60 protein-coding genes, 3 tRNA genes, 1 rRNA gene and 1 pseudogene are annotated in these 52,747 nt (G+C 66.8%); 31 read left to right on the top strand and 34 right to left on the bottom strand.

The window, feature by feature from the left end:
• Nucleotides 1-113: ribosomal RNA gene (gene rrf, locus KUL97_RS13370) — 5S ribosomal RNA — on the top strand; the annotation flags it as partial.
• Between the two features lie 110 nt (nt 114-223).
• On the opposite strand, the gene KUL97_RS13365 is transcribed toward rrf, so the two are convergent.
• The 5 genes from KUL97_RS13365 to KUL97_RS13345 form a co-directional block, all read right to left on the bottom strand.
• Nucleotides 224-616, bottom strand: a complete 393-nt coding sequence (locus KUL97_RS13365; RefSeq protein ID WP_217797488.1) for a DUF4440 domain-containing protein — start codon at nt 614-616, stop codon at nt 224-226.
• Nucleotides 603-1,343, bottom strand: a complete 741-nt coding sequence (mtnC, locus tag KUL97_RS13360) for an acireductone synthase (RefSeq protein ID WP_217797487.1) — start codon at nt 1,341-1,343, stop codon at nt 603-605. The genes KUL97_RS13365 and mtnC overlap by 14 nt, the downstream gene beginning before the upstream one ends.
• Before the next feature lie 8 nt (nt 1,344-1,351).
• Entirely contained in the window at nt 1,352-2,032 is a 681-nt protein-coding gene (gene mtnB / locus KUL97_RS13355) for a methylthioribulose 1-phosphate dehydratase (RefSeq protein ID WP_217797486.1), read from the bottom strand.
• A gap of 21 nt (nt 2,033-2,053) precedes the next feature.
• The gene (locus tag KUL97_RS13350) at nt 2,054-2,902 is read right to left on the bottom strand and encodes a DNA-formamidopyrimidine glycosylase (RefSeq protein ID WP_217797485.1); all 849 of its coding nucleotides are present in this window, start codon (nt 2,900-2,902) and stop codon (nt 2,054-2,056) included.
• Between the two features lie 137 nt (nt 2,903-3,039).
• A complete protein-coding gene (locus KUL97_RS13345; protein WP_010311442.1) occupies nt 3,040-3,249 on the bottom strand; it encodes a photosystem I reaction center subunit IV in 210 nt (69 codons plus the stop codon).
• Between the two features lie 110 nt (nt 3,250-3,359).
• Between KUL97_RS13345 and KUL97_RS13340 the strand changes: the two genes are divergently transcribed.
• Complete coding sequence (locus KUL97_RS13340) at nt 3,360-4,403, top strand: hypothetical protein (RefSeq protein WP_217797484.1); 1,044 nt, start codon at nt 3,360-3,362, stop codon at nt 4,401-4,403.
• A 10-nt stretch (nt 4,404-4,413) separates the two neighbouring features.
• Complete coding sequence (locus tag KUL97_RS13335; RefSeq protein ID WP_217797483.1) at nt 4,414-5,898, top strand: ATP-dependent DNA helicase RecQ; 1,485 nt, start codon at nt 4,414-4,416, stop codon at nt 5,896-5,898.
• On the opposite strand, the gene KUL97_RS13330 is transcribed toward KUL97_RS13335, so the two are convergent.
• From KUL97_RS13330 to KUL97_RS13300, 7 genes are all read right to left on the bottom strand, one after another.
• Nucleotides 5,899-7,224, bottom strand: a complete 1,326-nt coding sequence (locus KUL97_RS13330) for a LysM peptidoglycan-binding domain-containing protein (RefSeq protein ID WP_217797482.1) — start codon at nt 7,222-7,224, stop codon at nt 5,899-5,901.
• Nucleotides 7,225-7,342: 118 nt separating this feature from the next.
• On the bottom strand, nt 7,343-8,719 hold the full coding sequence (locus KUL97_RS13325; protein ID WP_254896547.1) for an aldehyde dehydrogenase family protein: 1,377 nt from the start codon (nt 8,717-8,719) through the stop codon (nt 7,343-7,345).
• Between the two features lie 11 nt (nt 8,720-8,730).
• Complete coding sequence (locus KUL97_RS13320) at nt 8,731-9,318, bottom strand: hypothetical protein (protein ID WP_217797481.1); 588 nt, start codon at nt 9,316-9,318, stop codon at nt 8,731-8,733.
• Between the two features lie 49 nt (nt 9,319-9,367).
• A complete protein-coding gene (locus KUL97_RS13830) occupies nt 9,368-11,440 on the bottom strand; it encodes an ATP-binding protein (RefSeq protein WP_217797480.1) in 2,073 nt (690 codons plus the stop codon).
• Nucleotides 11,441-11,443: 3 nt separating this feature from the next.
• Nucleotides 11,444-12,049: a response regulator transcription factor gene (locus KUL97_RS13310; RefSeq protein ID WP_217797479.1), complete on the bottom strand. Its 606-nt coding sequence runs from the start codon at nt 12,047-12,049 to the stop codon at nt 11,444-11,446.
• A 76-nt stretch (nt 12,050-12,125) separates the two neighbouring features.
• A tRNA-Thr gene (locus KUL97_RS13305) sits at nt 12,126-12,197 on the bottom strand.
• A 10-nt stretch (nt 12,198-12,207) separates the two neighbouring features.
• Nucleotides 12,208-12,289 (bottom strand) — tRNA-Tyr (locus KUL97_RS13300).
• Nucleotides 12,290-12,383: 94 nt separating this feature from the next.
• Here KUL97_RS13300 and aroQ point away from each other — a divergent pair.
• Nucleotides 12,384-12,830 carry a type II 3-dehydroquinate dehydratase gene (gene aroQ, locus KUL97_RS13295; RefSeq protein ID WP_217797492.1) on the top strand — a complete coding sequence of 149 codons (447 nt, stop codon included), beginning with the start codon at nt 12,384-12,386 and terminating at the stop codon, nt 12,828-12,830.
• Complete coding sequence (locus KUL97_RS13290; protein WP_217797478.1) at nt 12,827-13,465, top strand: tRNA-(ms[2]io[6]A)-hydroxylase; 639 nt, start codon at nt 12,827-12,829, stop codon at nt 13,463-13,465. The genes aroQ and KUL97_RS13290 overlap by 4 nt, the downstream gene beginning before the upstream one ends.
• Here KUL97_RS13290 and KUL97_RS13285 read toward each other — a convergent pair.
• On the bottom strand, nt 13,462-14,007 hold the full coding sequence (locus KUL97_RS13285; protein WP_217797477.1) for an acireductone dioxygenase: 546 nt from the start codon (nt 14,005-14,007) through the stop codon (nt 13,462-13,464). The genes KUL97_RS13290 and KUL97_RS13285 overlap by 4 nt on opposite strands.
• A gap of 106 nt (nt 14,008-14,113) precedes the next feature.
• On the opposite strand from KUL97_RS13285, the gene cobI reads away from it, so the two are divergent.
• Nucleotides 14,114-14,839, top strand: coding sequence for a precorrin-2 C(20)-methyltransferase (gene cobI, locus KUL97_RS13280; RefSeq protein WP_217797491.1), 726 nt, complete (start codon nt 14,114-14,116; stop codon nt 14,837-14,839).
• Between the two features lie 13 nt (nt 14,840-14,852).
• Nucleotides 14,853-15,608, top strand: a complete 756-nt coding sequence (locus KUL97_RS13275; protein ID WP_217797476.1) for a DUF4079 domain-containing protein — start codon at nt 14,853-14,855, stop codon at nt 15,606-15,608.
• Here KUL97_RS13275 and KUL97_RS13270 read toward each other — a convergent pair.
• Together KUL97_RS13270 and dusB are read right to left on the bottom strand one after the other, a co-directional pair.
• Nucleotides 15,523-17,565: a glycosyltransferase family 2 protein gene (locus KUL97_RS13270; protein WP_217797475.1), complete on the bottom strand. Its 2,043-nt coding sequence runs from the start codon at nt 17,563-17,565 to the stop codon at nt 15,523-15,525. The genes KUL97_RS13275 and KUL97_RS13270 overlap by 86 nt on opposite strands.
• Nucleotides 17,498-18,556, bottom strand: a complete 1,059-nt coding sequence (dusB, locus tag KUL97_RS13265) for a tRNA dihydrouridine synthase DusB (RefSeq protein ID WP_254896545.1) — start codon at nt 18,554-18,556, stop codon at nt 17,498-17,500. Before dusB ends, KUL97_RS13270 begins: the two co-directional genes overlap by 68 nt.
• Before the next feature lie 28 nt (nt 18,557-18,584).
• On the opposite strand from dusB, the gene KUL97_RS13260 reads away from it, so the two are divergent.
• Nucleotides 18,585-19,064, top strand: a complete 480-nt coding sequence (locus tag KUL97_RS13260) for a DUF1823 family protein (RefSeq protein ID WP_217797474.1) — start codon at nt 18,585-18,587, stop codon at nt 19,062-19,064.
• A gap of 6 nt (nt 19,065-19,070) precedes the next feature.
• On the opposite strand, the gene KUL97_RS13255 is transcribed toward KUL97_RS13260, so the two are convergent.
• Nucleotides 19,071-19,454, bottom strand: a complete 384-nt coding sequence (locus KUL97_RS13255) for a L,D-transpeptidase (RefSeq protein ID WP_217797473.1) — start codon at nt 19,452-19,454, stop codon at nt 19,071-19,073.
• A gap of 139 nt (nt 19,455-19,593) precedes the next feature.
• On the opposite strand from KUL97_RS13255, the gene der reads away from it, so the two are divergent.
• The 6 genes from der to proC are packed head-to-tail and all read left to right on the top strand — an operon-like array spanning nt 19,594 to nt 24,291.
• Entirely contained in the window at nt 19,594-20,958 is a 1,365-nt protein-coding gene (gene der / locus KUL97_RS13250) for a ribosome biogenesis GTPase Der (RefSeq protein ID WP_217797472.1), read from the top strand.
• A gap of 24 nt (nt 20,959-20,982) precedes the next feature.
• Nucleotides 20,983-21,891 carry a CbiQ family ECF transporter T component gene (locus tag KUL97_RS13245; RefSeq protein WP_217797471.1) on the top strand — a complete coding sequence of 303 codons (909 nt, stop codon included), beginning with the start codon at nt 20,983-20,985 and terminating at the stop codon, nt 21,889-21,891.
• A 36-nt stretch (nt 21,892-21,927) separates the two neighbouring features.
• Nucleotides 21,928-22,194: a PipX family protein gene (locus KUL97_RS13240; protein WP_217797470.1), complete on the top strand. Its 267-nt coding sequence runs from the start codon at nt 21,928-21,930 to the stop codon at nt 22,192-22,194.
• Nucleotides 22,195-22,200: 6 nt separating this feature from the next.
• A complete protein-coding gene (locus KUL97_RS13235) occupies nt 22,201-22,875 on the top strand; it encodes a YggS family pyridoxal phosphate-dependent enzyme (RefSeq protein ID WP_217797469.1) in 675 nt (224 codons plus the stop codon).
• A gap of 28 nt (nt 22,876-22,903) precedes the next feature.
• The gene (locus tag KUL97_RS13230; protein ID WP_217797468.1) at nt 22,904-23,458 is read left to right on the top strand and encodes a cell division protein SepF; all 555 of its coding nucleotides are present in this window, start codon (nt 22,904-22,906) and stop codon (nt 23,456-23,458) included.
• A gap of 17 nt (nt 23,459-23,475) precedes the next feature.
• Nucleotides 23,476-24,291 (top strand): pyrroline-5-carboxylate reductase, encoded by an 816-nt coding sequence (proC, locus tag KUL97_RS13225; RefSeq protein ID WP_217797467.1) that lies wholly within the window; start codon nt 23,476-23,478, stop codon nt 24,289-24,291.
• An 11-nt stretch (nt 24,292-24,302) separates the two neighbouring features.
• Here the strand turns inward: proC and plsY are convergent, their stop codons facing one another.
• From plsY to KUL97_RS13200, 5 genes are read right to left on the bottom strand one after another with little or no spacing between them, the layout of a single operon-like run.
• Complete coding sequence (plsY, locus tag KUL97_RS13220; RefSeq protein WP_217797466.1) at nt 24,303-24,947, bottom strand: glycerol-3-phosphate 1-O-acyltransferase PlsY; 645 nt, start codon at nt 24,945-24,947, stop codon at nt 24,303-24,305.
• Entirely contained in the window at nt 24,944-25,867 is a 924-nt protein-coding gene (locus KUL97_RS13215) for a DUF3086 domain-containing protein (RefSeq protein ID WP_217797465.1), read from the bottom strand. The genes plsY and KUL97_RS13215 overlap by 4 nt, the downstream gene beginning before the upstream one ends.
• Nucleotides 25,864-26,259, bottom strand: coding sequence for a DUF3119 family protein (locus KUL97_RS13210; protein ID WP_217797464.1), 396 nt, complete (start codon nt 26,257-26,259; stop codon nt 25,864-25,866). The genes KUL97_RS13215 and KUL97_RS13210 overlap by 4 nt, the downstream gene beginning before the upstream one ends.
• Nucleotides 26,256-27,038: an ABC transporter permease gene (locus KUL97_RS13205; protein ID WP_217797463.1), complete on the bottom strand. Its 783-nt coding sequence runs from the start codon at nt 27,036-27,038 to the stop codon at nt 26,256-26,258. Before KUL97_RS13205 ends, KUL97_RS13210 begins: the two co-directional genes overlap by 4 nt.
• Before the next feature lie 9 nt (nt 27,039-27,047).
• The gene (locus KUL97_RS13200) at nt 27,048-28,460 is read right to left on the bottom strand and encodes an MFS transporter (protein ID WP_217797462.1); all 1,413 of its coding nucleotides are present in this window, start codon (nt 28,458-28,460) and stop codon (nt 27,048-27,050) included.
• Nucleotides 28,461-28,556: 96 nt separating this feature from the next.
• On the opposite strand from KUL97_RS13200, the gene KUL97_RS13195 reads away from it, so the two are divergent.
• Nucleotides 28,557-28,627, top strand: a tRNA-Gly gene (locus KUL97_RS13195).
• On the opposite strand, the gene KUL97_RS13190 is transcribed toward KUL97_RS13195, so the two are convergent.
• Nucleotides 28,627-30,705 carry an isoamylase gene (locus tag KUL97_RS13190; RefSeq protein ID WP_217797461.1) on the bottom strand — a complete coding sequence of 693 codons (2,079 nt, stop codon included), beginning with the start codon at nt 30,703-30,705 and terminating at the stop codon, nt 28,627-28,629. The two genes, KUL97_RS13195 and KUL97_RS13190, sit on opposite strands and share 1 nt — an antisense overlap.
• A 56-nt stretch (nt 30,706-30,761) precedes the next feature.
• Here KUL97_RS13190 and KUL97_RS13185 point away from each other — a divergent pair, with 56 nt between their 5' ends.
• The 4 genes from KUL97_RS13185 to KUL97_RS13170 all read left to right on the top strand — a co-directional run bounded on the left by KUL97_RS13185 (nt 30,762) and on the right by KUL97_RS13170 (nt 33,232).
• Entirely contained in the window at nt 30,762-31,451 is a 690-nt protein-coding gene (locus tag KUL97_RS13185; protein WP_217797460.1) for an MBL fold metallo-hydrolase, read from the top strand.
• Between the two features lie 184 nt (nt 31,452-31,635).
• Nucleotides 31,636-31,911 carry an HU family DNA-binding protein gene (locus KUL97_RS13180; protein WP_010311229.1) on the top strand — a complete coding sequence of 92 codons (276 nt, stop codon included), beginning with the start codon at nt 31,636-31,638 and terminating at the stop codon, nt 31,909-31,911.
• A gap of 59 nt (nt 31,912-31,970) precedes the next feature.
• Nucleotides 31,971-32,984, top strand: coding sequence for a tRNA glutamyl-Q(34) synthetase GluQRS (gluQRS, locus tag KUL97_RS13175; protein ID WP_217797459.1), 1,014 nt, complete (start codon nt 31,971-31,973; stop codon nt 32,982-32,984).
• On the top strand, nt 32,981-33,232 hold the full coding sequence (locus KUL97_RS13170; RefSeq protein WP_217797458.1) for a hypothetical protein: 252 nt from the start codon (nt 32,981-32,983) through the stop codon (nt 33,230-33,232). The genes gluQRS and KUL97_RS13170 overlap by 4 nt, the downstream gene beginning before the upstream one ends.
• Here KUL97_RS13170 and KUL97_RS13165 read toward each other — a convergent pair.
• A complete protein-coding gene (locus KUL97_RS13165) occupies nt 33,204-33,341 on the bottom strand; it encodes a hypothetical protein (RefSeq protein ID WP_217797494.1) in 138 nt (45 codons plus the stop codon). The two genes, KUL97_RS13170 and KUL97_RS13165, sit on opposite strands and share 29 nt — an antisense overlap.
• A gap of 27 nt (nt 33,342-33,368) precedes the next feature.
• On the opposite strand from KUL97_RS13165, the gene KUL97_RS13160 reads away from it, so the two are divergent.
• Entirely contained in the window at nt 33,369-33,614 is a 246-nt protein-coding gene (locus tag KUL97_RS13160; protein ID WP_217797457.1) for a hypothetical protein, read from the top strand.
• 22 nt (nt 33,615-33,636) lie between these two features.
• On the opposite strand, the gene feoB is transcribed toward KUL97_RS13160, so the two are convergent.
• Nucleotides 33,637-35,436 carry a ferrous iron transport protein B gene (feoB, locus tag KUL97_RS13155; protein ID WP_217797456.1) on the bottom strand — a complete coding sequence of 600 codons (1,800 nt, stop codon included), beginning with the start codon at nt 35,434-35,436 and terminating at the stop codon, nt 33,637-33,639.
• Nucleotides 35,433-35,666, bottom strand: coding sequence for a FeoA family protein (locus tag KUL97_RS13150; protein ID WP_217797455.1), 234 nt, complete (start codon nt 35,664-35,666; stop codon nt 35,433-35,435). Before KUL97_RS13150 ends, feoB begins: the two co-directional genes overlap by 4 nt.
• A gap of 84 nt (nt 35,667-35,750) precedes the next feature.
• Here KUL97_RS13150 and KUL97_RS13145 point away from each other — a divergent pair, with 84 nt between their 5' ends.
• Genes KUL97_RS13145 through KUL97_RS13125 form a run of 5 tightly spaced genes read left to right on the top strand, consistent with a single transcriptional unit; the run spans nt 35,751 to nt 39,367 of the window.
• Complete coding sequence (locus KUL97_RS13145; RefSeq protein ID WP_217797454.1) at nt 35,751-36,032, top strand: hypothetical protein; 282 nt, start codon at nt 35,751-35,753, stop codon at nt 36,030-36,032.
• Nucleotides 36,033-36,084: 52 nt separating this feature from the next.
• On the top strand, nt 36,085-37,086 hold the full coding sequence (gene hemB, locus KUL97_RS13140; protein ID WP_217797453.1) for a porphobilinogen synthase: 1,002 nt from the start codon (nt 36,085-36,087) through the stop codon (nt 37,084-37,086).
• Between the two features lie 54 nt (nt 37,087-37,140).
• Nucleotides 37,141-37,386 (top strand): hypothetical protein, encoded by a 246-nt coding sequence (locus tag KUL97_RS13135; RefSeq protein WP_217797452.1) that lies wholly within the window; start codon nt 37,141-37,143, stop codon nt 37,384-37,386.
• A gap of 11 nt (nt 37,387-37,397) precedes the next feature.
• Nucleotides 37,398-37,634: a hypothetical protein gene (locus KUL97_RS13130; RefSeq protein ID WP_217797451.1), complete on the top strand. Its 237-nt coding sequence runs from the start codon at nt 37,398-37,400 to the stop codon at nt 37,632-37,634.
• Nucleotides 37,635-37,636: 2 nt separating this feature from the next.
• Nucleotides 37,637-39,367 carry a TolC family protein gene (locus KUL97_RS13125; protein ID WP_368656172.1) on the top strand — a complete coding sequence of 577 codons (1,731 nt, stop codon included), beginning with the start codon at nt 37,637-37,639 and terminating at the stop codon, nt 39,365-39,367.
• Here KUL97_RS13125 and KUL97_RS13120 read toward each other — a convergent pair.
• On the bottom strand, nt 39,333-39,554 hold the full coding sequence (locus tag KUL97_RS13120; protein ID WP_217797449.1) for a hypothetical protein: 222 nt from the start codon (nt 39,552-39,554) through the stop codon (nt 39,333-39,335). The genes KUL97_RS13125 and KUL97_RS13120 overlap by 35 nt on opposite strands.
• On the bottom strand, nt 39,551-40,867 hold the full coding sequence (locus KUL97_RS13115) for an NHLP bacteriocin system secretion protein (protein ID WP_368656171.1): 1,317 nt from the start codon (nt 40,865-40,867) through the stop codon (nt 39,551-39,553). The genes KUL97_RS13120 and KUL97_RS13115 overlap by 4 nt, the downstream gene beginning before the upstream one ends.
• Before the next feature lie 87 nt (nt 40,868-40,954).
• Between KUL97_RS13115 and KUL97_RS13110 the strand changes: the two genes are divergently transcribed.
• Nucleotides 40,955-41,362, top strand: coding sequence for a VOC family protein (locus KUL97_RS13110; RefSeq protein WP_217797447.1), 408 nt, complete (start codon nt 40,955-40,957; stop codon nt 41,360-41,362).
• Between the two features lie 146 nt (nt 41,363-41,508).
• Nucleotides 41,509-43,920, top strand: coding sequence for an endonuclease MutS2 (locus KUL97_RS13105; protein ID WP_368656173.1), 2,412 nt, complete (start codon nt 41,509-41,511; stop codon nt 43,918-43,920).
• A gap of 21 nt (nt 43,921-43,941) precedes the next feature.
• Here the strand turns inward: KUL97_RS13105 and KUL97_RS13100 are convergent, their stop codons facing one another.
• Nucleotides 43,942-45,186, bottom strand: coding sequence for an ABC transporter ATP-binding protein (locus tag KUL97_RS13100; RefSeq protein WP_217797446.1), 1,245 nt, complete (start codon nt 45,184-45,186; stop codon nt 43,942-43,944).
• Between the two features lie 39 nt (nt 45,187-45,225).
• On the opposite strand from KUL97_RS13100, the gene cgtA reads away from it, so the two are divergent.
• Nucleotides 45,226-46,215 carry an Obg family GTPase CgtA gene (gene cgtA, locus KUL97_RS13095; protein WP_217797445.1) on the top strand — a complete coding sequence of 330 codons (990 nt, stop codon included), beginning with the start codon at nt 45,226-45,228 and terminating at the stop codon, nt 46,213-46,215.
• A gap of 35 nt (nt 46,216-46,250) precedes the next feature.
• On the opposite strand, the gene KUL97_RS13090 is transcribed toward cgtA, so the two are convergent.
• Nucleotides 46,251-46,469 carry a Calvin cycle protein CP12 gene (locus KUL97_RS13090; protein ID WP_217797444.1) on the bottom strand — a complete coding sequence of 73 codons (219 nt, stop codon included), beginning with the start codon at nt 46,467-46,469 and terminating at the stop codon, nt 46,251-46,253.
• A gap of 165 nt (nt 46,470-46,634) precedes the next feature.
• Here KUL97_RS13090 and KUL97_RS13085 point away from each other — a divergent pair, with 165 nt between their 5' ends.
• Nucleotides 46,635-47,129, top strand: coding sequence for a hypothetical protein (locus KUL97_RS13085; RefSeq protein WP_217797443.1), 495 nt, complete (start codon nt 46,635-46,637; stop codon nt 47,127-47,129).
• Here KUL97_RS13085 and KUL97_RS13080 read toward each other — a convergent pair.
• Genes KUL97_RS13080 through KUL97_RS13070 form a run of 3 tightly spaced genes read right to left on the bottom strand, consistent with a single transcriptional unit; the run spans nt 47,110 to nt 50,665 of the window.
• Complete coding sequence (locus tag KUL97_RS13080; RefSeq protein ID WP_217797442.1) at nt 47,110-49,080, bottom strand: ABC-F family ATP-binding cassette domain-containing protein; 1,971 nt, start codon at nt 49,078-49,080, stop codon at nt 47,110-47,112. The genes KUL97_RS13085 and KUL97_RS13080 overlap by 20 nt on opposite strands.
• On the bottom strand, nt 49,077-49,703 hold the full coding sequence (locus tag KUL97_RS13075) for a DUF2301 domain-containing membrane protein (protein WP_217797441.1): 627 nt from the start codon (nt 49,701-49,703) through the stop codon (nt 49,077-49,079). Before KUL97_RS13075 ends, KUL97_RS13080 begins: the two co-directional genes overlap by 4 nt.
• Complete coding sequence (locus KUL97_RS13070) at nt 49,700-50,665, bottom strand: glutathione S-transferase C-terminal domain-containing protein (RefSeq protein ID WP_217797440.1); 966 nt, start codon at nt 50,663-50,665, stop codon at nt 49,700-49,702. Before KUL97_RS13070 ends, KUL97_RS13075 begins: the two co-directional genes overlap by 4 nt.
• A 56-nt stretch (nt 50,666-50,721) precedes the next feature.
• On the opposite strand from KUL97_RS13070, the gene KUL97_RS13065 reads away from it, so the two are divergent.
• Complete coding sequence (locus tag KUL97_RS13065) at nt 50,722-51,663, top strand: aspartoacylase (RefSeq protein ID WP_217797439.1); 942 nt, start codon at nt 50,722-50,724, stop codon at nt 51,661-51,663.
• Here KUL97_RS13065 and KUL97_RS13060 read toward each other — a convergent pair.
• A complete protein-coding gene (locus KUL97_RS13060) occupies nt 51,642-52,049 on the bottom strand; it encodes a hypothetical protein (protein WP_217797438.1) in 408 nt (135 codons plus the stop codon). The two genes, KUL97_RS13065 and KUL97_RS13060, sit on opposite strands and share 22 nt — an antisense overlap.
• A gap of 26 nt (nt 52,050-52,075) precedes the next feature.
• Nucleotides 52,076-52,399 carry a hypothetical protein gene (locus KUL97_RS13055; protein WP_217797437.1) on the bottom strand — a complete coding sequence of 108 codons (324 nt, stop codon included), beginning with the start codon at nt 52,397-52,399 and terminating at the stop codon, nt 52,076-52,078.
• Between the two features lie 221 nt (nt 52,400-52,620).
• Between KUL97_RS13055 and KUL97_RS13050 the strand changes: the two are divergent.
• Nucleotides 52,621-52,747, top strand: a pseudogene (locus KUL97_RS13050) (photosystem II q(b) protein); the annotation flags it as partial.

The raw sequence follows: 52,747 nt of genomic DNA, 5'->3' as shown, positions 1-52,747 counted from the left end.
GTGTCCATGGCGCATTGGAACCACTCCGATCCATCTCGAACTCGGCTGTGAAACGATGCAGCGCCGACGATATTTGGGGGGTAGCCCCCTGAGAAAATAGGTCGATGCCAGGTAAAACATTCTTTGCTCCAACCAGCTCACACCTCAAAGCTTGCTGTTGATCAGCAGCTGAGGCGATGAGACAGAGAAGCCACCCGAAAGGGTGGCTTTTTTGTTGGCTGGATCAGCTGCGGTGCACATGCACCTGTTGCCAGCTGCCGTTGAGGCGCTGCCAGATGCGCGTTTCGCAGCAGCTCGCGGTGATGGGTTCGCCGCCAGCGAGCTTTTGGGTGAGGCGGGTGTAACTCAGCACCACGGCATCGTCACTGAGCCAGCGCAGGTGCGGGCGGGCCATGGTCACCGTTGCGGCCGTCGCGGGCGCATCGCTTGCAGGAAGGTTGAAGTAGTACTGGTGGAATGGCAGGCCTTCCACCAGGTGTCCATTGGTTTCGCCCTCGAAGCAACTCAGGTCGGCGGCGCAGAACTGCGCGTAACGACTCCAGTCGCCACTGGCCACGCTGTTGAGCATGGCTTGGTTGATGGAGAGAATCTCCTGGTCGCGATCACTGAGTGACATGCGCGGGATTGAGCCTGCGGTAATCATCGATTCTCTCAAACCTGCCGTTGTTGCGGCCTGGATTGCCCTCGCGATCGCTGAACAGCACGGCCATGCCCGCACTGGAGGCGGCTTCCAGTTCGCTGAGAGCATCGCTAATGAACAACACTTCCGTCGTTTCAACCTTCATCTGCTTGGCAATCGTGATGTAGCTTGCCTGCTCCTGTTTGATCCCGATGCGTGTGTCAAACCAGTGGCTGAAGAGCGGCCGTAAGTCCCCTGCTGTGCTGTGGCCGTAGAGCAGTTGCTGTGCGGGAACCGACCCTGAGGAGTACACCGCTAGGGTGAATCCTTCCTGGTGCCAGCGTTGCAGCGATTCGGCCACATCGCTGAACAGCGGGGCCACCAATGCCCCATTGGCATAACCAGCTCGCCAGATCCGTCCTTGTAGATCTTTGAGTGCTGTGAGCTTCACATCGCAGTCGATCAAGAGCTGTAAATAGGGTGCTAGGCGTGCCAGGCCCTGGAGCTGGCTGCCGTCTTGGCGCAAGGCTACGGCTTCATCCGCGGTGTCTTTCAGCCAGGCCGATTCCACCTCTTGAGCCAGTTCTTGTATCTCGGGGTCTTGAGCCTGGCTGATGAGGAAGTCTGGGATCGCGGCTCGGGCGTAGGGGAAGAGCACGTCCGCCACAAAACTCACTGGGCAGGTGGTGCCTTCGATATCCAGCAGCAGGTGTGTGATGGTCATCGCTGTGCTCAAGCGGGTTGGGGATGCTGCATCAAGGCTTCCAGCAAGAGCTGGCGCCAACGCTGCTCCAGTAGGAATTCCAGGATCTCCAGATGGCGTACAGCGGTGCCCAGATTGCGGCCCCATGCATAAAGCCCATGGCCTGCAATCAGCACGCCATGGGGTGCGTTGGCGAGCTGTGGTCTCACCCGCGCTGACAGCGCCGGTAGATCTTGATCATTCGCGATCACAGGGATCTGTACATGGCAAGCGTGGGTTGTCACGCCTTCAAGCCCCTTCAGCATTTCCAGGTCGCGTAACTCCAGATAGCCCTGCTCCATGGATTCCTCGCCACCTGCAGGTGCGTGCCGTCGTAAGGCCCATTGGGAGAGCAGGGTGCCGGCTTGTGAATGGGTGTGCAGCACCGCCCCGGCGCCGCAGCTGTTCACGATTTCCAGATGCAAGGCCGTTTCGGCGCTGGCTTTCCCTTTGCCTGCCACCACGGCGCCGGTTGCATCCACCTGAATCAGATCGCGAGGGGCGACGGTTCCCTTGTCGACTCCGCTGGGTGCCATCAACAAGAGCAGCGGTTCGTGCTCCAGCACACAGCTGAAGTTGCCGCCGGTTCCATCACACCAGCCCCGCTGATGGATGTTGGCCATCGCTTTGCTCAGCGCCGAAGCCAAGGCGGTGGTGTTGGCATTGGCCATGGGTCCACAACGCAGGCACCATCAAGCAGCTTGGCAGTTGGGGCACCAGTGGCTGCTCCGTCCACCCAACTTGTCGCGTTGGATGGGGGTTCCACAGACCCTGCACGGTGCTCCGCCCCGCCGGTACACCCAGGCGGCATTGCCATAGTTGCCGTTGGTGCCGGTGAGATCGCGGAAATCACTGAAGGTGGTGCCGCCGGCACCGATGCTTGCCTCCAGTACCTCCACCAGGGCGCGATGCAATCGCGTGAGCTGCTCTGGTTTCAGCTGACCGCTGCGGGTGTGGGGCGCGATCCGGCTGATGAACAGCGATTCATCGGCGTAGATGTTGCCCACGCCCGCCACCAGCGCCTGATCGAGCAGGGCCGTTTTGATCGGGCGACTGGAACCCGCCAGCCGGGCGGCCAGGTAGGCGGGGCTGAACTCCGGGCTGAACGGTTCGGGTCCGAGCCGGCGCAGCCCAGTCATCACTGACTCCAGCGGTTCACCCGGGGGCACCCACCACATCTCGCCGAAACTTCGCAGGTCGACAAAACGCAGTTCCTGGTTGTGTTGGTTCCAGATGCGCACCCGCGTGTGGCGGCATGGCTCGGTGGGGGCGTTCATCCACAGGAATTGTCCGGTCATGCGCAGGTGCACGCCCCAATGACCTGCATCGCCCCCATCCCGTTGCAGGGTGGCCATCAGGTATTTGCCGCGGCGCAGCCACTGCTGCACCGTGCACCCCACGAGGGCGCTGCAGAACAGCTCTGGCAAGGGGGGCGCTGCGATAGCTCTGGCCCGCAGGACCTCAACGCGTGCAATCTCAAAGCCGCTCACGCGTTGCTCTAGCCCACGCCGTACCGTTTCCACCTCAGGCAGTTCAGGCACGCGCAGCTCGGCGGGGCTTCAGGGCCACAGGCTGCCACGGAGGGCGTCCTCCTGCCGGGCGATTCCCACAGAAAAGCCCCGGCCAGCAAGGGGCCAGGGCTCAGTCTTGAGGCTGAAGGCTCAGCTTGCTCAAGGCCTCAGGCCTTCTCGAGCTCACTCTCGGCGAAGTTATTGGTGTTGATGCCGCCTTCGGAGCCGCTCACGCCGTTGTAGTTCACCTTCTCGAAGCGCACCACCACGGGGTAGCGGATGCCGGAGGTGTCGATCGAGGCAACGGTGCCGACTTCGTTGAACCAGTAGGACTCAGGACGCTTGATGCGCACTTTGTCGCCGCGGGAGATGGCCATCGCTGCGCAAAGAAAGGGTGGCTGTCAGAGGGAATGTACCCGCGCTGGGTGGGTGTTCTCACCGGCCGTCACGAAACGTGGCACCATCGACCTTCCCTGAGCGCATCCCAATGGCCGAGGCCCCCTCCTTCAGCCTCGATCTGCCGGATCCCGAGAGCGACAGCATCAGCTCGATGGAGTTCCTGGCCCGTATCGAGGAGGCCTGGGCCATCTGTGACCGCTTTGATCTCCAGACCGAGATCTGGCGCGGGCGCATCCTGAAGGCGGTGCGCGATCGCGAGCGCCGTGGGGGCGAGGGTCGTGGGGCTGGATTTCTGCAGTGGCTCCGGGAGCAGGAGATCAGCAAAACCCGGGCCTACGCCTTGATCCAACTGGCGGAATCGGCTGACCAGATGCTGGGCGACGGGGTGCTGGAGCAAACCAGCGTGAACAACTTCTCGAAGCGTGCCTTCATGGAAACGGCCCAAGCCGATCCCGAGGTGCAGCTCATGATTGGGGAGGCCGCCAACGACGGGCAGCAGATCACCCGCAAGCAGGTGCGACAGCTCACCGATGAATTCACCGCGGCCACCAGTCCGCTCTTGCCGGAGGAGATCCGCCAGCGCACAGCTGAAAATTTGCTGCCCCCCAAGGCGGTGGCACCGCTGGTGAAGGAACTGGCCAAACTGCCGGATGAGCAACAGGAAGACCTGCGCAAGGTGCTTCGCGATGAGCCCGAGTTGGAGCGGGTGAAAGACGTGACCAGCACCGCGCGTTGGTTGAGCAAGGCCACCGAAGCGGGCCTTTCGGTGCGGGCGTTCCAGCAGGGTGAGCTCGATTTCGATAAGGCCATGCAAGAAGCGCTGCGGTTGGATGCGTTGGGACTTTTGGCCGACGCAGTGGGGCAGGCCCAGGCGCTGGAATCGGCCGTGCTCAAGCTGCACACCAGTTGGCGGCGGCTGAACGGCCTGCAGGAGCGCCTCTGGGTGGAGAGCGGTAGCAGCACGCCCCATCTGCGGGAGCTCCTCACTGCCCTGCAGACCCTCAGCGGCAACACGCTGCGGGTGTCGTTGGGAGAGCTGGCTGGCGGGAAACGGGTGCGTCTGCAGCTGGTGGAGGAAGCTCCGGAACAACTCGAGGCCCCGGCGATCCCCGTGATGGCCCAGGCCGGCTGAGGCCGGGTTGATGGCGGATCCGCTGGAGCAGGCACTCCAAGAGCATTTCGGTTGGTCGAGCTTCCGTCCGGGGCAGCGGCCGGTGGTGGAGGCGATGCTCTCCGGCCGCGACTGTCTGGCGGTGCTGCCCACCGGCGCTGGCAAATCGCTCTGCTATCAGCTCCCCGCCCTGGTGCGCGGGGGGCTGGTGCTGGTGATCTCTCCGCTGGTGGCCCTGATGGAAGACCAGGTGCAGCACCTGCAGCGGCGGGGCATCCCGGCGGCTTGCCTGCATCGGGGGCTCGATCCGGCGCGCCGCCGCGATCTGATCGAACGGGTGCGCAGCAACCGCTTGCGGCTGATTTATCTGGCGCCTGAGCGCCTCCAGGTGGAGGCCACGCGTCAACTGCTGGAAGACATCCATGAGCAGGGGCAACTGGTGGGGGTGGCCATCGATGAGGCCCACTGCATCAGCGCCTGGGGCCATGATTTCCGCCCTGATTACCGCCGGCTCGGCCAGCTGCGGCGGCTGTGCCCGGGTGTGCCGCTGGTGGCCCTCAGTGCCACGGCGGCGCCACGGGTGCGGGCCGATCTGATTCGCATGCTGGAGCTGCGGCGGCCGCTCATCCAGGTGCGCTCCGCCCGCCGCGACAACCTGGCCTATGGGATGCGGCGGCGGCCGGCCGATCCGATGCCCCAGGTGCTGGAGGCTCTGGCGGACGCCCGTGGCGCCAAATTGATCTATGCGCGCACGCGCCGCTCGGTGGAAAGCTGGGCGCGGCGCCTTTGCGATGCGGGTGTGGAGGCGATCGCTTATCACGCCGGGATGGATCCCGAGAGCAGGGCTCTGGCCCTCACCCACTTCCAGGAGCATGCGGCGCCGGTGTTGGTGGCCACGGTGGCCTTCGGCATGGGGGTGGACCGGCCGGATGTGGGCCTCGTGCTGCATCTCGATCTGCCGGCAACCCCTGAGGGGTATCTCCAGGAATCCGGCCGCGCCGGTCGCGATGGCCTGCCGGCACGTTGTTTGGTGCTCTTTGATCCCGACGACCGCACCAGCCTGGGCTGGGCCATTCGCGCGTCGGCGGAATCGGTGAGCGATCCCCAGGAGCGTCAGCGGGTGGAGCTGGCCCAGCAGCAGTTGCGCCGCATGGAAGCGGTGGCGGAAGGTCCCACCTGCCGGGAGCAGGCGTTGTTGCTGGCGGTGGGTGAGCTGGTGCCCCCCTGCGGGCGCTGTGATCGCTGCATGGAACGCCCTGCCCTCAGCGACTGGTCGGAGCAGGCCTCTGAGGTGCTGGGCCTGCTGGAGCAGCGGGGCGGCGTGGATCTGCGCAGCCTCGGCGACGACCTGGCTCAGGCCGAAGGTGAGGAGGTGGATCGTTGGCGTTGGTTGGCGCGGCGCCTCGTGCAGGAGGACTTGATCGCCGAAAGCGATGACGGCAGCCAGCGCCTCTGGCTGCGTCCGGCGGGCCGCCGCTTCCTGCGGCAGCCTTGGCCCCTCAGGCTGGCGGCCTGATCAGCCGCCTTTGGCGGTGCAGAGGTCGTTGATCAACTTGTGCTCGAAATCGCTCTGGGGGGCATCCCAGGTTTTCCAGCTCCCCGATTGCCCCGTGGCATTGAGCCGCTTGGCATTGCAGTTGATCGCCAGGTAAAGGGGCTGGCCGTCGCTGTTCAGGCTGGGGGCCACATAGCTGCCGCCCATGGGCTGCCAGTTGGCCCAGTCCACCTGCAGAGGGCCGTAGTTGCGCCAATCCGGTGCTGAGGGCTTACCGGGCTTGGTCGCCGTGGCGGCAGGCTTAGCTGCTGGTTTGGTCGCTGGCTTGGCGGCCACGGGGGTGGCGGCGGGTTTTGCCGCGGGCTTTGGTTCGGGCTTGGGCTCCGGCTTGTCTTCAGGCTTGGTCGCCACGGTGGTGCTGGTCGCCGGCGCTGCGGTAGCCACGACGGGCTTCGGCTCCGGTTGGCTGGAAGCCGGAGTGGCGGCGGGCTTGACGGCTACCGCTGGTTTCGGGGTGGGTTTGGCAGCTGGCTTGGGTGCCGGCTTGGCCGCTACGGGTTTCGCGGCCGGTTTGGGAGCGGGTTTCGGGGTGCCGCGCAGCTTGATGGTCTGGCCCACCACCACCTGGTTGGGGTCGCTGATGCCGTTGATGGCGATCAGATTCTGCAGCGACACGCCATAGCGATTGGCGATCACCGAGAGGCTTTCGCCGCTCTGAACCTTGTGCTGGGTGGCGTTTTTGTTCACGGCCGGCTTCGGTGCCGCTGCGGCGGTGGTGCGGGTCACGGGCACCTGGATGCGGCTGCCGGCCCACAGATCCTGCGGGCTACGCAGGTTGTTGAGCTCCATCAGCCGTTGCACGCTCGTGCCGTAGCGCTCCGCCAGCTCCGAGAGGGTTTCGCCTGGCTTCACGGTGTAATTGGCCTTCACCGTGGTGGTGCGTGTTCCCCCGCTGCTGGCGCCGCCGGCGCCGGGCACCTGGATGCGGCTGCCGGCCCAGAGATCCTGAGGGCTGCGCAGGTTGTTGAGCTGCATTAGTCGCTGCACGCTGGTGCCGTAGCGCTCGGCGATCTCCGAGAGGGTTTCGCCCGGTTTCACGGTGTAGTTGCCGCTTCCGCCTCCGCTAGTGCTGGCGCCGCCGGCGCCGGGTACCTGGATGCGGCTGCCGGCCCAGAGATCCTGCGGGCTGCGGAGGTTGTTGAGCTGCATCAGGCGCTGGACGCTGGTGCCGTAGCGCTCGGCAATCTCCGAGAGGGTTTCGCCGGGCTTCACCACGACCTCTCCGGCCAGGCCCGGCAGGGGCAGCAACAGGGCCAGGGCGAGTGCAGCAGCGGAGCGGCGGCGCATGGGGCGTGGGCGGTCGGCTGGGGGCACCATACGGGCCTTGGCCGGTGACGCCAGCCCCTGTTTGATAAGGCCTGTTGATCAGGCTGAGCGCACGATTGCGCTGCATTTGCAGGAGCGTTCAGCCCAGGACGCGGCGCACCAGCGGCAGCTTGCCGGCATAGGGCGGGTAGCGGAACGGAACGTCCAGCCGGAAGGGCCGGCGCAGCACGCTGCGTTCGTGCGAGAACGTGCGGAATCCGGCTTCACCGTGATACGTGCCCATGCCGCTGTTGCCCACCCCACCGAAGGGCAGGTCCGGCACGCCCACTTGCATCACCACATCGTTGAAGCACACGCCGCCGGAGCTGGTGCGCTGCAGGATTTGATCCTGGGCCTCGCGTTGCTTGCTGAAGAGATACAGCGCCAGAGGTTTGGGGCGTTGGTTGATCCGTTCGATCGCCTCGTTCAGGCCGTTCACGCGCAGCACCGGTAGAAGCGGGCCGAAGAGTTCGTCCTGCATCAGGGGATCGTCCAGGTTGTCCACCTGGATCAAGGTGGGGGCGATCCGCCGCCGGCTGGGGTCGCTCTGGCCGCCGAAGAGCACCTGGCCGCGGCTGCGGGCACCCTCCAGCAGGCCATGCAGCCGATCGAACTGAGCCTGATTCACAAGGCAGCCCAGATCCGCTGAGGCCAGGGGATCCGCGCCAAAGCACTGGCTGATGCGCGCGCTGAGTTGTTGGATCAGTGGTGCTTCCACCGCCTCGTCCACCAGCAGGTAGTCCGGGGCGATGCAGGTTTGACCTGCATTGAGGCATTTGCCCCACACCAGCCGCCGGGCGCTCACCTCCAGATCGGCATCCCGCAGCACCACAGCAGGGCTCTTGCCACCCAGCTCGAGCGTCACCGGGGTGAGGTGGCGCGCTGCCGCTTCCATCACCAGCCGGCCGACCCGTTCGCCGCCAGTGAAAAAGATGTGATCGAAGCGCTCCTGCAGCAGCGCTTGGGCCACGGGGCCATCGCCTTGCACCACCTGCACCGTGGTGCTGGGAAAGGCCGCCTGGATCAGATCGGCGATCAGGGCGCTGGTGGCCGGAGCGTGCTCAGACGGTTTGAGCACCACGGTGTTGCCTGCTGCCAGGGCACTCACCAGCGGTTGCAGGCTGAGCAGGAAGGGGTAGTTCCAGGGGCCGATCACCAGCACGCAGCCCAGGGGCTCCCGGATCACCTCGGCGCGGCCGGGCTGCAGGAAGACCGGCAGACCCACGGGCCGCGGTGCCATCCAGCGGCGCAGGCGGCTGCGCACTAGCTGGATTTCCTGCTGCACCGCCACCAGCTCGAAGTAGGCCTCCACTGGTGGTTTGCCGAGATCGCTCGCCAAGGCCGAGAGCACGGCATCCCGCCGCTCGGCGATGGCGCGCTCGAGGCGCTCGAGTTGCTCGAGGCGCCAGCGGCGCGGCCCGGTGACACCGTCGCTCACGGGCTGCCGCATGGCGGCAATGGAGGTGGAAAGCAGCATTGCGGGCGGGCTCAGCCCAACCAGTCCTGCTCGGGATGCTGCCGCAGATGCTCCTGGGCCTGCCGTTCCAGTGCAGCGATCAGGGCCTGAAGGACCGGCTGATCCCGCAGGTCGCCCCGCATCACGATGCGATCCACCCCGCCTGCATGGCGCACCAGGGGAATCTCCACCAGCTCCCCGCTGGAGTGTGGACCCACCGCCTCGGGCAGGCTGAGCACCGCCAGATCGAGCACCCGCTCCAGCAGCAGCGCCTCAATCTGGTGAGGATGGCTGCAGTGCTGCACCAGGGTGGGCTGCAAAGCGGCATGCACCTGGCCGGCATGGCCACAGGCGAGCCAGCGGGGCTCGGCGGGGCTGGCCTGCAGCCGCAGCCATTGCGAGGAGCGCCGCAGGCCTTCGAGCAGCACCTGATTGGCGCTGGCGCGGTAGCGGCCGTCGGTGTGTTTACGGAACTCCAGGCCCAGCCGGCGGCTCACCTGCCGGTAGATCCGGGAGATGGAGCTCTGATCCCGTTGGGTGAGCTGGGCCACCACGCTGGTGCTGGGAGTGATCTCCAGCAGATCGAGCACGGGCAATCCGTCGAACAGGATGTCGGCCATGGGAACCACCCCTCCCTATGCAAAATCTGCAAGCGGAGGGTGGTTTCGCTCAATCCCCAGTGGTGGGTAGGGGCGCGGCCTGGGCGGGAAACAGCAGCGCCAGGCTGGCACCACCCTGGGGGCTGGAGGCGCAGCGCAGCTCGCCGTGGTGGTTGTCCATGGTGGTGCGCACCACGAAGAGCCCCAGGCCACTGCCGGTGGCTTTGGTGGTCTGGAGGGGCGTGCTGTCGAGGGCTTGAGGCGGCAGCCCGGGGCCGTTGTCGCTCACCGAGAGGCACCAATGTTCGCCCTCGCGCTGGAGGCTGATGCCGATCCAGGGTGCGTTTGTGCTGTGGTTGCTCAGGGCCTCGGCGGCGTTGCGCAGCAGGTTCACGATCGCAATCTGGATCTGCACGGCATCCCCATCCACCCAGGCGGCCTCCCGCTGTTGATCGAGCTCCGTGCTGTCCACCGTGAGGCGGCTGAGGGGGCCGCCGGAGCGGGCATAAAGCAGAGCGCTCTGGGCGACCTCTCGTAGGTCGAGGCGCTGGTGCTCGGTTTGCACGTTGCGCAGCAACGCGCGCATCTTTTCAATGGTGAGCACCACCCGATCGGCTTCCTGGCGGATGCTGTGGAGCTGGGCTTGCCAGCTCTCCGGTAGCTCCGGGCTGCCGAGCTGTTGGCTCCGCTCCAGCAGCAGTTGGCTGTTGAGCAGCAGCACGCTCAGGGGTTGGTTGATCTCGTGGGCCACCGCCGCGGCCTGCAGACTGCTGCGCAGCTTGTCTTTGAGCAGGGCCAGGGTCTGGGCATCGCGGAAGCGCTCGCGCTCCTGGGCTTCCTGCAGGTTGGCGGTGAGGGCGTTGTAGCGCTCCACCAGCTCGCTGATGGCGTCATCCAGGGCGATCAGCTCCTCCCCTGAGGCGCTGGAGAGGCCGCTCTGAAAGTGCAGGTTGGGGGCAGCGGTAGCACTGGGTGCGCTCAGGGCGCTGCTCAGCTCGCGGGAGGCGGATTCCAGTTGCGCGAGGGGTTCGAGCAGGGCCCTGATCTGCCGGCCGATTAGCACCACGGCCCCGGTGAGGGCCGCCGCCGCCGCCACCAGGGCCAGCGTGCTGCTGCGTTCGGCGGCGGCGTTGCTGGGACTGGCCGCCAGGGCCGTGAGCAGCGTCCAGTTCAGCCCTTCTGCCTGGCCCCAGGGGCTGGCCTGCACTGTGAAGACCTGGCCGTTGATGCGCGCGCGCAGCGCAGGGCTGGGCTGATCGGGCTGACGCGCTGCGGCCTGGAACGCCTGGCTGAGGGCGCGGATCAGGGGGGTGGAGAGCTCGCGCAGGTTGGCGCGTTCCACGTTGCCGCCCTGCTTCGTGAGGGTGAGCTCCGGCATGGAGGAGGCCACCAGATCCCCATTGGGCTCCACGATCAAGGCCATCCCCTCGCGGTTTTTCCAGACCCCCTGCAGCCAGGTGCTCAGCTGGCTGAGCACCATGTCCACACCCACCACGCCCTGCAGGCTGCGATCCGGGCCGAACAGCGGGGCGTTGTAAGAAATGGAGAACACCTCAGGCTGGTCCTCCCAGGCATAGATGGAGCTCCAGCTGGGCTTGCCGGCTTTGGCGGTGTCGACATACCAGGCCTCCTCATGGGTGGGGCTCATCTCCGGGATCCGCTCCAGCAGCGCACCGCGCCGGCCTTCGGCACTCATCGCGTACACCGCCATGGAGCCTCTCCCGCTGCGGGGGGTGTCTTCGTTGAGCAGCAGCTCGCCCTCGTCCGTGCGCTCCAGGCCCACAAAGGCGCCATCGGCCAGGCCGATGTTGATGTAGTCCACAGGGAACACCTGCATCTGCGTCCAGAAGCGCTCGCTGATGGCCGCCACGTTCCGCTGCCGAGCCGGGTCGGCCTTCAGCCAATTGAGGTTGAGCGCGTTGATCCAGATCGGGTAGTTGAGCTTGCTGGAGAGCCGGATCGAGAGATCCACCACCGAAGCGTTCTGGCGGTAGCCCTCGCTGAGTTCCAGGCCGCTGCGCCGGCCGAGGCTGTAGCTCAGCAGGCTGAAGCCGCCGGTCACCAGCAGCAGTTGCAGCGCACTCACCACCGCCAGGCGGTTGGCGAGCCGCTTGGGTCGCGGGATCTGAAAGCGTGCCGCCATCCTTCAGGCCTCCGCGTTGTTGAGGCGGCCCAGCAGCGAGGCCTGCCGTACCAGCTCAGCACCGCTCACCCCCAGCTTCTGGGCGATGGCCTTGCGGTGGGTTTCCACCGTGGCGATGGAGAGGTTGGTGGCCTTGGCGATTTCCTTGTTGGTGAGGCCTTGGCCGATCAGACCGTAGATCTCCTGCTGGCGGCGGGTGAGGGGTTCGCTGCTCTGGGGCAGGCAGCGCTCCAGCACGCTGGTGAGCTGATGGAAGGCCGAGGTTTTGTCCACCACGCCGGCGATCAGGGGCTGCAGCGCCGCCGGGCAGACAAAGCTGCTGGCCTGGCCGGAGAGCACCACCACCTGGGGGTTCGGGTGGTGGTCCGCTAAGGCTTCGGCGACAGCGAGTCCATCGCCGTCGGGTAGGGCCAGATCAAGGATCACGAGATCAGGTGGGTTTGCACTGCGGCAGAAGGCGATGGCATCGGCTTGGGTGGTGGCTGATGCCACCACCCGCAGGCCGGGGATGGCCTCCAGCATCGAGCGGAGCAGCTGCAGGAACATCACCTGGTCTTCCACGATCAGGCAGCGCAAAACCTGAGACGTGGTGGATGGTGATGCCGTCATCCAGGCGAATGCAGAAAAGAGTGTTTAAGCCTGCACGATTAAGCAGGTTTCAACAACCTTTGGCTGTCTTTTTTAAAGCCCTTGACGAGACTTGAACTCGTGACCTCTCCCTTACCAAGGGAGTGCTCTACCGCTGAGCTACAAGGGCATGTGGAAGGTGGGCCGGGTTGGATTTGAACCAACGTAGGCAGAGCCAGCGGATTTACAGTCCGCCCCCATTAACCACTCGGGCACCGACCCGAACCACACCCCAAGAACTTACCAGCCGGTGGGTCTGCCCCTGGCCTCTCTCCTTACGATCAAGGCACTGAAGGCCGGATCCACGGCGCTGGCGATGCGGGTATTGCTGCTGAATGGACCCAACCTCAACCTGCTGGGGTTGCGGGAGCCAGGCCTTTACGGCGCTGACACCTTGGAGGCCATCGAGGCGGAGTTGAGCCGTCAGGCGGCCGGGCTCGGCGTGGCACTGGAGTGCTTCCAGAGCAACCACGAGGGCGCCCTGGTGGATCGCATCCATGCGGCCCGCGGCCATGCCGACGGGATCTTGATCAATGCCGGCGCCTTCACCCACACCTCGATTGCCCTGCGCGATGCACTGCTGGGAGTGGCAATTCCCTACGTAGAGCTTCACCTGAGCAACGTGCATGCCCGTGAGCCCTTCCGCCATCACTCCTATTTGGCCGACAAGGCCCTGGGCGTGATCTGTGGCTTTGGACCCGCCAGCTACGGCCTAGCGCTGCAAGGCCTGGTGCAGCGTCTGCGCGCCGAGGCCGCGGCATGACGGCGCTGCTCGAGAACCCCACAGCCCGGGTGAAGTGGCTGGCGGCCCCCAGCAGCACCCGCTGGCTGGAGCAGGCCAACGCCCGGCCCGAGCTGGTGCTGATCGATCACGCCCATTGCGAGCGCAAGGCGGCTGGCGTGGCGCTGCAGCTGATGTTCCGCTACCCCTCCGATGAGGGGCTGGGGGCGCTGCTGAGCCCGCTGGCGCGGGAGGAGCTGGAGCACTTCGAGCTGGTGCTGCAGCTGCTGCAGCGGCGTGGCCAGGCGCTGCGCCCGCTCCAGGCGCCGGGCTACGGCGCCACCCTCACCGCAGCGGTGCGCAAGGGCGAATCAGCACGGATGCTCGATTCCTTTCTGGTGGCGGGCCTGATTGAGGCGCGCAGCCATGAGCGCATGGCCCTGTTGGCGGCCCACAGTCCCGATGCTGAGTTGCGGGCGCTCTATGGCGAGCTGCTGGCCAGCGAAGCCCGGCACTTCGGTCTCTACTGGTGCCTGTGCGAAGAGCGCTTCGGTCGTGAGGCCACCGCGGCTCGGCTCCAGGAGTTGGCGGCGGTGGAGGTGGAGGCTTTGACAGGGGTCTTGGACTCTGAGGACCAGGTTCGGATGCACTCGGTCGGGGTGGAGCCGGGCGCTTAGGCCAGCAGCGGATAGCGCTCGGCGATCGCATCGCCGGTGAACTGGGCCACCCAGCCTTCGGGGTTGTCGAAGAAGCGGATGGCGCAGAACGTCGGGGCGCTGCCCATGTCGAACCAATGCTTGGTGCCGGCCGGAACGCTGATCCAGTCATCGGCTGTGCAAAGCACCTGCAGCACCTCGTTGTCGATGTGCAGGCAGAACAGACCCTCGCCCTCCACAAAGAAGCGCACTTCGTCTTCCGCGTGGGTGTGTTCGGCCAGAAACTTCTGGCGCAGCGCTGCGCGATCGGGATGGTCGGGCGTCATCCGGATCGCATCCACAGTGGGATAGGTGCCTCTGGACTGCACCCGCGCGATCTCTGCGGCGTAGGCGGTCAAAACGGCATCGGCACTGGCGCCTGCAGGCAACTCCTGGTGGGCCGGCCAGCGTTCAAAGCCGATGCCTCGTTCGGCTAGCTCAGCAGCAATCAGCGCTGGGTCGTTGCTGGCAAAGCTGGGGAGCGGGTGGCTGCCGCTGGCCGGAAAGATCTGCAGATGACTCATCGGGTCATGCCGCCTGTGCTCGCAGCCTAGAAAGGCGGCTGTCTGCCTCCCCTGTTGTTTGGATCACCTTCCAGCTTCTGAACAGGCGGCGGCGGGCGTCACGTTGGTGGGGGTGGGGCCCGGAGATCCTGCGTTGCTCACCGTGGCTGCCGTGCGTGCGATCGAGGCCGCTGATGTGGTGACCTACCCGGTGGCACGGCTGGAGGCAGAGGGCATGGCCGCGCGGATTGCCGCCCCCTGGATTGGCCCCGAGCAGCGACGCCTGCCGTTGCTGTTCCCGATGGTGGTGGAGGCGGAGCCGCGCCGGCAGGCCTGGCATGCGGCGGCCGCGGCTTTGGCGGCTGAGGTGCGCGCCCAGCGCCGGGTGGTGCTGCTGTGCGAGGGCGATAGCTCGCTCTACGCCAGTTGTTCCTACGTGCTCTTGGCCTTGGCGGAGCGGGAGCCGGATGTGCCGGTGCGGGTGATTCCGGGCATCACCGCCGCGGCCGCGGCGGCAGCCGCCGCGTCGAGTGCGGGCATGCCCTGGCCGTTGGCCTTGCAGCAGGAACCGCTCTGGATCCGCCCCACCCCTGAAACTCAGCCGGAGTTAGAGCAGCTCCTCGAGCAGGCCTCTGCCGCTGGAGCGGTGTTGGCGCTGCTGAAGCTGGGGCACCGCTGGAGTTGGGTGCAGCCGTTGCTGGCGGAACGAGGGCTGCTGGAGCAGAGCCTGTTTGCCCAGCGGGTGGGCTGGCCTGATCAGCTGTTGGCCAGGGCGGCGGCGGTCAGCCCCGCCGAGCAGCCCTATTTTTCGCTGTTATTGATCCGCCAGGGCTGGCCGGCGGTGTTGCCCTGAAGGAGGCGCCGCGATGACCCCAATCGATTGGTTTTCACTGCTCCATCCGGTGCTGGTGATCCTGTTTGTGTATCCGGTGGTGGGGGCCACGATCCGGCTCGGCATCTTGGTGCGCGAAAAGCGCCTCGGCATCACCCAGCAGCCGGCGCTGGTGCCCCGCGAGCATGCCGACCATGGCCGCTGGGTGACGGCAGGCGTGGTGGTGGCCGTGCTGATCGCGCTGGTGTATTCGTTCATCAGCAAGGCCGTGGAGCCCGGCGTTGCCTTTGCGGGTGGTTTGGCGCGGCTGGCGCTGTTGATGCTGGTGGCAGCCGGCACGTTGGTGGCGCTTCTGGCGTTGCTCAAGGTGAAGCGTCCAGCGCTCAGGGCCACTTTCACACTGCTCACCTGGGCCGGGCTCCTGGGGCTAGGCAGCCAAGCTGAGATCTGGCGTCTCTCCGATAACCCCTTCAGCGGGGCGTTCTGGAGCTCCCATTACTGGAGCGGTGTGCTGCTCACTGGGTTGTTCCTGATGAACCTGGCGGCTCGCCCGGAAATCAGCCGCCACCTGCGTTGGCGACGCCTGCATGTGGCCAGCAACATCCTGATCATGGTGCTGCTGGCAGTGCAGGCGATCACTGGCAGCCGCGATTTGCTGGAGATCCCGCTCAGCTGGCAGAAGCCGGCGATCTATCGCTGCGATTTCACCAAGCGGGTGTGCCCGGAGCCGGCGGCGGCTGCAGCTGCTGCGGCACCAGGCTCAGCCGTCGCCGCTCCCGCCCTGGGCTGATCAACCGGCGCAGCAGAGCCAGCAGCGCCCGCCACTCCGGCGGAGCTTGTCGCTGCGGCCAGGCGCCGGGGCGCCCATACAGCCATCCCAGGAACTGCTCGCGCGCATCGGCCGGGCCTCGCTCCCAGGCCCAGCTCAGGCGTGAGCAGGATTGAGCCTGGGGGGCTAGGGGCAGGGCCGGCAACTCTGGGGCGCTTGCGATACGCAACTCCCTCCACTGACCTGTCCCGTCTGGTGGCAGAGCACCAAGCGCCAGGGCAACACCGGCTTCACTGAGAGCTTCGATCGCCACGGTGTGTTCTAAGGGCTGCCTGGTGGCATCTCGCCCCCGCAGCGTGGCTTGTAACGGCAGGGCCAGCCAGGGGCTGGGATCGCCGGCGGCGGGATCGCGGCAAGCCCGCAGAGCCACCAGCAGGCCGAGCAAGGTGAGTCCGCCCCAAGCCAGGCCCAGCCAGCCACCGGCGCTGCCGCCGCCGGAGCTCAGATGGCGCAGGATCAGCGCCAGGTTGAGCCCATTGAGGCCCAGGAGCAGCAGCAGGGGCAGGGCCAGCACGGGGGCGATGCCGCCGCGCCCGTGCACCCGGTGTTTGGGGGTGATGCGAAACGGCTGCACGCGCCCCCAGAGGCTGGCCAGCACCGTGGCGGCCAGCGGTACGGCCAGGGCCCAGCCGGGTAGATCCGCCAGCAGGGCATGGCGGCTGCCGCGGTTCAGCCAGCCCGTGCTCAGCAGCAGCGCGATCCAGAGGGGCAGCAGCTTGCCCAGAACAGCCGAGTCGGTGAGCAGAACAGGTGCAACGCCGAGCAGGCCGATGCTCAGCGGCATCAGCAGGAGCAACAGGCGCGGCACGGTGTTGAACCAGTGCAGCGCCCCCTCGAGGTAGGCCATGCGCTGGCCGGGCCGCAAGCCACGCAGGCGCAGCGGGCCCTGGGATAACCGCAGCGCTTGCAGCGTGCCGGAGGCCCAGCGCTGCCGTTGGCGCACAAAATCGAGCATGGTTTCGGCGGCCAGGCCGGCGCTGAGCTTTTCGCCGAGGTAGCGCAGCTTCCAGCCGCGGGAGGCGAGGGCCATGCCGGTTACCAGGTCTTCCGAGATGGCCTCTTCCACGAAGCCACCCACTTCGGCCAGGGCGCTGCGGCGCACCAGAAAGCTGGTGCCGGCGCACACCACGGCTTCCCAGGCGCTGCGCACCGGTTCGATCCAGCGGTAGAAGCTCTCCTCATCGGGCAGCAGCCAGGCCTCCATCGCCAGGTTGCGCATCACCGGATCGGCATTGAGGAAGTGTTGGGGCGTTTGCACCAGCGCCACCTGCGGATCGAGCAGCAGGCCGATCGTGCGCTCGAGGAAGTGCTGCTGGGGCACGAAGTCGGCATCGAACACGGCGATCAGTTCGCCGCAGCTGAGGGCCAGGCCGGCGTTGAGGTTGCCGGCTTTGGCGTGACGGCGGTCGGGGCGGTGGTGGTACGTGGCGCCATAGAGGGCCGCCAGCGCTTCCAGCTCCGGGCGGCCAGCGTCATCGAGCAGCCAGAGCTGCCGGTGGGGATAGCGGAGCTGGCTGCAGGCGCGCAGGCAGCGCTCCAGCACTGGTAGCGGTTCGCCGCAGGTGGGGATCAGCACATCCACCGTGGGGCGCCAGCTGCTGCCCCGCCAGCGGGCCTGGGCGGCATCGGCCTCGGGGCGGCCATCGCTGAAGCGGCGCCAGGCCAGCAGCAGCGGCAGCAGGCCGCTGAGCAGCAGCCAGCCCTCGGCGAGCAGGAGCAGCAGGCTCAGCCCCGTGGCCAGGGGGGTGATCAGGTTGAGGCTGTGGAGCACCCGCCACTGCAGGTAGTGCAGGGTGAGCAGCGCGAGCAGCAGCAGCAGGCTGCGCCGCCTCCACAGGGGCTGCTGCGCTTCAGGCCGGCGACTCAGCCACAGGGGCCACAGCAGCAGCAGCCAGGGGAGCCAGAGCTCCGCAGTCATCCAGCTGGGCCGCGGCTTGGTCCAGCAACGCTAGAGCGTCTGCCGGGGTGGGCGCCCGCATCAGAGCGTGGCGAAGCTGCGGCGCTCCGCTGAAGCCCGTGCAGGTCCAGCTCATGTGTTTGCGGGCGATCAGCAGGCCGTGATCGCCGCGGGCGGCCACCAGGGCCTGCAGCTGCTCGGCGGCCAGTGCGATCCGCGCGCGGGCGCCGGGGCTGGGCGGGATCGGCCGGCCGCTGAGGGCGGCATCGATCTGGCCCACCAGCCAGGGGGCGCCCATGGTGCCGCGGCCCACCATCACGCCATCGGCGCCGGTGAGCTCGAGGCAGCGCAGGGCATCGGCGGCGCTGTTCACATCGCCGTTGGCGATCACCGGGATCGTGAGTGCCTGCTTCACAGCGGCGATGGCATCCCAATCGGCCTGGCCCTTGAAGCCCTGCTCGCGGGTGCGGCCGTGCAGGGTGAGCAGCTGGGCACCGGCACCCTCGAGCTGCTGGCACCAGCTCACCGGATCGGCATCGCTGCCGCACCAGCCCAGGCGCGTTTTCACCGTGACCGGGATGGTCACGGCTGCAGCCACCGCCTCCACGATGCGGGCCGCCAGATCGGGGTCGCGGATCAGACCGCTGCCACCGCCTTTTTTGGCGATCTTTTTCACCGGGCAGCCCATGTTGATATCGATCAGATAGGCGCCGGCGGCTTCGGCGCGGCGGGCGGCATCGGCCATGGCGCCCGGGCGGTGATCAAACAGCTGCACCCCGATCGGCCCTGGTTCGCTGGCGAGCTCCTCCACCTTGATCAGGCCGTGGCCCAGCTCCAGGCTGGTGGCGTTCACCATCTCGGTGAACAGCAGCGCATCCGGCGCCCAGCGCCGCACCAGGCTGCGGAAGATGCGATCGCTCACCCCCGCCAGGGGCGACTGCAGCACGCGGCAGCGCAGCGCCCGGGGGGTGCCGCGGCCGGCCAGCTCAAGTGGGGGTGGGGCGGTGATCATGGTGCGTTGATTGTCGGACTCCAGGCCGATGCCTCCTGCCGAAGCCGCCGCCACGCCCGTGCCCTTCCCCCTGAGTCGCGCGCTGCTGGAAGCGGTGCTGGCCGATCGCACCAGCGATCGCTTCGTGTGTGAACTGATCTGGCCGCGCCTGGGATACGAGCTCGATGGCTCCGGCACCTGGAGCGCGGGCCCGGCTGCGGAAGCCAGCTGGCGGGAGTCATTCCCAACTGAGCCCCAGTTCATCGCTCAGCGGCCGCCCTCGGTGGCGCTCACGCGCTCGATCTCCAAGCAGCACAAACAACTGCTCAAGGAGCAGCTGGGCTTTGCGGGGTATCGCATCGGTGAGCTCTATCCGCGCCGAACCCGCCGGGCCACGGCGGTGAACTGGCTGCTGGCCCATCTGGCCGAGCGAGCCGAGCCGCTGCCGGAGAGCGGCCCGTTGCCCGCACTGCGCGAGCAGCCGGCCGATCCAGTGGCGGGCCACCCGGGTGATCTGCCGATCAGCTGAGCCGGCTTAGGCCTGGATCGTCACCGGCGTGCCGACGGGAGTGTTTTCAAACAACCAGCGGGCGTGAGGGCTGGGGATGCGGATGCAACCACTGCTGCGCGCCACGCCGAACCGTTGGCCTGCCGCCTCCTGCCAGGGCGCGCCATGCATGCAGATCAGTTCGTTCTGCGTGATGCACATCGTGTAGGGCACGTTGGGCACCACATAGGAGCGGCCGCGCATGGTGACGCTGCGGTGCTTGGTGAACACCTGGGCGCTGCCCATGGGCGTGGGTGTGGAGGCTTTGCCGGTGCTCACCAGCACCGTGCGCACCAGCTCCTGATTCGGGTTGTACACATACAGCTTCTGGTCGGAGAGGTCGACCACGATCGCGGCGATCAGTTCCACCATGGGGCAGGCCGCTGCAGGGGCGGGGCTCAGAACACCCTTCTGCTAGCGAGACTCGCTGCGTCCCATCCTGCGACGGCGGAAAGTTTTTCGCTTCCGCCGGCCTGTAGGGTCAAGTCACGACAGTTGTTGTGATACCCGCTTGGCTCTGCCGGTCGTTGCCATCATTGGCCGCCCCAACGTGGGCAAATCCACCTTGGTCAATCGTCTCTGCAAGAGCCGCGAGGCGATCGTGCACGACGAGCCCGGGGTCACGCGTGATCGCACCTATCAAGACGGCTATTGGCGCGATCGCCACTTCAAGGTGGTGGACACCGGTGGCCTGGTGTTCGACGACGACAGCGAATTTCTCCCCGAAATCCGCGAGCAGGCCAACCTGGCGCTCTCGGAGGCTTCCGTGGCGGTGGTGATCGCCGACGGGCAGCAGGGCCTGACCGCCGCTGATGAATCGATCGCCGAATGGCTGCGCGGCCACAACGTGCCGGTGCTGCTGGCGGTGAATAAGTGCGAGTCGCCCGAAGCCGGCCTCTCGATGGCCGCCGAGTTCTGGAGCCTGGGCTTGGGCGAGCCCCATCCCATTTCGGCGATCCATGGCGCCGGCACCGGCGACTTGCTCGACAAGTTGGTGGATCACCTGCCGCCCACCGAGGAGCTCACCGGTGAGGAGCCGATCCAGCTGGCGATCATTGGCCGGCCCAACGTGGGCAAATCCAGCCTGCTGAATGCCATTTGCGGCGAGAAGCGGGCGATCGTGAGCCCGATCCGCGGCACCACCCGCGACACGATCGACACCACAATCGAGCGTGAAGGCCACACCTGGAAAATCCTCGACACCGCCGGCATCCGCCGCAAGCGTTCGGTGAATTACGGCCCGGAATTCTTCGGAATCAACCGCAGCTTCAAGGCGATTGAGCGCTCCGATGTGTGCGTGCTGGTGATCGATGTGCTCGATGGTGTGACGGAGCAAGATCAGCGCCTCGCCGGCCGCATCGAAGAGGACGGCCGCGCCTGCGTGGTGGTGGTGAACAAATGGGATGCGATCGAAAAGGACTCGCACACCATGCCGGCGATGGAAAAAGAGCTCCGCTCCAAGCTTTATTTTCTCGATTGGGCGCCGATGCTCTTCACCTCGGCCCTGAGCGGCCAGCGGGTGCAGAGCATCTTTGCGATTGCGGCTGTGGCGGTGGAGCAGCACAGGCGCCGGGTGAGCACCTCGGTGGTGAATGAGGTGCTGCAGGAGGCGGTGAGCTGGCGTTCACCGCCCACCAGCCGCGGCGGCCGTCAGGGCCGGATCTATTACGGAACCCAGGTGGCCACGCGCCCGCCGAGCTTCACCCTGTTCGTGAACGACCCGAAGCTCTTCGGCGACACCTACCGTCGCTATGTGGAACGGCAGATCCGTGAAGGCCTGGGCTTTGAAGGTTCACCGCTCAAGCTGTTCTGGCGCGGCAAGCAGCAGCGCGATGCCGAGCGCGATCTGGCCAAACAGCAAGCTCGCGGCCGCTGATCTCCCGGGACGGGTGGGAGCCTGATGGACTGGTTGCGCCAAATCCCCATCGGCCAATACGTCGATGGCACCGGTAGCTGGCTGCGTGATCTCGATCCGCGCCTGAAGCTGGCCTGGACCGTGGCCTTCCTGCTCACGCCGATCCTGGCGGGCCCTTGGTGGCGGTTGGCTCTGGTGGGCCTGTTGCTGCTGGTCACCGCCTGCAGTGGCCTGCCCTGGCGGATCTGGCGCCGCACCTTGCCGTTGCTTGTGGTGTTGTCGCTGTTGGTGGGACTTCTCGCCACGTTCTTGCCGGCTGGAGGTGCCGCAGCGGCGCCCCAGACCCGGCCGCCGCAGGAAATCCGGATGGCCCCGGCGGATCAGGGGATGCGCTGGGAGCTGTTGCGTTGGGGGCCGGTGCAGCTGGGGCCGGTTCCACTGGGCCCCTTGGTGATCACGCGCCGCTCTGCGGCACTTGGACTCAACAGCGCCACCTTGCTGTTCACGGTGATCCATAGCGCCAATCTGCTCCTGCTCACCACGCCGCCTGAAGCGTTGGTATGGGGATTGAGCTGGTGCATGGCTCCTCTGGCTCGGTTGGGGGTGCCGGTGGAGCGCCTGGGGTTCACCTTGCTGCTGTCGCTGCGCTTTTTGCCTCTGGTGCAGGAGGAATTTCAGAACCTGCTGCGCTCGGTGGCCACCCGTTCGGTGAACCTGCGCCAACTGGGCCTGCAAGGCTCACTGGCCCTGGTGCTCGCCCTGGGTGAGCGCCTGCTGGCAAATGTGTTGTTGCGGGCCGAGCAGGGCGCTGAAGCGCTGATGGCCAAGGGCGGGCGCTGGATTGCGCCGGCACAGTTGTTGCGCGATCCGCTGCCCAAGCCAGCGCTGCAATGGCTGGCAACGCTGGGTCTTGCGCTGTTGCTCGGTTTGCGGTGGAGGTACGGTGACGTCTGATTTGGTCACCGTCGGTACAGACCGATTGAGCGCTGCGTGAGCACAGAGCGTTATCTCAACCACCCCACCTTTGGATTGCTCTACCGCGTGGCCGAGGTGGCTGAGGGGCGTGATCTCTACGCCACGCTGTACGCCCAGCGCATGTTTTTTGTGGTGACGTTGCAGGAACGTGGCGCTCAGTTTGAGGTGATCCCGTTAATGGATGCCCGGCACCTGGCGGAACAGAACCTCGCCCGTGCCCGCCGGGACGGGCCGGAAGCCCACGCCCGCTGGCGACAGCTGTTCGATCAAACCTTCATCTGATCGCTGGTGGTGCCTGAGTCCGCCGCCGAGCGTCTGGACGCGATCCGCGCCCAGTTGCCCGCGTCCACCCAGCTGCTGGCGGTGAGCAAAGGCCACCCGGCTGCGGCCATCCGCGCGTTGGCCGCAGCCGGGCAACGCAGCTTTGGCGAGAGCCGCCTCCAGGAAGCCGCCCCCAAACAAGACGAGCTGGCCGATCTCCAGGAGCTCGATTGGCATTTCATCGGTCGCTTGCAGGCCAACAAGGTGCGGCCGGTGCTCCAGCGTTTTGCATGGCTGCATTCGGTGGATTCTTTGGCGTTGGCTGAGCGGGTGGCCCGGATCGCTCGGGAGGAGGGCATCAGCCCGAAGGTGTTGCTGCAGGTCAAGCTGCGCCCGGATCCGGCCAAGGGTGGATTCGAGCCCGATGCCCTGCGCCAGGCCTGGCCTCGCCTGCAGGCGTTGCCCGCTCTGCAGCTGGTGGGCTTGATGACGATGGCCCCCCTGGGACTGGATGCCGCCGAGCGCCAGAGCCTGTTTCAGGACTGCGCGGCCCTGGCTCAGGAGCTGGGGCTGGAGCAGTTGTCGATGGGCATGAGCGGCGATTGGCACGAGGCCGCGGCGGCAGGTAGCACCTGGGTTCGTATCGGCTCAGCCCTCTTCGGGCCGAAACCCTTGTCAGCGCCGGCGTGGGACGCTATCTAAGTTCCAGTGCCAAGACCGAGGTTTCACGGTGTCGTTGCTCTCCCGCCTGCGTGCAGTTGTCTCCGGTGACGACTACCTCGATGGCTATGACGACGAGCTGGATTACGACCACGGTGATGTGCCGGAAACCAGCAGCACCACGAGCCCCGGTGCTCTGGCTCTCACCAGCGATTTCGACAGTGTCGATCCCTTTGCCGGCAGCAATGTGATCGGCATGCCGGGCATCTCCTCCTCAGCGGCGGAAGTGAGCTTGATGGAGCCCCGCAGCTTTGATGAGATGCCCCGGGCCATCCAGGCCCTGCGCGAGCGCAAGACCGTGATCCTCAATCTCACGATGATGGAGCCGGATCAGGCTCAGCGGGCCGTGGATTTCGTGGCCGGTGGCACCTTCGCCATCGACGGCCACCAGGAGCGCGTGGGCGAGAGCATCTTCCTGTTCGCCCCCAGCTGCGTGACCGTCACCACCGCTGCCAGCGAAGAGCCCTCCTCCCCCACCGTGGTCTCCCGCGATGTGACCCAGGAGCCCGAAGCGGCCCCCGCTCCCGCCTGGGGCCGCGAAACCTACGGCGCTAGCGTCGGCTGAGCGCATCTCTCAGCCCCTTGAGCAGCTTCTCCCCCGCAAGCTTTGGGGTGATCGGCCTGGGCCGCATGGCCCAGGCCTTGCTGTTTCCCCTGCTGGAGAGCGGCCAGCTCAGCCCAGCGGGTGTGCAGGCGGCGGTGGCCTCGCAGGCCTCTGCCGAGCGCTTACGCGCCCAACGGCCGGATCTGCAGGTGAGCACCGAGGCCGCCTCAGCCTGGGGCTGTGCCGCTGTGCTGTTGGCGGTGAAGCCCCAGCAACTGGAGGGGGTGTCGGCCGCCGCGCCAGCGCCCACAGGCGTTGAGCCGCCGTTGCTGATCTCCGTTTTGGCGGGTGTCACCCTGGCGCGCCTTCAGCGCCTGTTCCCCGGTTGGCGGATTGTGCGGGCGGTGCCCAACACCCCTTGCCTGGTGCGGGCCGGGCTCACCGGCCTCGCCTGGGGTCAGGGGGTGCCGGCTGAGCAGCAGGTGTGGGTGCAGCAGCTGTTTGGCCAGGTGGGCGAGGTGCTGCAGCTGCCGGAGAGCCAGTTGGATGCGTTCCTGGCGCTCACCTCGTCGGGGCCTGCCTTTGTGGCGCTGGTGGCTGAGGCCATGGCCGATGGGGCCGTGGCGGCGGGGCTGCCGAGACTGCAGGCTCATCACCTGGCCCAGCGCACCTTGGCTGGCACGGCGGCGTTGCTGCAGGAACAGCAGCTCCATCCCGCTCAGCTCAAAGACATGGTGAGCAGCCCCGGCGGCACCACCATCGCCGGGATCCGCGCCTTGGAAAACGGTGGTTTGCGCGCCGCCCTGATCGAGGCGGTGCTGGCCGCGGCGGAACGCAGTCGCCAGTTGGGCTAAAGAGCTGCGCTTCAGTTCTTCTGGCCGATCCGCGGTTCGGTGCCGGCCAGTAGCCGCTCGATGTTGGTGCGGTGGCGCCAGAGCACGAGCACCATCGCCACCAGCGCCAGGGCCAGATAGGCGGGCCGGAGGCCGGTGCCGCTGCTGGCAAAGGAGCCGAGCATCAGCAGCGGCAGGCTCAGGGCGGCGATCACGCTGGAGAGCGACACGATCCTTGAGATCGACATCACGGCCATGAACACGCCGAAGCAGGCCAGGCCCACCGGCCAGGTAAGCCCCAGCAGCATGCCCAGTCCTGTGGCCACCGCCTTACCGCCGCGCCAGCCCAGCCACACCGGCCAGATGTGCCCGGCGAGCGCCGCCAGACCGGCCGCCACCACCCACCAGTCGCTCTCCGCGGTGATGCCGAGTGGCTGCAGCAGCGCTTTGGCCAGCAGCACCGCCGCCGTGCCCTTGAGCACATCCACCAGAAACACCACCAGTGCCGGGGCCTTGCCGAACTGACGCAGCACGTTGGTGGCGCCGGTGGAGCCGGAGCCAAGGCTGCGGATGTCGACGCCCTGGAGCCAGCGGCCGGCCAGGTAGCCGCTGGGGATCGATCCGAGTAGATAGCCCGCCAGCAAGCAGAACAGCGGGGTTTGCAGCAGTGCGGTCACAGCAGGTCGTCGTCGAGGGCGAGTTCGGTGGGGCTGCCGGCAAAGGCCAGCCAGATCGGGAATTGAAGGATCGGGATCTCCACAGCCGCTTCGGCTGCATCCACCACGATGAAGGGGAGTTCGCCCCGCTCTTCCAGGCGATCAGCCCGTTCGATCAGGGCATCCGGGCGCTCGAACAGCACGATGCCGCTCTGGGGGCCGAAATCTTCGCGGGCCAGGCCCAGGCAATCCTGCAGGCCGCGCCGCCACTCCCCGAGTCGTTCCGGCGTGCCAGCCAGCACCAGCGTTTGGAAGCGCTCCCCGTAGAGATCCCCCAGGATCGAAATGGCTGCGGCCGTGATCAGGGCATTGCGGTTGCGGCTGCCGCTGCTGGGCTGGGCTCCGCGGCCGCCCTGGTTCAGGAACCAGTCTTCGAGAAGGCTGGCCCCGGAAGGCTCCAGGCTGCGGCGCAGCTTCCAGGGGTCGGCATAGAAATCGGGCTGGCCCTGGAAGCCCTGCAGCCGCTCGCGGATCAGGGGCTCATCGGCGCTGAACAGGCCTGCAGCGGCCGGGGCCGCAGCGGGCACAGCCTCGCTGCTGCTGGCGGACTGTGCCGCCGCCGCCTGATCCAGAGGGGAGGGCTGCACCACCAGGGGCTGCACCACCAGCTCCATCTGCTCGGCTGCGACTGCCAGCTCCTGCAGGGCACCGACCAGGTAGTCCTGAAAGCCTTTCACCCGCCGGGCGATCGAATCCGATTGGCCGGCAAAGCTGCTGTTGATGTCGTGTTGGAGCTGATCGCGGCGAGCGCTCAGCGCATGGATCTCGGCTTTCAGGGCATCGCGCTGCTGTTGCAGCTCGCGCAGGGCGAGCTGTGTCCAGTCCGCTTGAGGCGCCTCGCTGGCGGTGTCGGGGGCAGGGGTGGAGACGTCGTCGCTCATGGCTGGGCGCTCAGGTGATGGTTGAGCTGCTCGCGCAGGGTGGTGGCATCAAACAGCACCGGCAAAAAGTGGATGCTGCGCTGTTCACGGAAATAGAACAGCACTGGCAGCGCCGGCCAGAACACGATCCAGTTCAGCCATTCGCTGTAGGGGAAGCGGCGCAGCACCGTGCTGCCGCGCCACACCAGCAGGGCATCGGCGCTGAACTGCAGTCGCAGGATCTGGCTCTGGATCAGCAGAAACAGCCCGAACAGGCTCAGCACCAGGGCCAGCCAAAGGTTGATCAGCAAGCTCGCCAGCCCCAACACCACCACCGCGAGGGGCAACCAGGGGCTCGGCGCCAGGATCACCCCTTGGTTGGGATCGGGCAGGGGCGCTTCAGAACCGGTCATTCGCCAAACAGCAACTGGGTGAGCACCACGTCCATCAACGACACGGTGACCAGAATCATCACAACCGCGCCGGTGGTGCTGGTGCCGACCTCCTTGGGGCCGCCGCGGGTGGTGAGCCCCCAGCCGCAGGAGATCACGGCGATCTGCAGGCCGAACACCACGGCCTTCAGCAGCATCGCCGGCAGATCCGACGGCTCCATCCAGGTGCGCACCGAATTCCAGAAGACCCCCGGGGGGATCTGATACAGCAGCGTGCTGCTCACCTGGCCCGACCACATCGCCACGCCGAAGAAGGCCAGGCATTGCACGGGCGTCATGATCAACATCGCCAGCACCCGAGGCACCACCAGGTATTGCACCGGGTCGGTGCGCAGCATGGTGATCGCATCGATCTGTTCGGTCACCTTCATGGTGCCGAGCTGGGCGGCGTAGGCCGTGGCCACCTTGCCCGTGACGAGGGTGGCGGTGAGGATCGGGGCAATCTCGCGGGCCAGTCCCAGGGCGAGGATGCCGCCCACGGTGCTGCCAGCCCCCTGCTTCACCAGCTCGGAAGCGGCCTGGATGTTGAACACCGTGCCGGCCGCCAGGCCTGTGATGATCACGATCAGGAAGCTTCCCGGGCCCGCCTCCATCAACTCGGCCATCAGATCGTTGATGCCCACCTGGCCCTTGGCCAGGGCCGCCATGGCCTGGCCGCCGATCAGACAGCTTTCCCCCAGGCGCGTGAGCCAGCGGGGGCGAAGCCAGGCGGGGAGGCGGCGGCGGGACATCTGGGGCATGGGTGAGGGTCAGCCAGCGCTGGGGTGGTGCTGCAGGTGCAGACCCTTCTCGGGCCAGCGGCGCATCACCACCAGGCCTAGGACCACCAGAACTGCAGGAATGATGCCCATGCACAGCCGGATCGCCACCAGGGCGCTGTCGGGTTGCAGCATGCCGCGCGAGGCCACATAGCCGCTGAGGCTCATCAGGTTGCCGAAGAAGAACAGGGCAAAGCTGATGCAGATCTTCTGGGTGAACACCATCCAGGCGCTGTACTGGCCGGCTGGTTTCTCCGGGTCGGCGTCGATGGCGTCGGGCAGCAAGGCCCAGGGGATCAAGTAAGCGGTGGAAGCACCCAGGCCCACCAGCAGGATGGCGCCGAGCAGCAGCGCCAGCCGCAGGCCATTGCCCAGGGACCCCACGGGGCTGATCGCTGCATCCAGAGGCGCCAGCAGCATTGCGGCCAGGCAGCCGCTCACCCAAAGGCCACTGCCCCAGTAGAGGGCGCGGACGCGGCCCTGGCGGTGTGACACCGAGGTCCACAGCTGCAGCCCCACCAAGGTGCTGATCTGGAACGGCAGCAGAATCCAGTTGCTCCAGCCCTCGGGCACGTGCATCACCACGGGCAGGAAGATCAGGGCCGCGGTTTGCATGATCTGCAGCGCGCACCACAGCAATAAGTAGAGCCCCAGCACCTTCATGAAGCGCCCATTGCTGCGCACCCGTTTGATCAGCCGCCGGGTGGTGCCGCTCTCGGCCAGGGGCTTCTGGCAGTGGCGGGCGGAGGGCGCCACGCCCCAGGCGCACAGAAGGGTGCACACCGTGATGATCAGGCCCGAGAGCACGCCCACCTTCCAGTAGCTCAGCGGGTTTTGGTGGTCGCGCAGCAGCAGGCCCCCCAGCACGATGCCCACCAGCCCCGCTGTGATCGAGCCGGTGAAGCGCGCCATGTTGAGCCGGGTGCGCAGCGACACATCGGTGGTGAGCTCAGCCGCCAGGGCGGCATAGGGCAGGTTCACACAGGTGTAGAGGCTGTTCGCCAACACCGAAATCGCCACGAAAACCCAGAAGCGCACCCACTCGCTGCCGGGGGGCAGCCACCACATCAGGGCCATGGCGACCCCGAGGGGTAGGGCACTACCCACGATCCAGGGCAGGCGTGGGCCCCAGCGGCCTGTGGTTTTGTCGCTGAGCCAACCCACGACGGGGTCATTCACCGCATCCCACAGGCGGGCCAGCATCAGCACCAGGCCGGCCATCCAGGCGGGCAGGCCTGCCGCAGCTGTGTAGAAAATGAAGAGGTAAAAGCCGATGAGGGAGGCGGCCATGCCGGTGCCGGCATCCCCCAACCCGTAGGCCACCAGCAGGCGTAGCCGCGAGGCGCCCCGCAGGCTGGCCGCATCAAAGGGAGCGGCAGGGGCTTCTGGTGAGGCGGCGGACAACGGGCCTGTTCCGAACGCAGGTCATAATGCTGCAATCGGCGCGAAACCCAACGCGCGCCAGGCCACAGGCGAACGCCGTAGAGCGTTTGTACTGCTGCGGGCTTAGTTTAGTGGTAAAACCTCAGCCTTCCAAGCTGATGATGCGGGTTCGATTCCCGCAGCCCGCTTACAGCTGATGCCCTTCCATCAGGGGGGCTGCCACCAGCAGCACCAGGCTGCGGCTGCCCATGGCGATGCTGCTGCCGCTGATCGGGATGGGTTCGGCGGGGCAGTCGTCGCCGCTGGGTTGATCGGTGTCGATCACCCGGCGCCAGTCGCTGCTGCAGTGGGGGATCTCGAAGCTCAGATCCTCGTGGTAGGCGTTCATGCCGCACCAGATCAGCGGGCCTCGCTCGTGGTCGTTCAGGCTCCAGGCCAGGGTGTGCGACCAGGCGGCCCAATCCGGCTGGCCCAGCTTCACGCCATCCCACTGGCGCACCAGATGGCCGGCCTGATCGAAGCGCAGGGCTTTCCCCGCCTCTGGATGCGGGATCTCCGGGTTGAGGAGGTCCGCCAGGTGGTGGCGCAGGTGGATCAGCCGCCGCACAAACAGTTGCAGGGCCTGATCGTCGGCATCGGGCTGCCAGTGCATCCAGCCGAGGATGTTGTTCTGGCACCAGGCGTTGTTGTTGCCTCCCTGGCTGCGGCGCACCTCATCGCCCATCAGCAGCATCGGCACGCCGGGGCTGAGCAGTAGTGAGCTGAGCAGATTGCGCAGCTGCCGGTTGCGCAGGCTGGTCACGGCGGGGTCGGTGCTGGGGCCCTCCGCGCCGTGATTCCAGTTGTTGTTGTGGTTATCGCCGTCGCGGTTGTCTTCGCCGTTGGCCAGGTTGTGCTTCTGGCTGTAACTCACCAGATCGGCCAGGGTGAAGCCGTCGTGGGCGGTGAGGAAGGTGATGCTGCGGCCCAGCAGTGCCGGCTGGCCGCCGAAGAGATCCGGGCTGCCCGCTAGGCGCTGCCCCATGGGCCAGCAGCTCTTGTCATCCCCTTTCCAGAACCGCCGCACGTCATCACGGAAGCGGCCGTTCCAGGCCCCTACGCGCCGGGCGGGGAAATCGGCCAGGCGGTAGAGCCCGCCGCAATCCCACGGTTCGCTCACCAGCTTGAGATCGGCGAGTTCGGGATCGGATTCGATCTCCTCAAAGAGGGGTGGGTGATCCAGTGGGGCCAGCTCATCGCCGCGGCTGAGGGCGATGCCCAGGTCGAAGCGGAAGCCATCCACCCCCAGCTCCAGCGCCCAGCAGCGCATCGATTCGAGGATCAGCCGCCGGGAATGGGGGCGGTTCGCGGCAATGGAATTGCCGCAGCCGCTCACATCGAGGTAATCGCCCTTGGCGTTCTGGTGGTAGTAGTTGCGGTCGTCGATGCCGCGCCAGCTGAGGGTGGGCCCGGCCTGGTTGCCCTCACAGGTGTGGTTGTACACCACATCCACCAGCACCTCCAGGCCGGCCTGGTGGCAGGTGGTCACCAGTTGGCGCACCTGGTGGCGAATCTGCAGCGGATCGTCGCCCTGCTGATAGGCGTGGTGCGGGGCCATCCAGCTCAAGGGGCTGTAGCCCCAGTAATTGAGGCGTCCGGCTGGCGCATCGTGGGGGTCGAAGGCCATCACCGGCAGCAGTTCCACCGTGGTGATGCCCAACTGCTTGAGATAGGGAATCGCCTCAATCAGTCCCAGGTAGGTGCCTTGCGCGGCCGGACTCACGGGGCTGCCGGCCCCGCGGCTGAAGCCCCCCACGTGGAGCTCGTAGATCACCGTGCGTTGCCAGCTGTGGCGCGGCCGCGGCGCGGCGCGGAAATCAAAGCGGTCGCGCTCGGTTACCACCCCCTTCAGGCAGCTGGCGGTGTTGGGCATCGCCCCAACCGCATCAGCCCGCCGGTAGACATCCCAGCCGGTGATCGCTCGGGCACACGGATCGAGCAGCAGTTTCGAAGGGTTGAAGCCGTGACGGCCCGGCTGCAGGGGGCCAAAGACCCGGTAGGCGTAGCAGCAGCCGATGCCGAGCCCTTCCACCTCCACATGCCAGATATCACCGGAGCGGTGGTGATGGTCGAGTTCCACCACCTGGTCGGGTTCCGGCGCGTTGCCTGCGGGAAAGATCAACAGCTCCACCCGGGTCGCCATCGGGGCCACCAGGGAGAAATTCACGCCCGTGTCGGTGGCGCTCGACCCCAGGGGCCAGGGTTGTCCCAGTCGGATCGTGCGCACCGGAGCCAGGGGGCCGCTGCCACAAGCTAGGTGTTGTCTGTGGGTCCTGCCCCCCGATGTCTCGGCTCCAAGCACAACCCATGGCCGCCGGTCGCCCGCCGCGGTTGGTTCAGGAGGGGCTTTGGTTGTTTGCCCCCAGCCGCGAGAGCCAGGGCGGAAGCGCCTGGTGGCTGGAGCCTCTGGCGGAGGGCGGCGCGGGTGTGTTGATCGATTGCCCCGCCTTCACCGACGCCAACCTCGCCTTCCTGCAGGAGCAGCCCGCCGGCCGGATCGTGCTCACAGGCCGTGAAGGCCATGGCCGCCTGCGCCGGTTTCAGGAGGCCCTGGGCTGGCCTGTGTACGTGCAGGAACAGGAGGCCTATCTGCTGCCAGGGGTGCAGCAACGGATCGGCTTTGGCGCGCAGGCCGAACTGGAGCCTGGGCTGCGGCTGTTGTGGACACCGGGCCCAAGCCCCGGCGCTGCAGTGCTGCTGGCGGAGCAGGCCTCCATCCTCTTCTGCGGTCGGCTGTTGAGCCCCCTGGCTCCTGGTCAGGCGGGGCCGCTGCGCACGCGCCGCAGTTTCCACTGGGACCGCTGGCTGCGCAGCCTCGAGACCCTGCGCACCTGGCTGCCGCCCGAGCAGCCGCAGTGGCTGGCGAGCGGGGCTGGGCTGGGGGCGTTGCGGGGCGAAGCGCTGGTGCCATCGGCGCGGTTGCTGCTCCAACAGCTCGACCTGGCAGCCCTGGCTAGCCAACAGGCCGTTTGAGCCCCGATTCGAGCCGCTTCGGTGGCCATTGGGGCACAAAAGTGGCAAAACCATGGCTGCAAAAGGGGTCCGATGGTTGCCGGGCCTTGCCAACCCCCATACCATTGGCGCGCTGAACCCAGTGGCGGTCGGTGTTCCCGAGCCGCCCGGCTGCTACTGACCCAGAGGCTTTCCCCCCAGTCCGATGAACAAAGCTGATCTCGTCAATCTCGTTGCCGCCCGCACTGAGCTGACCAAAACCGACGTTGCCCAGGTGGTGGACGCTGCCATCGACACCATCATTGATTCCGTGGTGGAAGGCAAGAAGGTCTCGATCCTTGGTTTCGGTTCCTTCGAGCCCCGCGAGCGTTCTGCCCGTCAGGGTCTGAACCCCAAGACCGGCGACAAGATCAAAATCCCCGCCAAGCGCGTGCCTGCCTTCACCGCCGGCAAGCTGTTCAAAGATCGCGTGCAGGGCTGATCACAGCCTCGCCAATCGGTGCGTTGAGGCGGCCTGAGGGCCGCCTTTTTTGATGGGAGATGCTTGAGGGGTGTCTTGCCACCCGTCCCAGCGCCGTGTTGCCCGAGCACCTGCAGCGTCAGCTCGCCGGCCGGCCGGGCAATCGAGGTCGTTACGCCCCCTCTCCCACCGGGCGGCTCCATCTCGGCAACCTGCGCACGGCGCTGCTCTCTTGGCTGATCACCCGGCGGCAGGGTGGGGAATGGGTGCTGCGGATCGACGATCTCGATACCCCGCGCAACCGCCCGGGTGCCGAAGCCTCGATCCTCAGCGATCTCCGGGCGCTGGGTCTGGAGTGGGATGGCCCCTTGATTCGCCAGAGCGAGCGCCGAGGCTTGTACGCCACGGTGCTGTCGGCCTTGCGTCGCCGCGGGCAGCTGTATCCCTGCCGCTGCAGCCGCCGGATGCTTGCGGATGTATCGGCACCGCATGGCAGTGCGCCGGTGTATCCGGGCTTCTGCCGTGATCGCCGCGAGGGTTGGGGACTGCAGCAGGGTCGGCTGCCCAGCTGGCGCCTGCGTCTTCAGCCGGGCGCCTTGCTCTGGCCTGAGCAGTTGGCCGGCAGCGGCAGCCTGCAGGCCGAAACGGAGGTGGGCGATGTGGTGCTGCGCCGGGCCGATGGCTTTCTGGCCTATCACCTGGCTACGGCGGTGGATGAGCTGGCCCTGGGCATCACCGATGTGGTGCGGGGCAATGATCTCTGGAGTGCCACGGCTCCGCAGGTGGCCGTGATGCACGCCTTGGGGGGTGAGCCACCGCGGTATTGGCACCTGCCCCTCTGGCGGGATGCCCAGGGTGAGCGGCTGTCCAAGCGCGATGGCAGCTGCGGGCTCGACAGCCTGGCCGAGCAAGGGTTGGATGCTCCCGCTGTGGTGGGGCTGATGGCGGCGAGCCTGCAGCTGGTGCCTGCCGGCAGCCGGCTCAGCAGCCGTGAGCTGCTGGAGCACTGCAGCCTCGAGAGGCTTAAGGAAGGCTTCGGGATCAAACCGCTCAAAACTCCCCAGAGTGAACGGCATCAGCGCGATGCACGATGACCAGCTCTCAGCGAGAGGCCCAGCGGATCAACAGCACCTGCAGCTGCTGCGGCGGTAGCGGCGTGTTGCGTACGGAGGCTGCCGGCTATCGCACCTGCCTGGAGTGCCTGGGGCAGGGCCAAACCCCTGTGTTTGAAACCGTGTTTGGGTTGCCGGATCCGGCGGCGCCACCCGCCGCCGAACCCTGCCAGCGCCCACCCAGAGGGGCCCGCGCCGAAATCAGCGCTTCGACTTCTGGCGCCAGATGAAAAAGGCGGTGGTGGCGACGACCAGCAGCAGGGGAGCTGCGGTGAGCAGCAGCAGGGCAACGGCGGTCCAGTCGGTGTACATCGCGCTCAGGCTCACGGGAGGAGCCATCATCTCAGTGCACCCTGCGTGGCGTCCATGACTCGCTGGTTTGTTCCTCTGTTGCTGTGGGCCGCCGTGCTGCCGGCCCAGGCTGGAGTGGAGTTCACCGATTGCCAGCCCGCCTCAGGCGGGGGCATCACCTGCAACACCGAGCCCACCGGCAACACGCTGATGGACGACGAGTCAGCCCGCTACGGCCTCTTCAATGAAGCCAGCCCCGGTTGGGCCGAGTACGACCCCTATGAGGGTTACGACGATATGTTCGGCGGCAACTGGACCTGAGCTCTCCGGCGTGAACTCTTGCTCAGAGCAGATGTGTGAAGCCTTGGTAGACCACCAGGCTCACCAACCAAGCCAGTAGCAGCGACCAGGCCACGCTGAGCACGGTGAAGCTCAGCCGCTTGGATTCGCTGCGGATCACCGCCACCGTGGAGAGGCAGGGTGTGTAGAGCAGCGTGAACACCATGAAGCTCAGCGCTTGAGGCCAGCTCACATCACTGGCGATCGCTTGGCTTAGGGCGCCGGGATCCGCCTGGCCATAAATCACGGCTAGGCCGCCCAGAACAATCTCCTTGGCGATGAAGCCAAACAGCAGGGCGACCGCCAATTTGGGATTGATGCCGATCGGCGCCAGCAGTGGCTGCATCAGCTGGCCGAGACGGCCCGCGAGGCTGGCGCTGCTGGCGGGCTCCACACCCAGCGGCAGGTTGTTGAGCAGCCAAACCGCCACCACCCCCAAGATGATGAAGCGGCGGGACCAGAGCCAGAAATGTTTCACCTCGCTCCAGGCGCGGCTCAGCATCTGACCGGCCGTGGGCAGGCGGTAGGGCGGTAGCTCCAGCACCAGCGGTTCGTGATTGGGGAAGCGGCCGCGGAACAGCAGGGCCGTGAGCATCGCCGCCGCAAAGCTCATTAGATAAAGCCCGAAGATCACCAGCCCCCCGATCCGTGGCGGGAAAAACACCGCCGCCATAAATAGGAACACGTTCAGGCGGGCTGAGCAGAGCGAGAAGGGGATCACCAGCATCGACAGCAGCCGCAGCCCCCGATCCCGCATCACCCGTGTGCCCAGGATCGCTGGCACATTGCAGCCGAAGCCCATCAGCGAGAGCACAAAGCTGCGACCATCGAGGCCCAGCCGCTCCATAAAGGCATCCATCAGATAGGCGGCACGCGAGAGATAGCCGCTGTCTTCCACCACACCCATGGCGAGGAAGAACAGAGCGATCACCGGCAGGAAGGCCATCACCGTGCCGAGGCCCTGATAGAGGCCTTCCAGCAGAAATCCCTGGACCAGGTTCGGCAGCGGTTCGAGCAGGGGCTTGAGCACCCCCTGCCCCACGTGATCCAGCAAGCTGCCTAGTGCTTCCTGCACGGGCACGCCGATCGCGTAGATGCCCTGGAACATCAGGGCCATGGCCAGGAAGAAGAGCGGCAGCCCCAGCAGTGGGTGCAGCAGCACCGCATCGAGACGTCTGCTGCGGCCGTCGCGCCAGCGCCCCGGCAGCGACACGCAGCGCGTCACCAGATCTGCCATGGCGCCGTCAAGATCGGCATCCCCCGCGGCCAGCCGTTCCTCGAGCTGTTCGGCCGCCGTGGTCGCCTTGGCCTCGCGGGCCTCCAGCTGGGCCACCAGGGCATGCTGCAGGGTGTCCAGGCCCTGGCGGTATTTGGCGCTCAGGGGCACAACAGGTTGCCCCAAGGCTTCGCTGAGGGCCGGGGCGTTGATGCGCACCCCGAAGCGTGCGGCCTCATCGGCCATGTTGAGGGCCAGGACGGCCGGAAGCCCCAGCTGTTGCACCTGCAGCGCCAGACGCAGTTGCCGGTCGAGCTGACTGGCATTAAGCACCACCAGCACCAGATCCACCGGCGTGTGCTCCAGGAAGCGACGCACCACGGCTTCGTCGTCGCTGAGGCCGCGCAAGTCGTAGATGCCCGGCAGATCGATCAGTTGAAGCGCATGCCCCGCCAGCTCCAGGTCGGCCTGCATCAGGTCCACCGTGAGACCTGGCCAGTTGCCGATGTGCGCGTGATGGCCGGTGAGTCTGTTGAACAGGGTCGACTTGCCGGTGTTGGGCATGCCGAGAACAGCAACGCTGCTCACGCGGCCAGGCTCACCCGGGCGGCATCGCGGCGGCGCAGCATCAGTTCGGTCATGCCGACGCGCACATGCAGCGGCCCCGACCACCAGCCGCGACGCAGCACCTGCACCCCTTGCCCCGGTCGCAGGCCGAGCGCTTCGAGGCGCTGCCGCAGGCCTTGATCCGCACTGAGCGATGCCACCGTGGCCGTTGCACCTGTGGGCAGATCCACCAGCCGGGGCGATGCAGCCATGACGGTTCGCTATTGCGAATGAGTTGCAATATCCTATGCGCTGCTGGGCTGGTGTCCTTGCCGAAATTGATTACGGTGAAGCCTGTGAGCCTGCTGACCAAGCCGGTGCTGCATTTCTGGTCACCCCACCTCGATCCGGCCCATCCCCAGGACTGCACCCAGCCGGAGCGCTACGCCATTCAGGTGCAGGCCAGTGGACGATTCCTGGCGATCGCCGCCGACGGTCAGTCCTTGCTGGAAGTGATGGACGCCGAGGCCGCGCATCTGTTTCATGCCCATGAAGCGGCCTTGCGCGCCGCTAAAGAGCTCAACGCCGAAGGGCGCGGTCCAGTGGATGTGGTGAAGCTGGAGCTGGATGTGAGCTGAGGGCTGGGCTCCGTAGGATCCGGCCCTGCTTGAAGGCCCTGCGTCTGCCCTGATGGAGCTCACCTACCGCCCCCGTCGCCTGCGCCGTTCCCCTGCCTTGCGGGCGATGGTGCGCGAAACCTCCCTCAGCGCCGCCGACTTCATCTATCCCCTGTTTGTGCACGAGGGCGCCAGCAACGAGCCGATTGGTGCCATGCCCGGCTGCCAGCGCTGGAGCCTCGAGGGGCTGGTGCAGGAAGTGGGCCGCGCCTGGGATCTGGGCATCCGCTGCGTGGTGCTGTTCCCGAAGGTGGCCGATGGCCTGAAAACCGAGGACGGCGCTGAGTGCTTCAACGAAGGCGGCTTGATCCCCCGCGCCATCCGCCGGCTCAAGGAGGTGCACCCCGGCATGGCGATCATGACCGACGTGGCCCTTGATCCCTATTCCTGCGATGGCCACGACGGCATCGTGAGCGGCGAGGGTGTGGTGCTCAACGACGAAACGGTGGCGATTCTCTGCAAGCAGGCCGTGGCCCAGGCCCGCGCCGGCGCGGATCTGATCGGCCCCAGCGACATGATGGATGGCCGCGTTGGCGCCATCCGTGAAGCCCTCGATGAAGAGGGTTTTGAGCATGTGGGGATCATCAGCTACACCGCTAAATACGCCTCCGCTTACTACGGGCCCTTCCGTGAGGCCCTGGATTCAGCGCCCCGGGCGGCGGCCAGCAAGCCGATCCCCAAGGACAAATCCACCTACCAGATGGATCCGGCCAACGCCCGTGAAGCCATCACCGAAGCCCAGCTCGATGAGCAGGAAGGGGCCGACATCATGATGGTGAAGCCGGGCCTGGCCTACCTCGACATCATTCATCGCCTGCGCGAGGAGAGCGAGCTGCCGATTGCGGCCTACAACGTGAGCGGCGAATACGCGATGGTGAAAGCGGCTGCCGAGAAGGGCTGGATCGATGAACGGGCGGTGGTGCTCGAAACCCTGCTCTGCTTCAAGCGGGCCGGCGCCGATCTGATCCTCACCTATCACGCTTGCGACGCGGCCCAGTGGCTGCGCGAGGGTTGAGGGCAGGCTCAGTCAGTGCGATCCTCCGGGGGTTCAGGTGCTGCGTGACCCCCGATGGCCCGCTATCTCCTCCTGTGGGTTCACGGGCCCTGGATCGCGGCTTCGCTGATGGCGATCCTGGCCTTCCGCCTGCTGTTGGCTGAAGATTTCAGCCTCCACGGCCATGGCTGGGGGCTCCTGGGCAGCGCCTCGATCTGTTTCTCGATCGGCTGCGTGTGCAAGGTGTCGTGGGTGTTGGCGCAGTTGAACCGGCGCCGCACGGCGGCTGAGCAACAGCTTGAGCACCTGGTGCTCCACTGAGCCCTGCCGCCATGAGCCGCTCCACTGTTCTGTTGATCATCGGCATCCCCTGGGCCACGGCTGTGGCGGTGCTGTTGATGGTCACCAAGATCCACGCCTTCAGTGGCCGCTTGCATTGGGGCCTGCTCGGCAGCGCCTGCATCTGTTTCTCGATCGGTTGCCTGGCGCGCACCAGTGTTGGCCTGCACGACATGGCCCAGCGGGCCAAGCGTGAAAGCGCGGCGGCGATGGACCAGCCGGCCTCCTGATGGTGGTGCGTGCGCTGATACGAGGCAGTGTGGGGCTGGGGGCCGGCTGCTGGCTGGCAGCGGCGGCCACGGCGGCTCCACTCACCACACCGGTGCCGCCCTCACCGGGTTTGGTGCGTTCGCTCGCTGCATTCGAGCGCGATCTGCAGGAGCTGGATGGGGCGCTGCGACCGGGTGCTGCCAGCACGCCCCTTCCCTTCAGTCTTTCGGATCCCGCTCTTCGTCCCCCGGACCCCTTGGCGGTGCCCGCCACGTCCGCCGCCGCTGATCAAGTCCAGGAGCGGGTGCTCAGCCTGGCTCAGGCCCTGGAGGTGGCGGTGGCCAACAACCCCGAGCTGGCGGAGCGCCGCGCCCATATCAATGAGATGCGCGGTTTGAAGCGCTCGGTGCAGGGGCGCTTCTGGCCGCGGTTGGCGCTCAACCTGGGCGGTTCCTTCGCGCAGCGGAGTGACTACAACTTGGTGCTGCAGGACAACGCTGGCCTGTACAACCCGCTGCCCGTCTACAAGCCCAACCCAGCTGATCCCACGTCTCCAACGCAGACCCAGGGCTTTGTGAATTCTCCGTTTCTGGTGCAGCCGAACGGCTGGAACCGCATCCAGGCCAACCGCGGTGGCGGTTGGGGCAGCCTGGATCTCGACTGGGAGTTGATCAGCTTTGAGCGCGGCGCCGCTCTGGCGGAGCAGGATCAGCGCCTCAGCGCCAGCCTGCAGCAGTACGGCGATGCCCTGCGCCAGCTGCAGTTGCAGGTGAGCGAGACCTACTACGGCCTGCAGCTGGCGGATCAGTTGCTGCGGATCCGCGAAGCGGTGGTGCGCAACGACGCCCTGGTGCGCGACCAAGTGGGGGCCCTCAAGCGCTCCGGACTGGTGCCGCGGCTCGATCTGCTGCGGGCCGAAGCGGCGCTGCAGCAGAGCCGCTTCCGGCAAGAACAGGCCGAAGCCCTGCGCCAGAGCCGCCGGCAGGCCCTCACCAACCTGCTCAATGTGGCCTTCAGCACCCAGCTCAGGGCCCAGAGCGATGTGGCGCTTCAACCCCCTTGGCCGCTCCCGCTCGACGCCACCGTGGTGGCTGGCCTTCGGGATAACCCAGCCCTCGAGCAGCTGGCGGCCGAGCGCCAGGCCCTGCTGCGCCAGGCCGATCGCCGAAAGGCTCAGCTCTTGCCGAGCCTGCAGTTGTTCGCCGCCGGCGGGGGTGGTGCCGATGTTCTCACCAAGCCGGTGATTGATCTCAAGGGCTGCTGCGCCGCCTCCAACATCCCGCAGCTCTCCAGCCAGAGTGCCGATTGGGTGGCGGGCCTGCGGCTGCATTGGAGGCTGTTTGATGCCGGCGTGTCGGGAGGTGAGGCCCAGGCCAGCCGCGCTGCGGCTGAAGCGGTGTTGCAGCGGTTGGCTCGCCAGCGCAATCAGATCCGCCAGGAGCTGGAAACTGCCTTCTACGACTACCGCGCCTCCCTCAGTCAGCTGGCGGCCGCAGAGGCGTCGTATCAGGCCTCACGGGAAGCGTTTCGCGATGCGCGGGCTCGCTACCAGCTGGGTCTGGCGGATTACACCGATGTGAGCGAAACGATCAGCCTGCTCACCCGCTCGATGGAAGGCATCGCCGAATCCACCACCCTGGCCAATGTGAGCTACGCCCGCATGTTGCGCCAGCTGCAGCCGGTGCCTGCTCAGCCCGAGCAGCAGCCCAACCTGCCGCTCACCCTGCCGCTGGCGGCGGTGGCTCCGCCGTAGCCGCTTGAGCTTGAGCCTGGCGCCGCTGCGTGAGCCGCTGCGTGAGCCGCTGGCGCAGCGCCAGGCTCCGCCAGGTGAGCAGCACCAGCAGGGCGATAAACCAGAACCACACCTCGGGGGCATTGCTCTGCAGGAGCACCAACAGCAGCACCACCTCCAGGGCCAGGAAGGGCCATTCACGCTTCATGGCAGGGTTCCCTCCTGGCGGCGGCTGGGCTGATCCTGCTGCAGATCCAGCCTGGGGGTGCGGTAGGTGCCCGTGAGATCCCGCAGGATCGGCAGCACATAGCTCACCGGTGTGCGCCATTCCACGTAGGCGTGGGCCTTGAGGGTGAGGCCTTCGCGGATCGGAAACACGCTGCTGCCGTTGGAGAGGGTCCAGCGGAAGCCGTCATCGCTGCGGCGGCTGGGCAGCAGCTCGATCTCGGTGCGCACCACCGGGCCGCTGGCCACCAGCGATTCAGCCAGGGGTGGGTTGCCCATGGTGGTGTTGATGTCTTCCGGGGTGGCGGGCAGCAGGCTCACCCGCTCCACCACTCCCTGGATGCCGCCGAAACGGCCGCGCTGCTGCCAGTCGGGCACCACCTCGATGCCCTGGTTGTGCTGCAGGCGGCGGGCATCGGCAGGGTGGAAATAGGCGATGGCTCGGAGCCTCTCACTGATTGAAGCCGTGGCAGTGGCGGCGCCGAGGGTGCCGAGGCGTTGGCCCGGTTTCACGGTTTGGCCGTGGATCACCTGCAGGTCGAGCACACGGCCATCGCGCTTGGCGGTGAGGTGGCCCTGGTATTTGAGTTTGGCTTCGGTCACCCGCACTTCACGGCGGGTGTTGTCGATGCGAAAGCGCCGCTGCTGCTGCTCGGTGTCGATGTCGAGCTTCACCTTGGTGTAGGCGCTGATCACATCTTTTTCGCGGATGGCGAGGTCATCGAGCTCCACCTGCAACTGGGTGTTGCGATCCGAGGTGCTCACCACCTCCTGGGAGAGCGGTGCCACCACCTCAGTGCGGGCCAGATGGGCAAAATCGGCCACTTTCTGGGCGTAGGTGGTCTGCAGGTTGCGTACTCGCTGACGCTCGCGCTCCAGCTTGCGTAAAGCCGTATCGCGCACGTCGCGCGCGGCCTGCAGGCGGATCGCATCGCGGCGGTTGAGATCGTTGTTGATCTGCTCCAGTTCGCGCAGGTCGCGCTGCTGCTGTTCGAGCTGTTTCTCGAGGGCCGGTTGATCGAGCACCATCAGCAACTGGCCCTGGCGCACCGGATCGCCCACCTTCACCTTCAGCTCGCGGATCTGACCTTCGGCCCGGCTATCCACGATGGTGGCGCCGCCCGGCACAATCACCACCCCACGGCCTACTACCTCGGTGGGCACCGGCCAGAACAGGGCCCAAAGCGCGGTGAGGCTGCCCACGCTGATCAGGCTGAGCAGCACCTGGCCCTCCGGATCGCCGGCCTGGCGATGCACCCAAGCTTTGAGGGTGTGCAGGGATGGCTTCAGGTTCACGGCAGGCCGTCCTCTCGCACCATGATTTCTGCCGAACCTCCGCGGTGGGTGACAGCGTTGACAATGGAAGGATCGTCGATCAGGTCCATGTCCGCCAGCCACCGACTCGGCCATGTCGCCCTGCGGGTGCAAGACATGGATCGCGCCAAGCGCTTTTATCTCGGGCTCGGCCTGCGGCTCACCTGGGATGCCGACGACTGGTGCTACGTGCAGTGGCCTGCCACCGGCGAAGGCATTGCCCTGTTGAGCCCGAGCTATCGCGCCGCTGGCCCCCACTTCGCCTTCCACTTCAACGATCGCGCTGAGGTGGATCGGATCCGCGAGCAGCTGGTGGAGCAGGGCCACAGCTGCGGGCCGGTGCACGACCACCGCGACGGCACTGCGTCGTTCTACATGCAGGATCCGGAAGGCAATTGGCTGGAGATGCTGTACGAGCCGGCCGGTGGCATTCCCTCCAACACCGGCGCCGAACCGATTGCGGTGTTTCCGGCGTGACGGCTGCACCGCAAACCGGGTCGCAGGAGGCGCTGCCTGCTGAATTCGCCCTGGGCAATTCTCCTGGTGCCGATCTCCATGGAGATCCCGTTGGGGACACCGCCGTACCGGCACGCCAGCCTCACGCGGCAGCCCCCTCCAGTGGCATTCAGCGTGAGGCCCTCGAGCTGCTCGAGTGGGCCCGCCTGGGGGAGCATGTGGCCGGCTTCGCCAGCACCACGGCAGGCCGTCGCGTGTGCCGTGAGCTGCCGCTGGCTCCCAGCCTTGAGGCCAGCCGCCAGCTGTTGGCGCAAACCACCGAACTGCTGGCCCTCGATGGAGTTCTAGAGGGCGGCCTCAGTTTTCAGGGGGTGGCGGAGCTCACCCGCACCGTGCAGCTGTGTGCCAAGGGCGGGGTGGCTTCAGCTGATGAACTGCTGGATGTGGCCACAACATTGGCAGCGGCGCGCCGGCTCCGCCGCCAGATCGATGATCCCGAGTTGAGGCCCACCACCACGGCGCTGGTGGAAGAGCTCCGCACCTTGCCAGAACTGGAGCAGCGTCTGCGCTTCTGCATTGAAGACGGTGGCCGCGTCGCCGATCGGGCCAGTCCGCCTCTCGCCCAGTTGCGCCGCCAGATCGGTTCAGCCCGCCAGGAGCGCCGCGATCGCCTGAACGAGCTGCTACGTCGTTACGCCGCCCTGCTCCAGGACAGTGTGATCTCTGAGCGCAACGGCCGTCCGGTGTTGGCGGTGAAAGCCGGCGCCGCTAGCCAATTGCCGGGCCTGGTGCACGACAGCTCCGCCTCCGGCAGCACGGTGTTCATTGAGCCCCAGGCGGTGATTCCCCTGGGCAATCGGCTCCGCCAGCTCGAGGGTGAAGAGCGGGAAGCGGAGCGGGCTGTGCTCTTCGAACTCAGCGGCCTTGTGGGGCAGGAGCAACCGGCGCTGGAGCATCTTCAGCGGGTGTTGCTGTTGCTCGATTGCGCTCTGGCGCGAGCCCGCTACAGCACCTGGCTAGGGGCGGTGCGTCCCGAACTCGATGCCGACCCGCTGGCGCCGCTGCAGCTGGAGGGGCTGCGCCATCCGCTGCTGCTCTGGCAGGAGCGCCGCGAAGGCTCCCGGGCGGTGGTGCCGGTGAGCTTGCGGGTGCATGAGGGGCTGCGGGTGGTGGCGATCACGGGCCCCAACACGGGCGGCAAAACCGTGACCCTCAAGAGCGTGGGGTTAGCGGCCTTGATGGCCCGGTCCGGTTTGTTTGTGCCCTGTAGCGGCAGCCCGCGCCTGCCCTGGTGTGCCCAGGTGCTGGCGGATATCGGCGATGAGCAGTCGCTGCAGCAAAACCTCTCCACTTTTAGCGGCCATGTGCGCCGCATCGCCCGCATCCTTGAGGCGCTACCGCCCGTAGGTGCGGATCTGGCCAGCGCAGCCGGAGCCTCGCTGGTGCTGCTTGATGAGGTGGGTGCCGGCACCGATCCCGCCGAAGGCACAGCCCTGGCGATCGCCTTGTTGCGCCAGCTGGCGGAGCGGGCGCGGCTCACCATCGCCACCACCCACTTCGGAGAGCTCAAGGCCCTCAAATACAACGACGCCCGCTTCGAAAACGCCTCGGTGGCCTTCGATGTGGAAACCCTGTCGCCCACCTATCGCCTGCAGTGGGGCATTCCCGGGCGCAGCAATGCCTTGGCGATCGCCAATCGCCTCGGTTTTGATGCTGCAGTGCTCGATGAAGCCCAGCAGTTGTTGGCGCCCCGTGGTGAAGGAGAGGTGAATCAGGTGATCGCTGGGCTGGAGAACCAGCGGCAGAAGCAACAAGAAGCTGCCGAGGAGGCTGCAGCGCTGCTGGCTCGCACCGAACTCCTGCACGAGGAGCTGCTCCAGCGCTGGCAGCAACAGAAAGAACAGAGCGCTGAGTTGCAGGAGCAACGCCGCCAGGAGCTTGAACGCTCGATCCGTGACGGCCAGAAAGAGGTGCGACGGATCATCCGCCGCCTGCGCCAGGGCCGTGATGTGGATCCCTCCAGCCTCGGCGAAACGGCCCGTCGCGCTGGTCAACGCCTCAAGAAGCTCGAGCAGCAGCACCGGCCTCAGCCCGAACGGCGCGATCACAAGGGCTGGAGGCCCGGTGTGGGTGATCGGGTGCGGGTGCTGTCGCTGGGCAAGGCCGGCGAGGTGTTGGCCCTCTCCGCTGATGGCCGTGAGCTCACCGTGCGCTGCGGCGTGATGCGGCTCAACCTGGAGCTCTCGGCCATCGAAGGGCTCAACGGCGAGAAGCCCGCCCCGCCGGAGGCCACCGTGAAGGTGCGCAGCCGCACCCCCGTCGGCAGCCGCAGCCCCGATGTGCGCACGGAGCGCAACACCGTGGATGTGCGCGGCATGCGTGTGCATGAAGCGGAGGCGGCGGTGGAGGAGCGCTTGCGCACCGCCAGCGGCCCTCTCTGGGTGATCCACGGCATCGGCACCGGCAAGCTCAAGCGCGGCCTGCGCGAGTGGTTGGCCACCGTTCCCTACGTGGAGCGCGTCAGCGATGCTGAGCAAGGGGATGGCGGCCAGGGCTGCAGCGTGATCTGGCCGAAATAAAGGGCCTGGCGGCCTATCGCTTCAGCTCAGATCCGGCAGCACCGGTTCGCGGCTGGTTGCACTGGCCGGTTCGGGCCTTGGGATTGCTTCGCCCGCCTGATCGAACAGGCGCCAGCCATGAGGATCCACCTCGAGGTGCACGCTTTGGCCCGGCACCAGCGCTTGATCGGGTTCGGCTCGTAGCTGCACCAGGTGATCGCCTTCCAGCAGCCGTGCGGTGAGCAGCTGTTCGTTGCCCAGGCCCTCCACGTGGCATACCTCCGCCGGCAGGTTGCGGTTGGTGGCGGGAGCGAGCTTGAGGTGCTCGGCCCGCAGGCCGCCATGGAGATCCTCGCTGCCGCCGCGGGCCTGCCACTGCAAGAGCGCCTCGGCCATGGGGCCTTCGGGAATGAAGCGGCGGCTGCCGAGTTGCAGCTGGCCTTGGCCTGCGCTGCGCACCGGCAGCAGATTCATCGGCGGGCTGCCGATGAACTGCGCCACGAACAGATTGCTCGGCCACTGATAGAGCTCGGTGGGAGTACCGAGCTGCTGCAGGTGGCCCCGGTTGAGCACGGCGATGCGGTGGCCCATGGTCATCGCTTCCACCTGGTCGTGGGTCACGTACACGGTGGTGGTGCCGAGGCGGCGCTGCAGCTCCACGATCTGGGCGCGGGTGCCCGTGCGCAACTTGGCGTCGAGATTGCTGAGCGGTTCATCCATCAGGAACACCGCCGGCTGGCGGGCGATGGCGCGGCCCAGGGCCACCCGCTGCTTCTGGCCGCCGGAGAGCTCCTTGGGCAGGCGATCGAGCAGATGGTCGAGCTCAAGGGTGGCCGCCACGTCCTGGATGCGCGCTTCGATGCGCGTTTCGCGGCTGGAGGGAATGCGCAGTGGTTTGGGGAGGCCGCGGCTGGCGCGGTGCAGACCGTCCTGCAGTTGCTCAGCGGTGCTGCGCCGGCGCTGGCGGCGCAGGCCGAAGCCGATGTTGTCGGCCACGTTGAGGTGGGGGTAGAGCGCGTAGCTCTGGAACACCATCGCCACGTCCCGCTGCGCCGGCCGCAGGCCGGTGACGCAGCGATCGCCCACAAAAATGTCGCCACCGCTGGGGGCCTCCAGGCCCGCTAGCAGGCGCAGCAGCGTGCTCTTGCCGCAGCCTGAGGGGCCCACGAGTACCAGAAATTCACCATCGGCGATCTGCAGATCCACCTGGCGCAGCACCTGTACCGGCGCACTGCCGCGGCGCGGCGGGTAGGTCTTGCTGACCTGCTGGAAGCGAACCTCTGCCAAGACCAGGCCACACGGCGGCCCGATCCTAGGGTTGGTCAAATGCAGTTCATCGATCAGGCCCGCATTGCGGTGCGGGCGGGCCGCGGCGGCGACGGCATTGTGGCCTTCCGCCGTGAGAAATATGTGCCGGCAGGCGGCCCCTCAGGTGGTGATGGTGGCCGTGGCGGTGATGTGTGGCTGGAGGCCGATCCCAACCTTCAGACCTTGCTCGACTTCAAATACAAGCGGCTGTTTGAAGCCGTGGATGGTCGCCGCGGCGGGCCCAACAAAAGCACTGGTGCCAGCGGTGATGGGCTCACGATCAAGGTGCCCTGCGGCACCGAAGTGCGCGACCTGCGTACGGGCATCTTGTTGGGTGATCTCACCGACAAAGGCCAGAAGCTGCTGGTGGCTGTTGGCGGCCGCGGCGGCCTCGGCAACGCCCACTATCTGAGCAACCGCAACCGGGCACCGGAGAAGTGCACCGAGGGCCGCGATGGCGAGGAATGGAACCTCCAGCTCGAGCTCAAGCTGCTGGCGGAGGTGGGCATCATCGGCCTGCCCAACGCTGGCAAGAGCACGCTGATCTCGGTGCTGTCCGCGGCGCGACCCAAGATCGCTGACTATCCCTTCACCACCCTGGTACCCAACCTCGGTGTGGTGCGCCGTCCCACCGGAGATGGCACCGTGTTTGCCGATATCCCGGGCCTGATTGCCGGTGCCGCCCAGGGAGCTGGCCTCGGCCACGATTTTTTGCGCCACATCCAGCGCACCCGTCTGTTGATCCACCTGGTGGATGCCAGCTCCGACGACGTGGTGCGCGATCTGCAGGTGGTGCAGCAGGAGCTTCAGGCCTATGGGAACGGCCTGGAGGAGCGCCCCTGCCTGGTGGCGCTCAACAAAACAGAGCTGTTGCTGGATGATGAGCTCGAGGAGCGGATCCAGATGGCCAGCGACCATTGCGGCCGGCCCGTTCTGGCGATCTCAGCTGCCACTTCAGCCAACCTTGACAAGCTGCTGGCAGCCACCTGGAAGGAGCTCGGGATCTGAAGCTCGCTTCCGGGTGACGCCGCGGGGGTGACGACTCAGTCGTCGTAGACGAGGCACTCAGGTGCGTCGGGGTTGAGGTCGCAGAACACCTCAAGCGGGGTTGGGTCGTGCTTGTCCTCGGGGTGATGTGCTTTGTACTCCTCGAGGTCCTTCACTTCCTCTTCGAGGTGGCGGACCTTGCCCTGATCGCCGGCAGCGCGTGCCGCTTCGATCTCGGATTTGTCCTTCGCGATGTGCTCGTCGATGGTGCTCATGGAGGAGGCCGGAAGTGCTCGGCCGCTCGACATCGTGCACACCATACGGGCTGTGACCCCAAGCAGGAGATCTTTGTGGTGGGCTTCTGATTTCGGCCTGCTGCCCTGGAATGCGGCGCGCTTCCGCCAGCGTTGCTATGGAGAAGGCACCAGGCTCCTGGGGCCATGACACGCATTCGCCAACGCCGCGATCGCCATTTCATCGACGATCGCGATCGCCTGTACTGGATCAATGGTCCGGAGCATCACTGCTACCTCTCCGAGCAGCGCCAGTGGCGAACCGGCCTCAGTTTCGACGACGTGCTCGTGTGGAAGCAATGCGCTCCGAGCGGTCTGGTGAGCCAGCGCTTCAGCTCCCTGCAGGCGGCCTGCGAAGCGTTTGAACACAACCAGGTGCAGTGGTCGCTCGATCTGTACCTGCGGCGTATGGGGGACGAGATGGCGTTGCAGCGCGGCGTAGACGACTACAAGCCCACCGCCCTCAAGGAGGAGGAGGCCCGCACCGGTCGGATCCGCCGCCAGCCCTGGCTGGGCTCGAGCCCCACACCCGCCCCTCGTTGTGACCTCGCAGCTCGGCCTGGAGGTTGCCGGCCCTCAGCGGCGGATCTTCCCCATCAGCTGCGCCGCCGGCGCAGCAGCGCTAGCCAGCCAGTTCGCTGAGCTCGAGCCAGCGCTCTTCACCACGGGTAATCTGCGCCAGCAGCTCGGAGAGCTCCGCGCTGAGGGCTTCCAGGGCGGCGTAGTCGCTGCCGCCTGCGGCCAGCAGGCCCTCCAGTTCGCCGCGGCGGGCTTCCCACTGCGGCAGCTGCGCATCGAGCTGCTCCAGCTCCCGGGTTTCCTTGAAGCTGCGCCGGCGGGTTTTGGTGGTGCTGCTCGCGGGGGCCGGGGCTGCAGTGGCGCTGGGTGCTTCGGGTTTCGGCGCCGGGCTGCTGCTGGTGCCCGCGCCATGGCTGCTTGACGCCCCCTTGCTTTGCTGCCGCTCGAGATAGCTGCTGTAGTTGCCTTCGAAGCGCTCCAGCTGGCCGTCCTCGAAGCTGAACAGCCGATCCACGGTGCGATCGAGGAAGTAGCGGTCGTGGGAGACCACCACCACGCAGCCGCGGAAGTCTTCGAGGAAGTCTTCGAGCACGGTGAGGGTCTGCACGTCGAGATCGTTCGTGGGCTCATCGAGCAGCAGCACGTTGGGGGCCTCGATCAGCAGGCGGCAGAGGTGCAGCCGGCGGCGCTCGCCGCCTGAGAGCTTGCTCACCGGCTGGTGCTGCTGGGCCGGTGGGAACAGAAAGCGCTCCAACAATTGAGAAGCGCTGAGGGTGGAGCCCTCCAGCTCCACCGTGCTGGCGGCCTCCTTCACCACATCGATCACCTTGCGCTGGCGACCGGCGGCATCGGTGTCTTCCAGCACGTGGTGGCTGTGCTGATCGAAGTAGGCCAGCTTCACGGTGCTGCCCAGTTCGATCCGGCCGGCGTGGGCCTGGCGCCTCCCGGCGATCAAATCCAGCAGGGTGGATTTCCCAGAGCCATTGGGCCCGATGATCCCGATCCGATCTTCCGGGCTGAAGTCGTAACTGAAGGCTTGCAGCAGGGGTGAGGCGCCGCCATCGCGCGCTTCGTCGCTGGCCCACACCCCCAGCGCTTCCGCTTCGATCGCCCGTTTGCCCAGGCGGCGCTGGTTGGTGGCGAGGCTTAGCTGCCCTTTGGCCTGGCGCTTGGGCTGCTCCTGCATCGCTTCGATGCGTTGAATGCGCGCCTTTTGCTTGGTGCTGCGGGCTTTGGGCCCGCGCTTGAGCCACTCCAGTTCCCGCCGCAGCACGCTGCGGAGCTTGGCTTCGCTGGCGGCTTCCGCGGCATCTTCTTCGGCTTTGCGGGCTAGGTAGTAGGCGTAGTTGCCGCTGTAGCTGCGGGCTTCGCCGCGGTCCACCTCCACGATCCGGTTGGTCACCTGATCGAGCACATAGCGGTCGTGGGTGATCAGCACCAGGGCGCCGCGGAAGCGCTGTAGGTAGCCCTGGAGCCACTGGATGCAGTCGGCATCGAGGTGGTTGGTGGGCTCATCGAGCAGCAGCACATCCGGGTCGGCCACAAGAGCTGCGGCCAGGGCGAGGCGTTTGCGGTACCCCCCCGAAAGATCGCCAACGCGGCGCTGGGTGTCGCCGATGCCGAGCCGTTGCAGCACCTCGCGAATCTGTTGCTCCAGATCCCAGGCTTGGCTCTGGTCCATGCGGGCGTTGAGCTCGCCCAATTCCGAGAGCAGGGCGGTGTCGTCGTCGCCGTTGGCATGGGCGTGGGCCAGGGCGTCGCTCACTTCGGTGTAGCGCCGCAGCAGCTGCATCTTTTCGCCGCTTTCGGCGAACACCTGCTCGAGCACGGTCCGCTCGGGATCCATCTCCGGCTCCTGGCTGACGAGCACAATCCGCGCCTGGGGCAGGGTGCGCCGCTCGCCGGCGCCTGGGGGCTCCTGCCCCGCCAGCACCCGCATCAGGGTGGATTTGCCCGCTCCGTTCGGGCCGATCAGCCCCAGCCGCTCCCGCTCGCCCACATGCAGGCTGAGGCCGTCAAACAGGGTGCGGATGCCGAAGTCCTTGCGGACATCCACCAGGCTGATCAGGCTCAAGGTCTGGGTTGCTGCCGCTGCGCTTCCAGATAAGCAAACACGCTCTTGTCGCCCACATCCGCGTGCGCCGGCATCGGGAATTTGCGCAGGGTTAGCACCAGCAGCAGGCCCGCCTCCAGCCCCAGCAAGGTGCCGCTGGCTGCTACGGGCAACAGTCCGCTCAGGGCACCGAGCAGGGCCAGTGGCAGCAGCAACGTCACCCCGATCGCCTCGGGGCGGCGGAAGCAGAAGAATTCCTTGAAGCCGATGCCCGCCAGGGCGGCAAAGAAGAGCCCGATCGCCCAGATCCAGCGGGGATCAGCCGCCACGGCGGCGGCCATCCCGGTGGGACCCGCCCGCAGGGCCAGTGCTGCAAACCCCAGGCACCCCAGCAACCACAGCAGTTGCAGGGCGCGATGCAACGGCCGCAGATAAATGTGGATCCAGCGCAGGGCCAGGCCAACCCCGAGCAGCAGAGGAACTAGCCAGGGCCACAGCCAGGCCTCCCCCAGTTGCTTCCACTGCAGCAGCAGGCCCGCCTGGGCGAGGGCTGCCGTGAACAGGGCCAGGCGGTAGCCCAGTACCTCGCGCTCGTCGTCGGCCGTGATGCTGTACGGCCCGTACACCCCTTCGAAGCTGGTCATGGCTGCAGCGGTGCTTGCACCAGTGTGACCAGGGCTGGGCCGGCGGGCACGATCCCCGACGGGTGCAAGGGGAACAGCGCACCGAAGTAGTCGTGGCGCCAGGCCTGATCGCAGCAGGTGTCGGCCACGCCAGGCAGCCCATACATGCGTTGGCGCCAGCGCCAGAGGGCCGGCAGCTGCCAGAGGGGGCGCCGTGACACGCCGAACAGTGGTGCGTACACCAGCTCCAGGCGGATCAGCGTTGGGAAGAGCTGCACATCCGCCAGGGTGAGGTGGGTGCCGCACAGCCAGGGCCCGGCGTCAGCCATGGCCAGGGCTGCTTCGGCTTCATCCAGCGCTGCGAAGAGCTCGCCTTCCGCACGGTCGTAGGCCGCTTGGTTGCGCGCAAAGCCGCAGCGATACACCCCGTCGTTGACGGCACCTTGAAAGAGGTCTCGCCAGCTGCCCACCTGTGCACGGAGCTCCGGTGGGGCTAGATCGGGCGCGGTCATGGGCGCTGGCCATTGGTTGAGCAGCTCGATCAGCCGCGCGCTCTCCCCGAGCACCACCCGGCCGCTGCTGCGGTCCACCAGCACAGGCACGGTGGCCCGTTGGTTGGCGGCGGCCCCGGAGCGGCGATAGAGCTCCTGCAGGGTGCTGCAGCCCAAAAACGGGGTGTTGAAGCGCCAACGCCCGGCCTCTGGATCGGGCTCCACCACCAGCAGCTCGATCGAGTCCTGCAACTGCCGCAGCGTCCACACCAGCCAGGCCCGGTGAGCCCAGGGGCAGCTGCGCCCCACGATCAGCACATGCGATTGCGGTTCCGCCGCCGTGGCCGGCAGCGGTGGCAGCGCGCTGAAGGCTGCGGCGGGCCGTCGGTAGTGGCCATCGCTGTCGGCGGGCCCGAGTCCTTGCATCAGCTGTCGCCATTGCCAGCGCCAGCCGGCCCGGGCGGCGCTTACCACCCCAGGAGGAATCGCCATCGCCGCACGCGCTGCATCGTTGCCAGGCTGGCGCAACAACGAGCCGAAGGACAGGCATGGGCCAGGGCCGAGTTCTGGTGGTGGCGGCCACCCATGGCAACGAGCGCAATGCCCCCTGGCTGCTCGAGCAATGGCGTGCGCGCCCGGACTTGCTGCAGGCCTCGGGCCTTGCGCTGCAGCTGGAGATCGGCAATCCGGAGGCCTTCGCCGCCAATCGTCGTTATCTCGATCGCGATCTCAATCGCTGCTTCACCCCAGAGTTGTTTGCGGACACAAGCCGCAGCGAGCGCGAGGTGCTGCGGGCCCGTGCCTTGTTGGCGGCCCATGGTCCTGACGGACAGGTGCCCTGCGCCGTGGCCCTCGATCTGCACAGCACCACCAGCGCCATGGGCAATTCCCTGGTGGTGTACGGCCGCCGGCCCGCAGATCTCGCCCTGGCCGCCGGTATCCAGGCCCGCCTAGGCCTGCCGGTGTATCTGCATGAGGCGGATGCGGCCCAGACAGGGTTTCTGGTGGAGCGCTGGCCGGTGGGGTTGGTGATTGAGGTGGGGCCGGTGCCCCAGGGGTTGGTGTCGGCGGCGATCTGCCGGCAGACCCAACTGGCCCTGGAAGCGGCTCTCGACACCCTGGCCGCGGCGGCCGTTGGGGCGCTCCGCCTACCCCGATCCCTCCAGGTTCACCTGCATCACAGCAGCCTTGATCTGCTCCGTCAGCCGGATGGCACTCCGGCTGTTGCTCTGCACCCGCAGCTGCAGCACCGTGACTGGCGGCCTCTCCAGCCCGGCGATCCGCTGTTTTGGAGGGCCGATGGAACCGGCTTGGCCTACGCGCCTGAACCCGACACCGACCCATTGGCCCGATGGCCGGTGTTCATCAATGAGGCGGCGTATGGCGAGAAGGGCATCGCCTTGAGCCTCTGCCGCCGGGAGTGCTGGACCTGCGAGCCCAGCTGGGCAGAGGCTCTGAGCCGGTGGGCTCAGATGGCGGGGCCGTTGTAGATCAGCTGCTGCACGGTGCGGCCGTCGGGGCTGATCAGGATCTCTGTGGTGATGGTGGGGGGCTTGCCCATCTGCTGCCAACCGGGGGCGCCACCGTTGAAGCGGAACAGGAATCCTTCGGCAGTGCTGCTCACCAAGCAGCTGCCTCCGCTTCCGCCTGTGGAGAACATGCACGCGGCAGGCATGTATTTGCTCAGCCCACCGTTGAGCTTCACCACGGTGTTGCGAGCGAGGTTGAGGGCACGCTGGCGAGCCGGTGCCTGTTCTTGCAGCTGATTAATGCGTTCGAGGGTTTGATCGACGCCCTGGGAGAGGCCAGCGGCTGGTGCCAGGGCCAGCGCTGCGGCAGCCGCAACAGTGCTGGCGATCGAGAAGATGCGTGGCATGGCAAAGATGAGACGGGGTTAGGGGATCAGCCGCAGGCCCAGGTGCTCTGTTCCTTGGTGCAGGGCAAATCACTGCTGGTGCCATCGGCCCAGTAAATGCGAAGCCGATCGTCTGCGGTGCCCATGCGGAAGGTGAGCGATTTCACAGGGCCTGCCGGCGCTTTGCCGGAGGGGTCGGCCGTGTTACCTGCTCCTGGCTTGGCCTGGCGCTGCTCCAGCTGTTGGAGCCGCAGCTCAATGCGATTGAGACGCTCGTTCTCGGCAGTGGGCTGGCTCTGACAACCCACCAGCAGCAGCGCGGCGGCCAGAGACAGGGCGGAGAGGCGCATGGCCTGGGCGGAGAAAGGCAACTCCTAGCAGCGATCTTGAGGATTGACCAGGCGTTGCATCAGTCCGGCTGATCGGAGCGATCAGCGGATCTGCGGCCCACCCCATCCTTAAGAGCGCGTCACACGGCGCAAACATCCGTTACATTGGTGCGTGGCAGGGCGGGTTTCCGGCCTGTCCTTCCTTCCCGCTCATCAACGAGTCCATTTGGGCTTGGCTGCTGAGCACTACGTATCCCGTACTCATGACCACCACCATCCAGCAGCGCCAAGGCGCTTCTGCGTGGAACCAGTTCTGCGAGTGGGTCACCAGCACCGACAATCGCCTCTATGTGGGTTGGTTCGGCGTTCTGATGATTCCCTGCCTGCTGG

The sequence above is a fragment of the Synechococcus sp. HK05 genome, from assembly GCF_019104765.1.
GTDB lineage: Bacteria > Cyanobacteriota > Cyanobacteriia > PCC-6307 > Cyanobiaceae > Vulcanococcus.
The sequence above is the reverse complement of the archived record's forward strand: the minus strand, read 5'-3'. Positions and strand labels throughout refer to the sequence as shown.

Bases quoted from the DNA above. Each gene is read 5' to 3' on its own strand.
- KUL97_RS13275 (WP_217797476.1), top strand. From the start codon at position 14,853: ATGACCCCAATCGATTGGTTTTCACTGCTCCATCCGGTGCTGGTGATC.
- KUL97_RS13210 (WP_217797464.1), bottom strand. From the start codon at position 26,259: ATGACCGGTTCTGAAGCGCCCCTGCCCGATCCCAACCAAGGGGTGATC.
- KUL97_RS13150 (WP_217797455.1), bottom strand. From the start codon at position 35,666: ATGGCTGCATCGCCCCGGCTGGTGGATCTGCCCACAGGTGCAACGGCC.
- KUL97_RS13245 (WP_217797471.1), top strand. From the start codon at position 20,983: ATGGACTGGTTGCGCCAAATCCCCATCGGCCAATACGTCGATGGCACC.
- KUL97_RS13285 (WP_217797477.1), bottom strand. From the start codon at position 14,007: ATGAGTCATCTGCAGATCTTTCCGGCCAGCGGCAGCCACCCGCTCCCC.
- KUL97_RS13065 (WP_217797439.1), top strand. From the start codon at position 50,722: ATGGGCCAGGGCCGAGTTCTGGTGGTGGCGGCCACCCATGGCAACGAG.
- KUL97_RS13085 (WP_217797443.1), top strand. From the start codon at position 46,635: ATGACACGCATTCGCCAACGCCGCGATCGCCATTTCATCGACGATCGC.
- aroQ (WP_217797492.1), top strand. From the start codon at position 12,384: ATGCGGGTATTGCTGCTGAATGGACCCAACCTCAACCTGCTGGGGTTG.
- KUL97_RS13170 (WP_217797458.1), top strand. From the start codon at position 32,981: ATGACCAGCTCTCAGCGAGAGGCCCAGCGGATCAACAGCACCTGCAGC.
- KUL97_RS13185 (WP_217797460.1), top strand. From the start codon at position 30,762: ATGTCTCGGCTCCAAGCACAACCCATGGCCGCCGGTCGCCCGCCGCGG.
- KUL97_RS13830 (WP_217797480.1), bottom strand. From the start codon at position 11,440: ATGGCGGCACGCTTTCAGATCCCGCGACCCAAGCGGCTCGCCAACCGC.
- KUL97_RS13120 (WP_217797449.1), bottom strand. From the start codon at position 39,554: ATGAAGCGTGAATGGCCCTTCCTGGCCCTGGAGGTGGTGCTGCTGTTG.
- KUL97_RS13345 (WP_010311442.1), bottom strand. From the start codon at position 3,249: ATGGCCATCTCCCGCGGCGACAAAGTGCGCATCAAGCGTCCTGAGTCC.
- KUL97_RS13365 (WP_217797488.1), bottom strand. From the start codon at position 616: ATGTCACTCAGTGATCGCGACCAGGAGATTCTCTCCATCAACCAAGCC.
- KUL97_RS13270 (WP_217797475.1), bottom strand. From the start codon at position 17,565: ATGACTGCGGAGCTCTGGCTCCCCTGGCTGCTGCTGCTGTGGCCCCTG.
- KUL97_RS13075 (WP_217797441.1), bottom strand. From the start codon at position 49,703: ATGACCAGCTTCGAAGGGGTGTACGGGCCGTACAGCATCACGGCCGAC.
- KUL97_RS13205 (WP_217797463.1), bottom strand. From the start codon at position 27,038: ATGCCCCAGATGTCCCGCCGCCGCCTCCCCGCCTGGCTTCGCCCCCGC.
- KUL97_RS13160 (WP_217797457.1), top strand. From the start codon at position 33,369: ATGACTCGCTGGTTTGTTCCTCTGTTGCTGTGGGCCGCCGTGCTGCCG.
- hemB (WP_217797453.1), top strand. From the start codon at position 36,085: ATGGAGCTCACCTACCGCCCCCGTCGCCTGCGCCGTTCCCCTGCCTTG.
- KUL97_RS13260 (WP_217797474.1), top strand. From the start codon at position 18,585: ATGCCTCCTGCCGAAGCCGCCGCCACGCCCGTGCCCTTCCCCCTGAGT.
- KUL97_RS13335 (WP_217797483.1), top strand. From the start codon at position 4,414: ATGGCGGATCCGCTGGAGCAGGCACTCCAAGAGCATTTCGGTTGGTCG.
- KUL97_RS13330 (WP_217797482.1), bottom strand. From the start codon at position 7,224: ATGCGCCGCCGCTCCGCTGCTGCACTCGCCCTGGCCCTGTTGCTGCCC.
- KUL97_RS13165 (WP_217797494.1), bottom strand. From the start codon at position 33,341: ATGGCTCCTCCCGTGAGCCTGAGCGCGATGTACACCGACTGGACCGCC.
- KUL97_RS13340 (WP_217797484.1), top strand. From the start codon at position 3,360: ATGGCCGAGGCCCCCTCCTTCAGCCTCGATCTGCCGGATCCCGAGAGC.
- KUL97_RS13310 (WP_217797479.1), bottom strand. From the start codon at position 12,049: ATGACGGCATCACCATCCACCACGTCTCAGGTTTTGCGCTGCCTGATC.
- KUL97_RS13090 (WP_217797444.1), bottom strand. From the start codon at position 46,469: ATGAGCACCATCGACGAGCACATCGCGAAGGACAAATCCGAGATCGAA.
- KUL97_RS13130 (WP_217797451.1), top strand. From the start codon at position 37,398: ATGAGCCGCTCCACTGTTCTGTTGATCATCGGCATCCCCTGGGCCACG.
- mtnC (WP_217797487.1), bottom strand. From the start codon at position 1,343: ATGACCATCACACACCTGCTGCTGGATATCGAAGGCACCACCTGCCCA.
- KUL97_RS13110 (WP_217797447.1), top strand. From the start codon at position 40,955: ATGTCCGCCAGCCACCGACTCGGCCATGTCGCCCTGCGGGTGCAAGAC.
- KUL97_RS13320 (WP_217797481.1), bottom strand. From the start codon at position 9,318: ATGGCCGACATCCTGTTCGACGGATTGCCCGTGCTCGATCTGCTGGAG.
- KUL97_RS13255 (WP_217797473.1), bottom strand. From the start codon at position 19,454: ATGGTGGAACTGATCGCCGCGATCGTGGTCGACCTCTCCGACCAGAAG.
- mtnB (WP_217797486.1), bottom strand. From the start codon at position 2,032: ATGGCCAATGCCAACACCACCGCCTTGGCTTCGGCGCTGAGCAAAGCG.
- KUL97_RS13215 (WP_217797465.1), bottom strand. From the start codon at position 25,867: ATGAGCGACGACGTCTCCACCCCTGCCCCCGACACCGCCAGCGAGGCG.
- KUL97_RS13060 (WP_217797438.1), bottom strand. From the start codon at position 52,049: ATGCCACGCATCTTCTCGATCGCCAGCACTGTTGCGGCTGCCGCAGCG.
- KUL97_RS13135 (WP_217797452.1), top strand. From the start codon at position 37,141: ATGGCCCGCTATCTCCTCCTGTGGGTTCACGGGCCCTGGATCGCGGCT.
- cgtA (WP_217797445.1), top strand. From the start codon at position 45,226: ATGCAGTTCATCGATCAGGCCCGCATTGCGGTGCGGGCGGGCCGCGGC.
- gluQRS (WP_217797459.1), top strand. From the start codon at position 31,971: ATGCTTGAGGGGTGTCTTGCCACCCGTCCCAGCGCCGTGTTGCCCGAG.
- KUL97_RS13180 (WP_010311229.1), top strand. From the start codon at position 31,636: ATGAACAAAGCTGATCTCGTCAATCTCGTTGCCGCCCGCACTGAGCTG.
- dusB (WP_254896545.1), bottom strand. From the start codon at position 18,556: ATGATCACCGCCCCACCCCCACTTGAGCTGGCCGGCCGCGGCACCCCC.
- KUL97_RS13325 (WP_254896547.1), bottom strand. From the start codon at position 8,719: ATGCTGCTTTCCACCTCCATTGCCGCCATGCGGCAGCCCGTGAGCGAC.
- KUL97_RS13290 (WP_217797478.1), top strand. From the start codon at position 12,827: ATGACGGCGCTGCTCGAGAACCCCACAGCCCGGGTGAAGTGGCTGGCG.
- KUL97_RS13070 (WP_217797440.1), bottom strand. From the start codon at position 50,665: ATGGCGATTCCTCCTGGGGTGGTAAGCGCCGCCCGGGCCGGCTGGCGC.